This window comes from Xanthomonas sp. SS, assembly GCF_014236835.1.
Taxonomy (GTDB): Bacteria; Pseudomonadota; Gammaproteobacteria; order Xanthomonadales; family Xanthomonadaceae; genus Xanthomonas_A.
The window spans coordinates 4,668,075-4,724,689 of sequence record NZ_CP051190.1; the positions used below are offsets into that span (position 1 = coordinate 4,668,075).

A 56,615-nucleotide genomic window follows, 5' to 3' on the forward strand; every position below is an offset into this window, starting at 1 on the left:
CTTGATCGCCATCATCGCCATCAGCACCTGGATCTCGGAGATCTGCGCCGGGTCGCGGGTGAACAGCGGTTCGATGTAGTGCGGGCGCGGCGCCTGCACCACGTAGCCGATCCAGTCGGCGGGGATGTCCACGCGCGGCAGCGTGTCGAGGATCTCGTTGACCTGGGCGATGACGATGCCGCCCTTGAACGCGGTGGCCTCGGCGATCACCGGCGTGTCCTCGGTGTTCGGCCCGGTGTAGAGATTGCCGTGGCGATCGGCGGCCTGCGCGGCGACCAGCGCCACGCGCGGCGTCAGATCGACGAAGTAGCGGCCGAACAGCTCCAGGTAGGTGTGAATCGCGCCAATCTCGATGCGCTTGTCGGCGACCAGCCGCGCCAGGCGCAATGCCTGCGGCCCGGAGAAGGAGAAATCCAGGCGCTGCGCGATGCCACGTTCGAACACGTCCAGGTGCGAGGGCAGCGCCAGCACCGACTGCAGCATGTGCAGCCCGTGCACCCGCGCCGGATCGACCTCGGTCAGGCACTGCGAGAGGAAATCGGCCTGCTTCTGGTTGTTGCCTTCCACACACACGCGGTCGCCCGGCTCGATCACCGCCTCCAGCAGCGCCACCGCATCCTTGGCCTCCACCAGGCGCCCGCGCGCCAGCCCTTCGGCGCGCTGCAGGCGTTGCCGGCGATTGTCGGCGAGCGTGTTCCAGTCCTGAGGCATAAGGCTTTCCGTCGGCGAATGGAGGGCGGCAGCGCCTGGCGGCGGGGCCGGCCGAAATTGTAATTACGATATAATTATGAAACCGTGACCAATGCACGCTGCGGTGCAACAGGCGCCATCGGGCCTGTGGCACCTGGATCCCGGACAACTACGATTCAACCGTCCGCCGCGTGCTGGCCGTATCGTTACCGACCTTGTCAGGCCTAGTCAGGGCGTCTCGCCGAACGCGCGCTGATACGCCACGCGATCGAAGCGCAGCACCGCGCGCGCGCGTTGCTCGGTCAGCGGACGCAGCACCCAGCGCACGTCCACACCACTGCGGCACGTGCTGACCGTCGGGATCGCCAGGAACCAGCGCGCACCGGGTCCCCTGCAATACCAGAACGCGTTGCTGCCGTTCATGGCTTCGCTATCGAACATGAAGGACGCATCGTAATTGGCGTCCATGAATTGCTGCACCTTCTTCACCACGACCAGATCCGCACCGGTGAGAAGCACGCCATCGCTGGTCAGGGAAACGCGCCGGAAGGATTCCTCCACCGCTCGCTCCAGCCAATGATCGCGACGGCGCTGAAGCCAAATAAGCCACGCCATGAAAGCAACGACCACGACGATGGCAGCGACGGTGACGGCGCCCTCCCAGGTAAACACGGGCTCTCCCCCCACCTATGTCGCTGTCGTCATGCTGATGCCGGGCTTGCCACCTGCGCAACCGCAGCCTGGCAGCGTGTCCTGCGTACCGCGCGACAGGCTACCCACCCAACGCCGCACTGATCTCCGCCGCCGCCGCGCACACCGCCTGCATCGCCGCCTGCGCGTCGATCTGCTGCGGACGGCGTTCGATGAAGGGCACGGTGAGCGTGTAGATGGCGCTGCCGTGCTGCAGGATCGGCGCGGTCAGGTCGATCACGCCGACCACCGCTTCGCTGGGGTGGATGCTGTAGCCCAGCGCGCGCACCTGCGCGGCGGCGGCGAGGAACGCGTCGCGATCGTAGCCCACGTCGCTGGCGTCCAGGCGCTGCAGCAACCGCGCCTGCGCGTCTTCGTGCTGGAACGCGAACAGCACCAGGCCGGAAGTGGAATGCGCGAGCGGGCGGCGGTGGCCCGGGCGCACCACCATGCCCAGGTCGCTGGGCACGTCCATCTGCGCGATGACCACGATCTGGTCGTCCGACGGCGCCACCAGGTGGCAGGGCTGGCGGATCGCATCGGCCAGCCGGCGCATCACCGGCAGCGCCGCCTCGGTGACGTTCTGCACCTGCGGTTGCTGCATGCCGAGCATGAACAGGCGGTTGGTCAGCACGTAGCCGCCCTCGCCCGGCCCCTTGGTCAGGTAGCCGCGCTCTTCCAGCACCTGCAGCATGCGGAAGATCTCGCCGCGCGAACGGCCGATGCCCTGCGAGATCTCGCTCATGGTCATCGGCCGCGCGTCGCGCGCCAGCAGTTCCAGGATATCCAGGCCCTTGTCCAGGGCGGGAGCGCGGTACTTGGGCGGGGGCGTGGTCATTCCGTCGAGGCCAGGCGGGGGGTGGAAGGGCGCTAGGGTACAGGGAATGTCCGTGGACAGAAGCGCGGCGAAACCGGCCCGCGCCTGGCGCGCGGATGTCCGCATCGCCTGCCAGGTCCGACGCGTGCACGCCGATGCCGGCGCTTGCGAAGACCGCCCGCGCCAGCGTTCGGACACCGCGCACGCCATGGCGTGCCATGCAAATATAAACACGGATTTTATATTTGCATGGCGACAGCGACCGCAGTACGCTCCGGCCACAACTTCAACGCCACGCGGCACATCCTGGGAGGGGTAGGCGGCATGCACTACAGCAGCGACACCGCAACAGCGGCGCCCGGCAGCCTGGCGCGCACCGCCATCGTGCCCCTGGTCCTGATCGTCAGCCTGTTCTTTCTGTGGGGCATGGCGAACAACCTCAACGACATCCTGATCAAGCAGTTCAAGAAGGCGTTCGAGCTGTCCGACCTGCAGGCCGGGCTGGTGCAGAGCGCGTTCTACCTGGGCTACTTCGTGTTCGCGATCCCGGCGGCGATGTTCATGCGCCGCTTCAGCTACAAGGCGGCGGTGGTGCTCGGCCTGCTGCTGTACGCGACCGGCGCGTTCCTGTTCTACCCGGCCGCGCAGGAGCACACCTACGGCTTGTTCCTGCTGGCGCTGTTCGTGATCGCCAGTGGCCTGGCGTTCCTGGAAACCACCGCCAATCCGCTGGTCACCGTGCTCGGCCCGGCCGAAGGCGCGGCGCGGCGGCTGAACCTGGCGCAGGCGTTCAATCCGCTCGGCTCGATTACCGGGGTGATGATCGGCCAGCACTTCATCCTCTCCGGCGTGGAGCACACCCCGCAGCAACTGGCGGCGATGGCGCCGTCCGCGCGCGCCAGCTTTTTCGCCGCCGAATCGGCGGCGGTGCAGACCCCGTATCTGATCATCGGCGCGGTGGTGGTGCTGTGGGCCCTGCTGATCGGGCTGACCCGCTTCCCGGTCACCCGCGACAGCGGCGCCGCGGCCAGCGGCGGCAGGGCCTATTTCGGCCCGCTGCTGCGCAACCGCCGCTTCGTGTTCGCGGTGGTCGCGCAGTTCTTCTACGTCGGTGCGCAGGTCGGCATCTGGAGCTACCTCATCCGCTATCTGCAGGACGCAGTGCCGGGCACCCCGGAAAAGACCGCGGCCAGCTTCCTCACTGTCTCGCTGGTGTTGTTCATGGCCGGCCGCTTCATCGGTACCGCGTTGCTGCGCTTAGTGTCGCCGGCGGTGTTGCTGGGCGCGTTCGCGCTGCTCAACCTGCTGCTGTGCGGCGTGGCGATCGCGTTGCCGGGCTGGACCGGGCTGTACGCGCTGGTGGCCAGCAGCGCGTTCATGTCAGTGATGTTCCCGACCATCTTCGCGCTGGGCCTGGATGGCTTGAACGACGACGCGCGCAAGCTCGGCTCGTCGCTGATCGTGATGTCGATCATCGGCGGCGCGGTGCTGACCGCGCTGATGGGCGCGCTGTCCGACCGCGCCGGCATCCACTGGGCGATGACCGTGCCTGCGTTGTGCTTCGCGGTGATCCTGGTGTTCGCGTCCTATGCGCGCGACCGCGCGGCCACGACGCGCGCCACCGTTGCGGGAGCCTGAGATGCCGCGCCACTGCTATCTGCTCGACCTGCACGACGACCCGGCGCTGATCGCCGAATACGAGCGCTGGCATCGCCCCGACACGGTGTGGCCGGAGATCGTCGCCTCGCTGCGCAACGCCGGCATCCGCGAACTGGACATCCACCGCTGCGGCGACCGCCTGGTGATGCTGATGGAGGTGGACGACGACTATTCGCCCGCGGCCAAGGCCGCCGCGGATGCCGCCGACCCGCGCGTGCAGGCATGGGAAGAGTTGATGTGGCGCTTCCAGAAGCCGCTGCCGGGTTCGGCGCCGGGCGAGAAATGGCGCGAGGCGCTGCAGATCTTTTCGCTGCAGGCGGCGCTGGCGGAGCAGGCGCGGGACTGAAATCTCCCGGTAAAGACTGCGCTCCTACCATGCCGAAAAGCCACCCTGTAGGAGCGGCTTCAGCCGCGACAGACTGCATTGGTAGAGCGCGTCGCGGCTGAAGCCGCTCCTACAGAATCGCGGCGCAACGCAAGCAGTGAGCAGTGGGCGGTGCGAAAAGCAATTTGGTCCCGATAGCGTCCGAAGCCGTCAGGGTCCCCACTTCGTTCGTCGCGGCTGAAGGGCACCTCGAACAACCCATAGTTTCATCACTATGAGCCGCGAGTACGCAGCGTCAGCGCGTCTTGAGGACGACTTCAGTGCATTGCCGGCTTGCTGAATGGCATTGATGTGCCAGGTAAGGCGGCCGTCGGCCGCCTTACCTGATCACGCCGGCACGATGCCGCGATGCTGCAGCCGCGCCAGCCGCATCAGGTTGTGACTGGCGACCTTCAACCCGATCACCACCGTGGCCCGTGCCAACCCGATGGTGCGCAGGCATTTACCGCCCTGCTGCGCCAGCCGCGCGAACGGGTGTTCGCCGAACACCCGGTCCTTGGCAAGCCGCCGGTTGCGGCGCTGTTCGGCCGCGCTTAGCGGCTTGCGCGCCTGGCCCTGGTGCTGAATGGCCGCCCGATAGCCGCGTTGCGTCAGATCGGCCTCCCGCGATGCGTCGGCATAGCCACTGTCGGCCCACACCGTGCGTCCGTGATTGCGGGGATCCAGCACGTCCTCGAAGTGTCGGCTGTCATGTACGTTGGCTGCGCTCACCGCATGTCGGCGGATGAAGCCCCAACGCCGATCGGTGCTGGCGTGCAGCTTGTAGCCGTAATGCGCCTTGCCGTGCTTGCGCGTCCAACGCGCTTGCACATCCTTCTGCGCGCGCTTGGCGTCGCTCCAGTCTTGGCCTACCTCGCCACCCTGCTTGATCTGTGCGTTCTCCTCGCGCGTGTTGCGTTGGATCGGGGGCGCTGACGATGCTCGCATCGATGATCTGACCGCCACGCGCAATGAATCCCGCCCGCTGCAATTGCACGCCGACCGCTGCGCTGATGTCGCCCATCACATCCTGCGCCTTGAGCCGCTCGCGCCACACCCAGATCGTCTTGGCGTCAGGCACCTTGCCGCTGTGTTCCAGCCCAAGGAACTGCTGGAAACTGCGCCGATCCAGCACCTGGTACTCCAGCGCATCGTCAGAGAGGTTGTATAGCTGCTGCAACAGCAGCAGTTTGACCATCACCACCGTCGGCCAGGCCGGACGGCCCCCGCGCGTGCCGGTGCCCAAGGACAGCTTCGCATCGATGCCTTGGGCAATCGCTGCGAAATCGATATGACGCGAAAGCAGGGTCAGCGGGTCGCCTATCTGCTGACGCTTGGCTTCGCGTTCGTGTCCGGCAAACAGGCTGATCATCGCAGGGCCTCGGCTCTCTCTTCTGACCATATGATGCCAAAGAAGGGGGTTTTTAGAGGTGCCCTGAAGTCGCTCCTACAGGGACTTGCGGCGAGCCGGCCGGGTGCACTGTGGGAGGGACTTCAGTCCCGACGGCTTCCGAAGCCGTCGAGTCCGCCGCTGCGTTCGTCGCGGCTGAAGCCGCTCCTACATGGGTGCGTGCGTGGCCCTTGGCCGCGCACGCTTGTCGCGCTAGGCCTGCTGCGCGGCCAGGTCCGCGCTCCAGAACGGGCCATCCGGATACAGGTACTGGGTGACCGACTGCGCGTGCATCTCGGCGGAGAAGCCCGGCAGCGTCGGTGCCAGGTAGCGGCCGTGTTCGATGCGCACCGGGTCGACGAAGTGCTGGTGCAGGTGATCGACGAACTCGATCGCGCGGTCTTCCATCTTGCCGGTGATGGCGACGAAGTCGGCCATCGCGAGGTGCTGCACCAACTCGCACAGGCCGACGCCGCCGGCATGCGGAAACACGCGCACGCCGAACTTCGCCGCCAGCAGCAGGATCGCCAGGTTCTCGTTGACCCCGCCCACGCGCGCGGCGTCGATCTGGATCAGGTCCACCGCGCCGGCCTGCAGCAGTTGCTTGAACACCACGCGGTTCTGCGTGTGCTCGCCGGTGGACACCGGCACCGGCGCGATGCCCTGGCGGATCGCGGCGTGGCCGAGCACGTCGTCGGGGCTGGTCGGCTCCTCGATCCAGGCGATGTCGAACTCGGCCAGCTGGCGCATCCAGGCGATCGCCGGGCCCACGTCCCAGCGCTGGTTGGCGTCCACCGCCATCGCGATGTCCGGGCCGATCGCTGCGCGCGCCAGGCGGCAGCGGCGGATGTCGTCCTGCACATTGGCGCCGACCTTGAGCTTGATGGTGCGGAAGCCGTCGGCCACCGCTTCCTTGGCCAGGCGCACCAGCTTCTCGTCGGAGTAGCCGAGCCAGCCGGGCGAGGTGGTGTAGGCCGGGTAGCCCTGTTCGAGCAGCGTCTGCAGGCGTTCGGCGCGCAGCGGCTCGGCCGCGCGCAGCATGGCCAGCGCTTCGTCGGGGGTCAGCGCGTCGGTCAGATAACGGAAGTCGATGGTGGCCACCAGCTGTTCCGGCGACAGCTCGGCGATGTAGCGCCACAGCGGCTTGCCGGCGCGGCGCGCGGCCATATCCCAGGCCGCGTTGATGACGCCGCCGATGGCCATGTGCATCACGCCCTTCTCCGGGCCCAGCCAGCGCAGCTGCGAATCGTCGGTGAGGCTGCGCGCGAAGCCGCCCAGATCACCGATGACGTCTTCCACGTCGCGCCCGACCACATGGTGCGACAGCGCCGCGATCGCCGCGCTCTGCACGTCGTTGCCGCGGCCGATGGTGAACACCAGGCCGTAGCCGGCGAGACCGTCGTCGGCATCGGTGCGCAGGCGCAGGTAGGCGGCCGAATAGTCCGGATCCGGATTCATCGCATCGGAACCGTCCAGTTCGCGCGAAGTGGGGAAACGCACGTCGAAGGTCTCGAGGGCAACGATTTTGCTCATGGGGATCCTGGTCGGTGAGGCGGTAGAGAAAAAGAAAAAATGCGCTGGACAAGCCCCTCTCCCCCCGGGAGAGGGGTTGGGGTGAGGGTGCGGGAGTGCACAACTGCAGCCGCCCCTGCAAAAACACGAACGAAGTAAGAGCACGCAGCTGTCTTGCACATGCGGGACGTGTGGCAAGGCGCTGACGAAAAAGACTGCCTGCGCATGCATTGCGAGGTGGCTTCGCCCCCTACCCTCACCCCAACCCCTCTCTCCCACGGGACTTCCTTCGGTCGCCGGAGGGAGAGGGGCTTTGCGGCTTTAGCTTGCGTCGCGCGGATGGGCGACCACGGCCTGGCGCTGTTCGCCCAGGCCCTCGATGCCCAGCGCCATCACATCGCCCGGTTTCAGGTAGATCGGCGGCTTCTGGCCCAGGCCCACGCCCGGCGGCGTGCCGGTGCTGATCACGTCGCCCGGCATCAGCGTCATGTAGCGGCTGATGTGGCTGACCAGCTCGGCCACGCCGAACACCATCGTGCGCGTGTTGCCGTTCTGGTAGCGGTGGCCGTTGACCTCCAGCCACATCGACAGGTTCTGCGGGTCGGCCACTTCGTCGGCAGTGACCAGCCACGGGCCGAGCGGGCCGAAGCCGTCGCAGCTCTTGCCCTTGACCCACTGCCCGCCGTGCTCGAGCTGGAACTCGCGCTCGGACAGGTCGTTGATCACCGCGTAGCCGGCGACGTGCTTGAGCGCGTCCTCCAGCGCCACGTCGCGGGCGACATCGCCGATCACCACGCCCAGCTCCACTTCCCAGTCGCTCTTCTTCGAGCCGCGCGGAATCGTCACGGTGTCGTTGGGGCCGCTGATCGCGGTGGTGGCCTTCATGAACAGCACCGGCATCTCCGGCACCGCCATGCCCGACTCGGCGGCGTGGTCGGCGTAGTTCAGGCCGACGCAGATGAACTTGCCGACGCGGCCCACGGCCGGCCCGTAGCGCACCTCGCCTTCCACCTTGGGCAGCGTGGCCGGGTCGAGCGCGCGCAGCGTGTCCAGGCCGGCGGCGGTGAGGTGTTCGCCGGCGACGTCGTCGATGATCGCGGACAGGTCGCGCAGATGGCCATTGGCGTCGAGCAGAGCAGGACGTTCGTGGCCGGGTTCGCCGTAGCGCAGCAGTTTCATGGGATGTCCTCTTGGAAGTGGAAGGCAGGCGCGGTCAGTTCGACCAGCCGCCGTCGATGATGTGGGTCTGGCCAGTGGTGAACGAGGCGTCGTCCGAGGCCAGGTACACCACGAGTTGCGCGATCTCGCGCGGGTCGCCGAGGCGGCCCATCGGCTGGCGGTCGGTGAAGCTCTTCCACACCGCCTGCTCGTCGCCGCCCAGCGCCTTGACCCGCTGGCCCAGCGACGGCGTCTTGATCGTGCCCGGGCAGATCGCGTTGCAACGGATGCCCTTGGCCACGTAGTCGGCAGCGATGGCCTTGCTCAGCCCGATCACCGCCGCCTTGGTCACGCCATAGGCGAAGCGGTTCGGCACGCCCTTGATGCTGGAGGCCACCGAGGACATGTTGACGATGCTGCCGCGGCCCTGCTCCAGCATGCCCGGCAACACCGCCTGGCACAGGTAGTACATCGCATCGACGTTGATCGCGAACGAGCGCCGCCACGCCGGCTCGTCGCAGTCGAGGATGCTGCCCTGGTGCACGTAGCCGGCGCAGTTGAACAGCACGTCGAACGGCGCGTTCGCCGCGACCAGCGCCTGGATCGCCGCGGCGTCGGTGACGTCCAACGTCTGCGTGACGATCGCATCGGATTCGGCGGCCAGCGCCTGCAATGCGGCGGCATCGATGTCGGTGGCCAGCACCTGTGCGCCCTCGCGCGCGCAGGCCAGCGCGCTCTCGCGGCCGATGCCGGCGCCGGCGGCGGTGATCAGGCAGCGCTTGCCTTGCAGGCGGCCGCTCATGCGCGGCTCCGGGGATGGAAGGCGGACGTGGTCATGGTGGGGCACTCTCGATCAGGGGGAAGGAAGCGGCTGGGGCAAACGGTAGAAGCGGCGTGCGTTGCCGGCGAACACGTCGGCAGCGTGGCCGGCGGCATGCCGCGCGACCAGCGCCTGCGCCAGCGCGAGCCAGTCGCCGTAGCCGGCGCGCTGGGTCAGCACCGGCCAGTCGCTGCCCCACAGCACCCGCTGCGCGCCGAAACAGGCGAACACCTGCGCCACGTACGGCTCGATCGCCGCCGCGTCGGCATCGGCAGGCAGTTCGGTGAGCAGACCGGACAGCTTGCACAGCACGTTCGGATGCCGCGCCAGCTGCGCCAGGCCATCGGCCCAGGCGGCGAAACCGTCGCCGCCGATCGCCGGCTTGGCGGCATGGTCGAGCACCACGCGCAACGCCGGATGGCGCCGCAGCCGCGCCTGCAGCGCGGGCAGGTGCAGCGGCTTGACCAGCGCGTCGAACGCCAGGTCGTGCCGCAGCATCGCGTCGAACGCGGGGTCCAGCTGCGGCCGCGCCAACCACTGCGGATCGGCCAGGTCCTGCACCATCGGCCGCAGGCCCTTGAGCAGCCCGTCGCCCTCGGCGCACAGAGCGGCGATGCGCGCGGCCGCGTCGGCGGCCTCGAAATCGATCCAGCCGACCACGCCGGCGATGCGCGGCTGCGCGCGTGCGAGCTGCAACAGGTAGCGGGTCTCCGCTTCGGTCTGCGCCGCCTGCACCGCGACGATCGCGTCCACGCCGTGCGCATCGAGCGTGGCGATCAGGTCTTCGGGCACGAAGTCGCGATACAGCGCGGCGAGGTCGGGCGTCAGCCAGTCGTAGTCGCCGCGCGCCAGCTGCCAGAAGTGCACGTGCGCATCGACCACGTTCACGGCGTCGGCACCTGCGCCTGCAGCAGGCCCTGGTTGCGCAGGTCGCGCCACAGCGCGGGCGGAATCGCCGCCTGCAGGCGCGCGGCGGCGCTGGCCACCTCCGCCGGCGTGCGCATGCCGGCGACCACCGCGGCGACCGCCGGGTGCGCGAGCGGGAACTGCAGCGCGGCCGCGCCGACGTCCACGCCCTGCGCCGCGCAGGCCGCGAACAGCTGCTGCGCGTGCTTGAGCGTGGCTGCATCCACCGGCGCGTAGTTGTAGGTGTCGCCGGGGCCGCGCGCGTCGCTGAGCAGGCCCGAGCTGTACGGGCCGGCGACCAGGATGCCGACCTGGTGCTGCAGCGCCTGCGCCATGATCCGCTGCGCCGCGTGCTGTTCGAGCAAGGTGTAACGGCCGGCCAGCATCACGCAATCCAGCGGGAACAGCGGCATCAGTTCCAGCGCGATGTCTTCCTCGTTGACGCCGATGCCGATCGCGCGGCAGGCGCCGCTGGCCTTGAGCTCGGCCATCGCCGGCAAGGCCTCGTCCAGCGCCTGGCGCAGCATCGCCGGGTGGCGTTCGCCATGAGTGAGGCGGCCGATGTCGTGCAGCAGCAGCACGTCCACGTGATCGGTGCAGAGCCGCTGCAGGCTGGCCTCGAATTCACGCAGCACGCCGTCGCGGCTGTAGTCGAACGCGGCGCCGCGCCCGGCCACGGCGAAGCCGTCGCGCCCCGGCGTGGCACCGGCCTCGTCGTAGACGCGGCGTCCGACCTTGGTCGACAGCGTGTAGCTGGCGCGCGGCAGCCCGCGCAGGCCCTGCCCGAGCCGGCGCTCGCTCAGCCCGTAGCCGTAATACGGCGCGGTGTCGAAATGGCGGATGCCGGCGGCATGGGCGTCGGCGACCGCGGCCAGCGCCACCGCATCGTCCACTTCCGCATACAGATTGCCGATCGGCGCGGCGCCGAAGCCCAGCGTGGCGATGCGCACGCCGCTGCGGCCCAGCGGGCGCTGCGCGATTGGGCCGGGCTCGACGGCGGCGATGGCTGCGTTCACTGGCACCGGCCTCGACCGTTTGCCGACGCAAGGCGCCCGCTCGACCTGCAGGATCGGGGACCGCTGGAATTGCGCATGCCACGCCTCCGCCCACCTAGGGCCAGATCGGATGATGGCCGGATCGCGTCGCCCTGACCGCTGGCGCCGCTTGCCGGCTGTTCGTATATGAATATAGCAATCATAAGTGAACAATCAACGACGCGGTGCAGCATGGGGCTGGGAATCGGGAATGGGGAGTCGGGAATGGGTAGAAGCGGTTCCTGGGCGCGGCGGGATTGCGAGCAGGCGAGGAACGGCGGCCGGGGGAATCGGGAGCTGGGATGACGGGCCAGCCGCCTTTGCGGCCGAGGCGCGATCAGGCCGGGATCGGCAGGCCCAGCCGGTCCCAGACGTCCGCCGGGCGTTGCAGCAGCGGCAGTGGCGTGTGCGGCTGCAGCGCGGCCGGCAAGGTGTAGCCCCAGCCGACGCCGGCGAAGGCGATGCCGGCCTGGCGCGCAGCGTCGGCGTCGCGGATCTCGTCGCCCACACAGAGTGCACGTGCGGCGGGTACCCGGCATGCCTTGAGCGCTGCGCGCAGCTTGCGGCGCTTGCCGAGCACCGCGGCGCCGCAGCCGATGTGGCGGAAGCGCGCGGTCAGTTCGGCGCCGAGCACGCGCTCGACGTTGTCGCGGCTGTTGGAGGTCACCAGGGCGAGGTGCACGCCGGCCCGCGCGAGCGCGTCCAGCAATTCGGTCACCCCGTCGAACAGGGCGATGCGCTCGATCTGCGCGGCCATCAGCGCGCGCATGCGCCGCGCCATCGCCAGCACCCGCCACCAGCGGATGCCGCTGCGCGCCATCAATTCGCGCGCGCTCAGGCTGCGGATTTCCTGCAGCCGCTCCGGCTCGAAGCGGCGGAAGCCGAACTCGTCGGCGACATCGTTGATGGTGTCCAGGAACCAGGCGAAGGAATCGGCCAGGGTGCCGTCGAAATCGAAGATGATCAGGTCGTAGCGGCGCATGCGGCGGCAGCATGCCGCAGCACCGGCCGCGTCGCCAGCACCGCCGAGCCCCGCGCCTGCACACGGTTAAGCCGGAGCCGGCCGCGGCCGGCTCCGGCGCTGGCTCAACCGCAGCAGTAGCAGACCAGCGGCTTGCCGGGACCGCCCGGCCCCAACTCGCCGCCGAACGGCGCGCACTCCTGCTGACACGCCCAGGCGCTACACGATGCATCCTTCTCGATTCCGTCGCCGGCGGTCGCCTGCACCGCGCCGAAGCCCATGCAGGCCAGGAACACGGCCGCGGCCATGCCGTTACGCAACGCTGTCCAACGCTGTTTCATGTCGTCACTCCTCGAGAGTTGCCAAAGCCGCCGGCGCCTCCGTGCGTCGCACTGCGGCCACCAGGTCCTGCACCCGCTCCGTGGTATCGAAGACGCCGACGCGCGCATAGCGCACCCGTCCATCGCGGTCCAGCGCCAGCATCGATGGCACGTTGCGCGCGCGAAACAGCATCAGCGCGCGGCGATCGGTGAGCGTGGTCACCGGAAAGGGAAAGCGGTGCTCGATGGCATAGCGACGCGCCTGGTCGGGACTGCACTGGCATACCCCCAGCACCTGCACGCGGCCGCCCTGCTCGGCCAGGCGCTGCGCCGCCTGCACCACCGTCGGCGCCGAGCGCTTGCAATAGGGGCAGGTGGTGGTGAAGAAGAACAGCACCTGCGTGTCCGCCGCCGGCACACCCAGGGTCAGCGCCGAACCGTCCAACGCGGTCGCCGCGATCTTCGGCACGTACATGCCCAGATACGGCTCGGTGGTGCGGGTCACGAACCAGCGCCGCTCTTCGCGCAGCTGGCGGTTCTGCCAGGCCAGCACCGCCAGCAGCGCGCAGGCCGCGAGCAAGGCCAGCCAACTCCAGGGAAAACGACGTGCCATGCGCTGTGCATCCCGTGCGGTGTCGCTCGCAGGCTGCGCAACTGCGCCGGGTTCGGTCAACGCCTGGCGTGCGGTTTTTGCGGCCGCGTGGCGATGCTGGGGAGGCAATCACGCTTTGCCGCAGCTGCGCATTCCAGTGGCGTGCGCCGCCTTGCGCGTAAGCGCAAGGCCTGCACGCTGCATTTCTCTAAATCATGGGAGCAGCGTCTGCAGCGAGATGCGCTGGCGCGCCTTCATCCGCCCTTGCCTTCCGCTTCACGCGCTGCGTTCGCGGCGGCGCGCACGGTGCAGCCTGGTTTTCCGAATCATGAGGCGCATATGCAGATGCAGAATCCCAACCCCGGCCAGGATCCGCAGCAGCCACCGAACGAGGTGCCCGGACAGGTTCCGAATCCGGGCGTGGATCCGATTCCGGATCGGCCGGTGGATCCGATCCCGGACCAGCCGATCGACCCGACCATCCCGCCAATCAGCGATCCGGTCGGCGATGTCGATGCCCCGGTGCCGGGGCCGCGTGGGCCGACGCAGTACGTCTAGCGTCCGGCCCAGAAAACTCCCCTGTAGGAGCGGCTTCAGCCGCGACCGGATCTTACCGGGACGCCGGTCGCGGCTGAAGCCGCTCCTACAGAGGCAGAGTGTTGGCGATGGCTAGCGAATCCGGAACCCCATCGTCGCCTCCACCGCCTGTTGCCAGCCGGCATACAGTTCCTCGCGGCGCTCGGCCGGCATGTTCGGCTCGAAGCGACGGTCCACCGCCCATTGCTGCGCGATCTCCGCGCGATCCTTCCAGAAGCCCGTCGCCAATCCGGCCAGGTACGCGGCGCCCAGCGCGGTGGTTTCCGCGACTTCCGGGCGCAGCACCGGCACGTCGAGGATGTCGCTCTGGAACTGGGCCATGAAGTCGTTGCTGATCGCGCCGCCATCGGCGCGCAGTTCCTTCAGCTCGATGCCCGAATCGACCTGCATCGCGGTCAGCACGTCGCGGGTCTGATACGCCATCGACTCCACCGCGGCACGGATGAAATGCTCCTTGGTGGTGCCGCGGGTCAGGCCGAACACCGCGCCGCGGATGTCGCTGCGCCAGTACGGCGCGCCCAGGCCGACGAAGGCCGGCACGAAATACACGCCGTCGTTGTCGCCGGCACGCTCGGCGTAGGACTGCGAGTCGCTGGCCTTGCCGAACATGCGCAGGCCGTCGCGCAGCCACTGCACCACCGAACCGGCGACGAAGATCGCCCCTTCCAGCGCGTACTCGACCTTGCCGTCCACGCCCCAGGCGATCGTGGTGAGCAGGCCGTTCTTGGATTCCACCGCTTTTTCGCCGGTGTTCATCAGCATGAAACAGCCGGTGCCGTAAGTGTTCTTGGCCATGCCTGGCTCGAAACAGGCCTGGCCGAACAGCGCCGCCTGCTGGTCGCCGGCGATGCCGGCGATCGGCACTTCGTGGCCGTAGAAATACTGGCCCTGGGTGGTGCCGTAGATCTCGCTGGAGGAACGCACCTCCGGCAGCATCGAGGCGGGGATGTCGAGCATCTGCAGCAGCTCTTCGTCCCAGCGCAGTTCGTGGATGTTGTACAGCAGCGTGCGCGAGGCGTTGGTGTAGTCGGTGACGTGGACCTTGCCGGCGGTGAGGTTCCAGATCAGCCAGCTGTCGATGGTGCCGAACGCCAGTTCGCCGCGCTGCGCGCGTTCGCGCGCGCCTTCGACGTGGTCGAGGATCCACTTGACCTTGGTGCCGGAGAAATATGCATCGATCAGCAGCCCGGTCTTGGCCCGTACCATGTCCTCGTGGCCGGCGGCCTTGAGCTGTTCGCAGATGTCCTTGGTCTGCCGCGATTGCCAGACGATGGCGTTGTAGATCGGCTGCCCGGTGGCGCGGTCCCACACCACCGCGGTCTCGCGCTGGTTGGTGATGCCGATGCCGGCGATCGCGCTCGCGTCCACCTGCTGGTTGTTCAGCAGCTCGGTGATCGTGGTGTAGACGCTGGTCATGATCTCGCGCGGGTTGTGCTCCACCCAGCCCGGTTGCGGGAAGATCTGCCCGAACTCGCGTTGCGCCATGCCCGCGATGTGGCCCTTGCGGTCGAACAGGATCGCGCGCGAACTGGTGGTGCCCTGGTCGATGGCCAGGATGAATTTCTTTTCCATCGGTGACTCCTGCGGGGTCGTGAAGGCGCGCGCCGCGGCGGCGCCCGAAATGGATGGGGACGTGCCGGCGGTGCCGGCACCCAGGTCGCGCCGGCTCAGGCCTGGCGCGACGCCGCTTCTTCCTCGAGCGCCTTGATCCGCGCCGGCAGGAACGGATAGATCAGCCATTGGTAGGCCGCGCCGCCGATCACGCCACCAATCAGCGGGCCGACGATCGGAATCCACCAGTAGCTGTTGGCCGACGGCAACGCCGAGGACCCCCAGCCGGCGAAGTAGGCGAACAGGCGCGGCCCGAAATCGCGCGCCGGATTGATCGCCCACGCTTCCAGGTAGCCCATCGAGGCGCCGATGGTCGCCACCAGCAGGCCGATCATCAGCGCACCGGAATTGGCGGTGGGCGCGGCCTCGTTATAGCGCTCGGTGATGGCGAAGATGCCGAAGATCAGGAACGCGGTCAGGATCACCTGGTCGCGCAGCGCATGCATCGGGGTGATCGCCAGGCCCGGTGCGGTGAAGAACACGCCGGCCGCGCCGCCCGCTTCACGGGTTAGCTGATGGGCCTGGTTGTAGTGGTCGATCACCGGCGCGAACAGCAGATAGACGATGCCCGCGCCGAGGAAGCCGCCGACCACCTGCGCCGCCCAGTACGGCAACACCTTTTTCCACGAGAAACCGCGGAACACCGCCAGCGCCAGGGTTACCGCCGGGTTGGCGTGGGTACCGGAGACCGAGCCGGTCGCGTAGATCGCGATCGTCACCGCCAGGCCCCAGGCGATGCACACGCCCCAATAGGCGTTCTGGTAGGGGCTGGGGTCGTACAGCACGTACATGCACGCCACCGAACAGCCGAAGGCGATGATGATCACCATCGCCACCGCCTCGGAAATCAGTTCGCCAAGCAGTTGCCGGTTCATGCGCGCTGCTCCCGCACTGCTGTCGTCGTCTTGCCGGTCATGCCGGTCGTCGTCTTGCACATGCCTGCCACCCTCCACGGTCGTTCCCAGGTTCGCGCGCGGCGGCGGATGCCGATGCGCGCGGCGATTGCGCACGCGCGGCCGGCGCCCGAGACGGGCACGCCGGCCGCGGTGCTTGCCTCATGCGGGCGCGGCGGCCACCGCGGCCGGCGCCTGTTGCAGATAGTCGATCAGCCGCTGGCGGCCGGCCGCGTCGATGCGCAGGCCGAGCTTGCTGCGGCGCCACAGCAGATCGTCGGCCTGGGTCACCCATTCGTGTTCGCGCAGGTAGTCCACTTCGGCCTGGTACAGATCGGCGCCGAAATGCTCACCCAGTTGCTGCACCGATGCCGCGTCGCCCAACAGTTGCACCGCACGGGTGCCGTAGTTGCGCGCCAGCCGCCACGCGGTCGCCTCGCTCAGCCATGGCCGCGCCGCGCGCAGTTCCTGCGCCAGCACGCGGATGTCGCGGCGCTCGCCGCCGGGCAGCGGCGCGCCGCGCGCGGTCCACGCCGGCGCCTTGCGCCCGGCGTGCGCGACCAGCCGGTCCACCGCTTCCTCGGCCAGCTTGCGATAGGTGGTGAGCTTGCCGCCGAACACGTTGAGCAGCGCCGCGCCGTCGTCCGCGTCCACTTCCAGCAGGTAGTCGCGGGTGACCTCGGCGGCGTTGTCCTCCTCGTCGTCGAGCAGCGGGCGCACGCCGCTGTAGCTCCACACCACGTCGCTGGGCGCGATCTGCTTGAGGAAATAGCGGTTGGCCGCCTCGCACAGATAGCGCGTCTCCTCGGCATCGATCTTCGGCGCGGACGGATCGGCGCGGTAGTCCACGTCGGTGGTGCCGATCAAGGTGAAGTCGTGCTCGTAGGGAATCGCGAACACGATACGCCGGTCGGGCTGCTGGAAGATGTAGGCGTGGTCGTGCTCGAACAGCCGCGGCACCACGATGTGGCTGCCCTTGACCAGGCGCAGCGCGTGGTCGTGGCCGACCTTGGCCACGTCGTCCAGGAACTGCACCGCCCACGGCCCGGCGGCATTGACCAGCGCGCGCGCCTGCAGGTCCTGGCGGCGGCCGTCGGCATGCTCCAGCTGCACCTGCCATATGCCGCCGACGCGGCGCGCCGCGACGCAGCGGGTGCGGGTCAGGATCCGCGCGCCGCGCTGCGCCGCGTCCATCGCGTTGAGCACCACCAGCCGCGCGTCCTGCACCCATGCATCGGAATAGACGAAGCCGGTTCGGAATTCCTCGCGCAGCGGCGCGCCGACCGGATCCGAGCGCAGCGCCATGCGCTTGGAACCCGGCAGGGTGCGGCGGCCGCGGCCGAGATGGTCGTACAGGAACAGGCCGGTGCGGATCATCCACGCCGGGCGCAGGTGCGGCTGGTGCGGCAGCAGGAAGCGCAGCGGCCAGATGATGTGCGGGGCCAGGCGCAGCAGCACTTCGCGCTCGGCCAGCGCCTTGCCGACCAGCGCGAACTCGTACTGCTCCAGGTAGCGCAGCCCGCCATGGATCAGCTTGGTGCTGGCGCTGGAGGTGTGCGAGGCCAGATCGTCGCGCTCGCACAGGCACACCGACAGGCCACGGCCCACCGCATCGCGGGCGATGCCCACCCCATTGATGCCGCCACCGACCACCAGCACATCGTAGATCTCGCGCATTGCCTGACTCCGGAAGCGTCGTGTCACCGGGCAAACGCCTGGATCGACGACGAAGGACGAAAAGATCGTAAACGAACATTTTCGAACATAGCACGCTGCAGTGCAGCGTAGAGTCAACGCGGAGCCCTGCTGGCGGCGGCTTAGGCGCATGGCGACCGCTTCATTTCCGGCAGCCGGCTCCCGCCGATAGCGACTCCCGGCAGGATTTAACGTCATAATAACGAAACAATACGAACATAAACGCACACAAAATGCGGAGCGTCTGTTCATAGCGCCGGTCGCTGCGCCGCCCGGCATGCGCCCGCATGCCGGCTTGCCTCACCCACGCACGTCGCGGGCGGCGCAGCTCAGTCCGGATCGGCCTGGCTGCCAGCCACCACGTCCGCCTCGGCCTCACCGTCGGCGCCCCCCTCGGCAACGAACACGCGGGTGCCGGCCTCAGCCAGCACGGCGGCCAGTTCCGGCGGCGGCGCGCGGTCGGTGAACCAGGCTTGGACCCGCGCGATCGACCCGAGCCGGACCATCGCGTTGCGGCCGAGCTTGCTGTGGTCGGCGGCCAGGAACACCTGCCGCGAGTGCTCGATGATGGCCTGCGCCACCCGCACTTCGTGGAAATCGAAGTCCAGCAAGGTGCCGTCCGGATCGATGCCGGAAATGCCGATCACGCCGAAATCCACCTTGAACTGGCGGATCAGTTCGATCGTGGCCTCGCCGGTGACGCCCTGGTCGCGGCCGCGTACGCGCCCGCCGGCCACCATCACCTCGAAGCTCGGATTGGCGCTCATCATCACCGCCACGTTGAGATTGTTGGTGATCACCCGCAGCCCGCTGTGCCCCATCAGCGCGCGCGCCACGTCCTCGTTGGTGGTGCCGATGTTGATGAACAGCGACGCGTCGTCGGGGATGTGCTGCGCCAGCAGCGTGGCGATGCGCCGCTTCTCCTGCGCCTGCAGCGACTTGCGCGCCGTGTAAGCCAGGTTCTCCACGCTCGACGGCAGGCTGACCCCGCCGTGGTAGCGGCGCAGCAGGCCGGCCTCGCACAGCAGCGCCACGTCGCGGCGGATGGTCTGCGGGGTCACCTCGAAACGCGTGGCCAGCCCTTCCACTTCGGCGTAGCCCTGCTGTCGCACCAGCGTCACCAGCTGTTCCTGGCGCGGATTGAGCGCGGGCACCGCGCTCGGCTTGGGAATCGTGTTGTCCATGCGCCGATGATGGGGCGCATGCGCGCGCGGATGCAAACGCCGCCGGTCGCGATCGCACGGCGCCGCGGCGACCGGCACGCCTCGACACGACGCGCCTACCCCGCCATGCGGGACACGGCCTAGACTACGCACCCCGCCGGACGCCCACCGGCAGCACCGGACCGGCCATGATCAACAACGACGTACTGCGCTCCATCCGCTACATGCTCGACCTGAGCGACCAGATGATCGTGGATACGGTCCACCTCGCCGATCCCGCGTTCCCGATCGACAAGAGCGAAGTGCCGGCCTACCTGAAGAAGGAGGACGAGGACGGCTTCGTCGAATGCAGCGATCTGGTGCTGGCGCACTTCCTCGACGGGCTGGTGTTCCACTACCGCGGCCGCGACGACAGCCTGCCGGCGCGCCCGGTGGAAACCCGGGTCACCAACAACGTGGTGCTGAAGAAGCTGCGCGTGGCGTTCCAGCTGAAGGACGTGGACATGCACCAGATCTTCGCCGACGCCGGCTTCCCGGTGTCCAAGCCGGAACTGTCGGCGCTGTTCCGCCAGCCCGAGCACAAGAACTTCCGCCTGTGCGGCGACCAGCTGCTGCGCAACTTCCTCAAGGGCCTGACCCTGCGGATGCGCGCGGCGGGGTGAGGCAGGTCGCGCCGCGGCCGATGGCAGGACACCACCCGGAGCCAGGATGAAGAAGGTTGCCGCCTACAGGATCGAGGGAACCGTCCTGCTTCAAGCGATGTCGTTGACCGACAGCGGCGTGGATCGCGCATGGGGAGGTTCTCTCCATCCTTGCGGACGATCCAGCCGGGCTGGCGAGCGCGATCAGGGAATCGCTCGAACATTCGATCGAAGGCGTCGCGCATCCGCCGCAGTCCGAATGGAAGCACATCCAGCGGCCGATCCTGCACGCCGCCGGCGTCAAGAATTGGGCCGCCCTCGGCAAGAAGGCAACAGCCGTGGGCATCGAATGGACCGGCGATACGGTTGCCTTCATCCCGTCCGTCGATTTCCGCCACCACGGCGGGGAGGACAGCGACGAGCACACCATTCACTGCGGCGTCGATGACGCGCGGCTAGGCGCCAAGCTGCTCGAGGCCTTCGAACACGCAACTTGATGGCGATATCGCTGGGCGCCTCCAATGCCGGCACGCCCAGCCAGGCGCCGCGTGCGGTACGACGCAGGCGCTCAGCGGATCCGGTAGACCCGCGCCTTCGGCAGGTCTTCGTCCACCTGCAAGAACCAGCGTCCGGCGATGCCGGGCACGACCTTGATCACCGGCGAGGCCAGTGCGGTGCGCAGGGTCATGCTGCCCTTGAGCACCTTCCACTGCTGGCCATTGTCCAGCACGAACACGGTGCCCGGCGCCCAGCCGGCGACCTCGCCCTGCACGCGGGCACTGATCGGGCCATCGTCCAGGCCGATCATCATGCCCTGCCCGGCCTCGGCATCGCCGGCGACGGCCGCTGCGGGCGCAGACGCGGGCCGGGCCGGGGCCTGTGCCGTCTCGCGCGTCTCGGCGTCGCGCAGCAGGCGATTGAGCGTAGACAGCTGGGTCGGGGTCAGTCCGACCTCGCGCAACTGCTCGGCGCTCAGCTTGTGCTCGATCTCCACATACCCCGACTGCGCCTGCGCCATCGGCGCCGCCAGGGCGCATGCCAGCGACAGCACTATGTATTTCATCGTTCGATCCTGCCGCGTTCGCGGATAAGAAAGGCCGCACGGTCGATGGGACCGGCTCCCCAGTTCGGCGAGTTTGGGTCAATCTAGTGACACTTGGATGACGCCCCGCACCTGTGGCCATCGCGGACAGTTTGCCCGACAGCAAACGCTACGGCCGGCTGCCGCCCCTCGGCGAATTGCCGCGACGACCGGCGCGACGATCACAGCGCAGCGCTGCCGGCGTTCACGCTCGCGCAAGCCCAGCGCCCCATGGCGCTTTGGCACGTCCTGCGCGCTGCACACCGCCACAGGGGATCGCCGAACGGCCGCGCTCGTGGTCCTGCACGGGCACGCACGCGCTCGATCAGCACGCTACAGGCATCTTTCGGTCCAGGGGTCGACGCTCGGCGCTCGGTCGCAGCGGCTTGCACGGAAACGCCTGTCGCGACCGACGGCCGAGGCGGCACCCCGCCGTACCCGCAATGTGTTGTCCACACACCGCGCGGCATGTCCAGCCGGCGCCATCAGGACGGACCATACCCCCAGGTGTGCACGCCGCCCGCCGCGATTCGGTCTACGATGCGCGGGGTCGCCACCCATGGCGGGCGCCGCCCACTCCCTGCGCCGGCGGTGTCCCTTCCCGTTCCGTTTTGAGGTCCCCATGAAACTAGAGGTGCTGTTCGACCAGTTGCACACCCTGCCGACCATCCCCAAGGTGGCGCAGGAGCTGATCCTGCAATTCGACAATCCCACCACCAGCCTGGACAGCGTGGCGCGCAGCATCGAGCGCGACCCGGTGATCGCGGCCAAGGTGCTGCGCCTGGCCAACTCGGCGCGGTTCCGCGGCGCGCGCGATTCGACCAGCGTCGAGGACGCGGCGCTGCGCCTGGGCTTCAACACGCTGCGCACGCTGGTGCTGGCCTCGTCGATGACCGACGCGTTCCATGCGCCCGCCCATTTCGACCTGCGCGCATTCTGGCTGCACAGCTTCGAGGTCGCCGGCATCTGCCGACTGCTGGCCAAGCAGAAGGGCCTGGATCCGGAAACCGCGTTCACCTGCGGCATGATGCACAACATCGGCGAATTGCTGATCCAGACCGGCGCCCCGGACTATGCGGCGCAGCTGCATCCGGATGCGTCCTCCAGCGGCCGCGCCGCCGACGAGACTGTGCAGTTGGGCTTCGGCTACCCGGAAGTGGGCGCCGAGCTGGCGCGACGCTGGCACCTGCCGGAGGTGATCCAGACCGCGATCGCCTTCCAGGCACGGCCGCTGCAGGCGCCGGAAGGCCAGCCGATGCCGCGCGTGGTGGCACAGGCGGCGCTGGTCGCCGATGCGCTGGAGCGCTGCGGCGGGGCCACCCCGGAAGCGCGGCAGGCGGTCAGCGGCCCGCTGCTGGACGACGTGGACCTGGACGCGCTGTTCACCGTGCTGCCGGACGTGATCGAGGCCGACCGCGCGTTCACCGAGATGCTGCGCTAAGCGTTGCTCGCCGCGCCTTCGGCAACGAGGGCGATCGGAAACCACTGTAGGAGCGGCTTCAGCCGCGACCGGGCGTTACCGGCAACGCCCGGTCGCGGCTGAAGCCGCTCCTACATTGTTTGATGGCGGGTGCTTGCGCTACTCGCTGGCCGTCTCGGCCCGCAGCGCGCCAACCACGCTCGGCCATAGCTCGGACACGGTCGGATGGATCGGCACTGCCCACTGCAGCGTCTCGAACGGCTGCTCGGCATTGATCAGATCGAGCACGCCGTGGATGGCTTCGTCGCCGTTGATGCCGAGGATCGCCGCGCCGAGGATGCGGTGGGTCTGCGCATCGGCCACCAGTTTCATGAAGCCGGCGGTCTCGCCGTTCTCGCGCGCACGCCCGACCTGGGTCATCGGCCGCTTGGCGAACAGCAGCGGGCGGCCGCTGGCGCGCGCCTGCGCCTCGGTCATGCCGACCCGGCCCAATGGCGGATCGGTGTATAGCGCATAGCCGGGCACGCGCTGCGACACCCGGCGCTGGCCGCCGTCGAGCAGGTTGGCGGCGACGATCTCGTAGTCGTTGTAGGCGGTATGGGTGAACGCGCCGCGGCCGTTGCAGTCGCCCAGCGCCCACACGCCGGCGGCGCTGGTCGCCAGTTGCTCGTCGACGACGATGTAGCCGCGCGCGTCGGTGGCGATGCCGGCGTGTTCCAGGCCCAGGTCGTCGGTATTGGGCTGCCGCCCCATCGCCAGCAGCACATGGCTGGCGACCACTTCCGGCGCGCCTTCGTGGCAATCCACCCGCACCGCCACGCCCTGCGCATGCGGTGCGAAGGCGATGCACTGCGCGTGGGTGCGCACCGCCACGCCCTCACCTTCCAGCACACTGCGGATGCAGTCGGACACGTCCTCGTCCTCGTGCGCGATCAGCCGCGGCTGCTGCTCGACCACGGTGACCTGCGCACCGAGGCGGCGGAAGATCTGCGCGAATTCCAGGCCGATGTAGCTACCGCCGATCACCGCCAGGTGCCGCGGCACTTCCTGCAGCTGCAGGATCGAGGTATTGGTCAGGTAGTCGATCCGTTCCACCCCCGGCAGCGCCGGCACATGCGCGCGTCCGCCGACGTTGAGGAAGATCTTCGGCGCACTGATGCATTTTTCGCCCACGCGCAGCCGCTGCGGCGCCTCGAAGCGGGCATGGCCGCGCAACACGGTGAGCCCGGGCATGCCGCCCAGCCATTGCTCCAGGTTGTCGCGCGCGCTGTGCGTCACCGCATGCGCGCGCGCCATCACCCGTGCGATGTCGATGCCGACCTCGCCCTGCAGCTGCACGCCGTAGTCGGCGGCGCGCCGCGCGAGGTGCGCCACGCGCGCGCTGGCGACCAGGGTCTTGGTCGGCATGCAGCCGGTGTTGACGCAGGTGCCGCCGACCAGTTGCCGCTCGACCAGCGCCACCTGCATGCCGGCGGCGACCAGCCGGCCGGCCAGCGAGGGTCCGGCCTGGCCGGCGCCGACCACGATCGCGTCGAAGGCGCGGCTCATCGCAGCAGCGCCATCGCCAGCACGCCCAGGCCGATCGCCACCGCGTCTTCGAGCAGCGCGGCCGGCAGATCGCGACCGAAACGCTGCGCCATCGCCGCACGCGCCGCGGCACCGCCGTAGGCCCCCAGCACCGCGCCGAGCGCACCGGCGACCATCGCCGTCACCCACAGCCCGCCGCCCATGCCCACCGCCGCGCCGCACAGCCCGCCCATCACGATGCGCGTGCCGAACTGCAGCGGCACCTTGCGGCTGGGCGTGCCTGGCAGCTGGTCGGTGACCAGCTCGCCGACGGCCAGCAGCGAGACGATCCACGGGGTAAAGCGCCAACCCAGGAATGCCAGTGGCGTGCCGACCAGCGGCAACACGCCCAGGCTGGCGGCCCAGCTGACCACGGCCGGCGCGGTCATCGCGCGCAGGCCAGCGACGATCCCGATCAACAGCGCGACGACGAGCAGGCTCATGGCGGCGACTCCGGCAGGTGGAGAAAGAAATCCCGAACAACCTGGCAGCGCGGCGTACCGCACGGCAGGCGGCAGCGGCCCTTGAGTATAGGCAGCCCTGCACGGCGCCCGCCATGCAGGGCCGATTTGCGCACGCGCATGCAATGCGGGTCAGGGCGTTCGGGCGGGCTTTGCTCGCTTGGTTGGCTTGGCTGCCTCGGCTAGCTTGTCTGCTTTGCCTGCCTTGGTTGCTTTGGCCGGTTTCGCGGGTCTGGCGTGTTCAGCGCGCTTGACCGCTCTGGTCGCTTTGGGCGACTGCACGGATTTGGCCACCCCAGTCGCTTTCGCTTTGGTCGCTTTGGTCGCTTTGGTCGCTTTGGTCGCTTTGGGCGGCTTGGGCGGCTTGGGCGGCTTGGCGATTTTCCCGGCGCTCGCCGGCTGCATCGGCTTGGCCGGCCTCGCCGCCTTTTCGGCCTTCGCAGGCCTGCCCTTTTTCGCAGGGCCGGTGACCTTGTCGGCCGGCGCGGCGACGCTGCCGCGCTTCGCGTCGGCCGTCAGCTCGACCCAGGTCGGCGCGTGATCGCTGGCATGCGGCAGGTCGCGCACCCAACGATCCACCCCGGCGTCGTGCAGGCGCGCGGCCAGCGGCGGGTTCAGCAGCAGGTGATCGATGCGCAAGCCGGCATCGCGCTGCCAGTGCTGGCGGAAGTAGTCCCAGAACGTGTAGATCCGGCGCTCGCCGTGCACCTTGCGCAGGCTGTCGGTCCAGCCTTGCGCGAGCAGGTCCGCGTAGGCCTGGCGGCTTTCCGGCTGCAACAGCGCATCGCGGCGCCACGACGCCGGGTTGTAGATGTCGTCGTCGGTCGGCACCACGTTGAAGTCGCCGATCAACGCCACCGGATGCGGCAGCGCGACCAGGTGCCGCGCATGCCGCTGCAGCCGCGCGAACCAGTCAAGCTTGTAGTCGAACTTCGGCCCCGGGCGCGGATTGCCGTTGGGCAGGTACAGGCAGCCGACCAGCACGCCATGCGCCATCGCCTCCAGGTACCGGCTCTGCGTATCGCGCGGGTCGCCCGGCAAACCGCGCCGGCTCTCCACCGGATCGCTGCCCTTGGCCAGCACCGCCACCCCGTTCCAGGCCGACTGCCCCATCCACAACGCGCCATAGCCGGCCGCGTGGATGTCGGCGATCGGAAAGCCCGCATCCACGCTCTTGAGTTCCTGCAGCCCGACGATGTCCGGCGCCTCGCGCTGCAACCATTCCAACAGCTGCGGCAGGCGGCTGCGGATGCCGTTGACGTTGTAGGTGGCGATCTTGAGCGTCTTCATCGCATGCGCCGTTGCAGAACCGGCCATCACCTTGGCCCAGCTACGCTCGGCGCATCGTGAAAACCGGGAGCGCCGCATGACCCCACTGGACAAGCCGTTGCGCCGGGAACTGGAGATCGATGGCAGGCTGTACACGCTGACCGTGGACCCGGAGGGTCTGAAACTCACCGAAAAAGGCCGCCGCAAGGGCCTGGCCTTGCGCTGGAGCGAGCTGGTCAACGGCGACGCCGCTCTGGCCACCGCGCTGCAGGCCTCGCTCGCGCCGACGTGACGCGCGGCGCGCGGTCCGGCCGCGTGTGGCGTAGACAATTCGCGCCTCGCGCTCATCGCTGCGCCGCTGGCACATGCCGATGGTATTTTTGTCCGATCGGCCATCGGCAAGGAGCGGACGCATGCAGTCGAAGAACGGCACCAATCATGCAGCAGGCATTGGCCAGCGGCCGAAAAGGCTGGTCAGCATCGCCGTGCTGGCGCTGGCCGCACTGGCCGGCAGCGCGAGCGCGCAGCAGGAGGCGTTGCGGATCGTGACCAGGACCGTCTATGCGAAGGACACACCGGAGTGGCGCCAGATCCGCGAGTGGATTGTGCAACACCCCTCGACGATCGACGGCAAGCGCCTGGGCGATCCCGACCAGCTCAGCGCGGTGAGCCTGGACTACAGCGTGAGCATGCCGGCCGCCACCCGCGCGGTGCCGCGACCGCTGCCCTTGCCTGCCACCGGTACGCCCGGCGACAGCATTGCCATCGCATCGTGCGCGGAAGGTTACCTGCAGTCGTGGAACTACGTGCCGGACGATAGCCCGCAGCACCGCTGGGACCTGCAGTCCTACAGCCTGGAGTTGACCGCCGCGTGCCCAGGTGGCGCCGGCCAGGACTGACATGCAGCGCTGCGCGGAGATGGCAGCCCCGGGTGCGGATAAGCGTAGCCTTTCGCTCTCTGTAGGAGCGGTTTCAACCGCGACCGACGAAGCAGCGCAACCGCTGCGCCCGAGATGCCTCGGGGGCCGATGGCCCGAGGCCACCCAGAGCGCCTCCTGCAGCGCCCCCAGCGGTAATGTCCTTGTGGGAGCGACTTCAGCCGCGACGGGCTTTCCCGGTAACGCCCGTCGCGACTGAAGTCGCTCCTACAGATGGTGTCCTGCGGATCGCAGTCGCCCTAACCGGATCGATCGCTGGCCTGGCACGCGAAGCGTGCCCGAGTGCTCCCCATCGCAGGTCCAATCCGGTTCGCCATCCGCGCATCGCGGCCACCCGCCACCCAAGCGACCTGCACTACCCACGATCCGCATCCATCGTCGCATCGTGCGTGGCCGGTCCGCCCGGCTTCGCGCGTTCGATAGGAGGACGCCACTGCGCCAGGCACGCCGCCGGCGCTCTCCCGCATTCATGCAACCGCTCGCGCGGCGTCCGCGAACGCGCACGCAACACCCATGGAGAAGCACATGCTAAGGATCGAAATCGCGATTTTTTCCGGCCGTCCCAATCCGGTCTGGTACGTCACCGACAGCGCCGAGGCCGAACGCCTGCTCGGCGAGGTGAGCGGCAATCAGGGCGTGATCGCCCGCCCAGGGACCGGCTTCGACGGACTGGGCTTCCGCGAGGTGCGCGTCGAATTCCTCGAAGACGCACCCGCCAAGAGCAAAGGCATTCCGCGCCAGTTCGCGCTGGCTTCCACTGCCAGCCGCGACTTCAAGGCTTCCGGCGCGCTGGCGCAGCGCCTGATCGAAGCCATGCCGCTGCGTTCCAAGGTGCAGTTGCTGGAACACGCGCTGACCCCGCTGGACACCAAGCTGCGCGACAGCGTGCTCGAACGCCTGCAGCGCTATCTCGCCGATCCGCCGCGGCGCACGCCGCCACCGCCGACGCCGCCACGCAGCTCGCTGCGCACCACCATCAAGGACGAAGCCTGCGGCAAGTGCGAATATGAGGTGAGCCAATACAACCCCGGCTTCTGGAACGGCGCCGGCGTGGTCGGCCACAACAACTGCTACAACTACGCGCGCAACTGGTGCACCAACACCTTCGCCCAACCCGGGCGCGCGCACGGCGCCCAGACCTCGACCATGGCCTGCAACACCGTCACCGTCGCGGCCATGGCCGACGGCCTGCGCAAGCGCTGCGACTGCCTCAGCGAGAAGGAATACCCGCGCCGGCTGATGGCGCTGGTCATCGACGCCGGGCACGACTACCACTGGTACCGGCACCAGCGCGGCGGCTTCTGGGGCCACAAGCCCGGCGGCACCCCCGCGCGCAACTACGACAACAGCGGCCAGCTGATCCTGAATCCGGAAACCTGCGACCGTGGCGGCTACGAGCAGTTCTGCGGCTACTTCTACGCCGGGCGCTCGGTGGTCATCAACTGACGCAAGGCCGATGCGCGTCGAGCTCGACATCTACAGCGGCCAGCCGAATCCGTGCTGGGACCTCGACGCCATCGCCGTGCGCGGGCTGCGCCAACACTGCGAACGCCTGCCACGCGTGCCCGGGCCGGCCGCCGCGCCGCCGGCGCTGGGCTATCGCGGCTTCCGCTGGCAGGACGGCGCGGCGAACTGGCGCGCGCATGCCGGCGAGGTGAGCGTCGGCGCTGCCGTCTACCGCGATACCGAGCGCAGCGTGGAGCGCTATCTGCTGGCGACACTGCCGCCGCCCTACGCGCCGCTGCAAGAGCGGGTGCAGGCGGCGATCGAACGCGGCGAGCGTTCCGGGCCGGCGTGATCGCGCGACGCATCCGCTCGCGTGCATCGCGGGGCCTTCGGTCCATGCCGCCGACTGACGCAGCGAGCCGGTAGCGGCGATCCGGTGGCCAGCTGCCTCGTGCACATCATGCACAGCGCGCGCGACGTCAGGCAGGCGCATTCATGGTCCCGTCCATCGCGCGGCTTCACATGGCCGCGGGGCCGTGGCGAACAAGATCTCCCTCTCGGCAATCGCATGTCGATTTCCCCCCTTCTCGCACGTCGTATGCAACAAGGCGCCCATCCCGGCGCGCCGCACCCGGAGGTTTCCATGTCGTATGTCGATGGTTTCGTGCTGGCCGTGCCCACGGCCAACAAGGAGAAGTTCCTCGAACACGCCCGCATCGATTCGGTGTTCATCGAATTCGGTGCGCTGCGCGTGCTCGAATGCTGGGGCGACGACGTGTCGCGCGGCCAGCAGACCGACTTCTTCCGCGCGGTGGACGCCAAGGACGACGAGACGGTGGTGTTCTCGTGGATCGAATGGCCGGACAAGGCCACCCGCGATGCCGGCATGAAGAAGATGATGGAAGACCCGCGCATGGATCCGGCGGCCAATCCGATGCCGTTCGACGGCAAACGCATGATCTATGGCGGCTTCGTGCCGGTGCTGGAATTGAACAAATAGGCGCTCCAGCGGCCGACATGCGACGCGCTTTGCGCCGCCACCGCGGCATGCCATCCGTGCATGCCGCTTCATGCCGCGCTGCGACGACCGCGCAGCGCGGGGCCGCTCAGAACCTGTAGCTGAAGCTCAGCGTCGCATTGCGTCCGGCGGCGTAGTACAGGTTGCTGTATTCGTCCAGCACGAAGTACTTGCGATCCAGCAGGTTGCTTGCGTTGAGCTGCAGCGACGCCTGCGCATTGAACGCGTAGCGCGCCATCGCGCTGAGCAGGGTCACCGAGGCCTGGTCCACGCGCTGCGGGCCATTGGGACCATCCACCGTGGCATGGCTGGCGGACTGCCAGTTGGCGCCGCCGCCCACGCTGAGCCGGTTCCAGCTACCCGGCAGCCGGTAGGTGGTGAACAGGCGCACCAGCGTGCGCGGCAGCGCGGTGCGCAGGTCGGCGCCGTCCGGGCCCTCCAGTTCGAAATGCGACCAGCCGAACGATGCGCTCCAGTCGTCGCTCAGCTCCCCCGACGCTTCCAGTTCGAAGCCGCGCGAGCGCGTGCCGTCCACCGCCACGTAGGCCTGGGTCAGGCCGTCGGGCAGGGTCTTGCCGACGTCGGCCTCGGCCACGTTGTCCTGGCGTGTGTCGAACAGCACCAGCGCGGTGTTGAGGCGGCCGTCGAGATGGCGGCCCTTGAGGCCGATCTCGCGGCTGCTGCCGAGTACCGGATCTAGGAAGCTGCCGTCGCTGCGGCGGTTGTCCTGCGGGTCGAAGATCTCGGTATAGCTGACGAACGCCGAATACACCGGCGTGATCGCATAGATCAGCCCTGCGTAGGGCACGGTCTTGCGGTGGTCGTGGCGGAACACGCCGCTGTAGAGGTCGTCGGTGTCGTTCTTCCAGCGGCTGTAGCGGGCGCCGGCGACCAGCGTCAACGGTTCGGTCAGCGACAGGCGCGCGGCGGCGTACGCGCCCTGCTGGTCGGTGCGGATGTCGGTGACCTTGTCGGCGTTGGCCGCGAACTGCGGATACGGATAGTCGCCATTCCACTGCAGGAAATCGCCGATCGGCGCCAGCGCCTCGGTGGCGTTGACCCACGACCGCTTGGCGTAGCGCGAACCGCTCAGGCCCAGCACCAGCTCGTGCTCGCGGCCCCAGGCCTGGAACGGCCCGGACGCGTACACGTCGAGCATGTTCTGGCGACCGCGATCGCGGCTGCGGTAGGCGGACGGCTCAAGCGTCTCGCCGGTGACGCGGTTCGGGAAGCCATAGACGTAGAACAGCGCCATGTCGCCGTCGGTGGCGCGGTGGCTGGCCAGCGCCCGCAGCAGCCAGCCATTGCCAAATTGGTGCTTGAGATCGGCGAAGGCGGTGGCGGTGGTGGTGTTCCAGTAGGTCCAGTCCGCGGCGCTGCTGAAACCGCGCGGCCACTCCAGGAAACTGCCGTCGTCGTAGAACACCGGGTAGGTGCCCCAGGTCACGCCCTTGGGCCGGTTCTTCTGGTAGTCGTAGCCCACGCTCAGCGTGGTGGCGGCGCCGAGGTCGGCATCGACCACGCCATACAGCACGGTCTTCTTCTTGCTGTAGCGCTCCAGGTAGGAATCGCCCTGCTCGTAGGCGCCCACCAGGCGGCCGCGCACGCTGCCGTCGGCGGCCAGCAGCGCGGCGACATCGGCGGTGCCGCGCAGCGTGTTCCACGACCCCGCGCTCAGCGATGCGTCGGCCTGCAGGGTGCGGCTGTCGGCGCGCTTGCGCACGAAGTTGATCGTCACCGACGGGCTGCCGGCGCCGGTGAGCAGGCCGCTGGCCCCGCGCAGCACCTCGATGCGTTCGTAGATGGCCGTGTCCAGGCTGGCATCGGCGGACCCGGCGTTGACCCCCGGCGCGACCGGCACGCCGTCGTAGGCCATGTTCTCCACCGGAAATCCGCGCGCATAGAACAGCACCCGCTCGGTGTCGTATGCGTTGGAGGACACGCCGGTGACGTTGTCGAGCACGTCGCGCACCGAGGTCAGGTGCTGGTCCTCGATCCGCTGCGCGGTGACGATGCTGACCGACTGCGGCGTCTGCTGCGGGGTCAACGCCAGGCGCGTCGCCGCCGCGGTCTGTTCGACCGTGTAGGAACGCGCGCGTTCGGCCTTGACGTTGATTGCATCCAGCGTGGTCGGATCGGTAGCGGCAGCCGGCTGCGCCGCGGCCGACAGCGCGATGGACAAGCCGACGGACAGCACGCTCAAGCGCACGGCAGCGGCACGAAGAGGAAAAGCGGACATGGAAAACCCCTGAATGAAGTGAGCCACAGGCAGGCGGCCTGTGCGGATTCTCACGACTGGGGCTGGCAGGAACAGGGCTTGCGCGTCGTCAAGTCACCGTAGTTTATCCGAGCGTGGCCGCCGGGACGAGTGCGCCGCGCGCCCGGCGCAAGCGTCGGCTGCGTATGCGCATGGGCGTCTGTGCAAAAGGCATCGGCGCGGGCAACTGCAGCGCTTGCCACCGAGGGTCGCCCAACGCAGCGTGCCCGGTCGGACCGGGCACGCTGTCTGGCATCGCTGCAATCAGTCGCTCAGGGAATCGCGCAGAAGGTGACGTAGTGATCGGCCGAGTAATAGCGCTTGTCGACGACCGACTTTTTGGCCCCGTCGGTGACCAGGTACACCAACCGATAGGTGCCCGCAGGGCCGCCCGGATCGCGCCGCGCCTTGCCCTCGTAATAGGTCTGGCCGCGGCCGGCCTGGGGCAGGCGCCGCTCGCCGTTGCCGAAAACCTGCACATCGACGGCTCCGGCGCCGCAGGCGACGATCGGGTTGGGCATGTTGATGCAAGCGGCCACATCGCGCATGGCCTCGCGCACATAGCTGGGCAGCGCGCCGCAACTCGGGGCCTTCTGTGCCTGCGCCTGCGCAGCCGACAGGGCGAGGACGGCCAGCAGCGTGACTCTGATCGAGGGATACATGGGTGACTCCTTGGGAACGGATGGAGGGATTGCCGCCGATGCGAACAGCACGCAGGCCGCGCACCGGACTATGAAAAGAAACGCCTGCGCCGCCTATCCGTGAATACCTGATCTCACGGTGCGGCGATCGCCGGCGCGTTCGCTGCGAGCAAATGGGCCGTCAGCACGCCACAGGCGCGACAACACTGCCGGCAGGTGCCGGACGCCACAGCGTCGGCTACCATCGGCGGCGCGCCGAAGCCGGCGCTCGTCTTTCTGCGCACACGCCTGCCTCCCGACGCCCATCCGCCGCCCATGAACCACGCCGCCCCGTCCCGCCCTGTCGCGGGCACTGCCCTCGCTGCGCTGCGCGTGGCCGCCAAACTCGCCGCATTCGTCCTGATCAGCGTGCCGCTGCTGCCGCTGCAATGGATGCTAATGCGCTTCGCCCGCGGACGCGGCGCCTTCGTGCTGCCGCGGCTGTGGTTCGCCTGCCTGCGCAGGGCGATGGGCATCCGCGTCGAGGTGGTGGGCACGCCGCGCAACGGCGGCGGCACGCTGTTCGTCGGCAACCACATCTCGCACTTCGACATCGTGGTGCTGGGCAGCCTGCTGCACGCACGCTTCATCGCCAAGAACGACATGGAACGCTGGCCGGGCATGCGCCGGCTCGGCGCCCTGGCGCAGACCCTGTTTATCAGCCGCCGGCGGATCGACGCGGCCAACGTGGCCGCGACCGTCGCCGCGCAGATCCGCCCCGACCACGACGTGGTGCTGTTCGCCGAAGGCACCACCTCGTCCGGCGAACGCGTCGCCCCGTTCAAGTCCAGCCTGTTCTCGCTGTTCCTCGGCGGCGACGCCAACGCCCGGCCGTGGACGCTGCAACCGTTCACCATGGACATCCTGTCCGTCGATGGCCGCAGCCTGGCGCACGGCGGCGAGCGCGACGCCTACGCGTTCTACGGCAGCATGCAGGCCGGCGCCCACGTCTTGCGCTTCCTGCGCTCGTCCGGCGCCGTGGTCAGGGTAACCTTCCATGCACCGCTCGCGATCGCGCCCGGCACCGACCGCAAGGCGCTGGCGCAGCAGGTGCATGGCGTCGTGGCGTCGGCATTGGCTGCACAGCCTCACAACGGGGCGCGATAGGCCTACGCCGTACGCCGCCGCGCGGCATGGCGCAAGGCGGCATGCGTCGCGCCTGTCGCGGCCTCTAGGGCTCGATGGGCTGGCTGCGCGAACAGGTGGCGATGAAATAGGGGAACGCCGCTGGCCTGGGCGTAATTGAAGGACAGCCCCCGCTCGGCCGCGTCCACACCGAGCGTGGCCGCTATGCGGCGCTCCCCGCGTTGTTATCGGCAGGCAACAGCGATCTGCGCCCGGTCGCTGGCGAGCTCAGCGACGGCGCGTTCATTGCCGAAGTGGCGACCCAGGCCGACTGCGGCATCCTGCTCGACCTGCACAACCTGTGGACCAACCAGAAGAATGGCCGCCAGCCGGTGCGCGAGGCGCTCGCCGCACTGCCGCTCGAGCGCGTTTGCGAACTGCACCTGGCCGGCGGCTTCGCGCATCGCGGCTACTGGCTCGATGCGCATTCCGGACTCGTCGATGAAGAAGTGATGCAACTGGCCGCCGAGCTGGTGCCTGCACTGCCCAACCTGCACGCGATCGTGTTCGAGATGCTGCCGACCGCCCTGGCGCACGTCGGCATCGCCGATGTGCGCAGGCAGATCGACCGGCTGCACACGCTATGGGCGCTGCGCCGGCCCGGCGTACGCGTGCCGCATGCGGCAGCGGATATCGCGCGCAGCGATGACCGCGCCGCACCGTCGCCCGCCGACTGGGAACGGACCCTGGGTGCCCTGGTCCGCGGCGACGCGCCGGGCGCGCATCCCATCGCTGCACTGCTGGCGGATCCCGGCGTCGCCCTGCTGCGGGAACTGGCCAGCAATGCGCGCGCCGGACAGATCGCCAGCGCGGCGCGACTGACCACGCGCATGTTGCTGGCGCATGGTGGCGAAGCGGCCTTCCGCAGCGTGTTCGAGGACTACGCCGCCGCGCAGCCACCGCGCCAGTTCGCCAGCAGCGAGGCGCTGGGCTTTCTGGAACACGTGCAACTCGCGGCGCCGGCGATTCCGCAGCTGGCGCAGGTGGCGATGTTCGAAAGCGCGGTGATCCACTCCGCGCTGCAGGGCGACGCGCGCGTCGTCGCCTTCGATAGCGACCCGGTGCCGCTGCTGACCGCGCTGGCCGAACGGCGCGCTCCGCCAGCGGCGCAAGCGCCCGGCAGGTTTGCGATCGAGCTGCAGGGCGGCGCTGTCACCGCCATCCGCGCACGTTAACGTCTGTCTCTTCCAACAGCTGGAAGAATTGCATGCCATCGGTGCGGGCGGCTGCATGTCACGCAGATGACATCGCGACTTCCTAGCCTGCCCCCAGGGCTGGCGGCCGGCGCCGCCAAGGACTGTCGCCATCGAACTCTTGCTGTGGACCGTGTTCGCCGTGGTGATGAGCGCCGTTCTGCTGCTGGGCGTCTCGGTGGTGATCGTCGCCACCCGCGAGAATGGCCTCTACTCCGCCGAAGAGAAGACCTGGCAACGCCTGATGCACGGCGGCATCCCTGCCGAGGCGGAGATCCGCGCGCTCAAGCGTTCCGAGCACGGGCTGTCGCGCGGCGGCAGCCAGGGCCAGACCGTGCACGCGGTCGAACTGACGCTGGACGTCTTCGACGGCGCGGGCGGCGTATTCACCGCAACGCTGCGCACACTGATCGACGAAGCACTGTTGCCGCAGTTCTGCGTCGCCGGCACCCGTGTGCATGTGCTGCGCGATCCGGACGACGCCTCGATCCTGGCAGTGGACCGCGTGCGGACGCCGCTGGAGATTCCGCGCGCAGGCGGTTGATGGCGGCCTGCGCAGGATGCAGGATTTTCCCTGGGATGCCGCTCCCTCTGTAGGAGGGGCTTTCAGCCCCGACGATATCCGAAGCCGGAAGACCTGCGGCTTCGCGCGTCGCGACTGAAGTCGCTCCCACAGGGGCTTGCGGCAAGCTTGCTGGGTGCACTGTGGGAGGGGCTTCAGCCCCGACGGCATCCGAAGCCGGAAGACTCAGCGCTGTGCTCATCGCGACTGAAGTCGCTCCCACAGTCACTTGCGGCTAGGCCGCCGGGTGCACTGTAGGAGGGGCTTCAGCCCCGACAGTATCCGAAGCCGGAACGCTCACCGCTTCGCGCGTCGCGGCTGAAGCCGCTCCTACAGGGACTTGCGGCTGGCTTGCCGGGTGCACTGTGGGAGGGGCTTCAGCCCCGACAGTATCCGAAGCCGGAACGCTCACCGCTTCGCGCGTCGCGGCTGAAGCCGCTCCTACAGGGACTTGCGGCTGGCTTGCCGGGTGCACTGTGGAAGGGGCTTCAGCCCCGACGGTATCCGGAGCCGGAGCGCTCACCGCTTCGCTCGTCGCGGCTGAAGCCGCTCCTACAGGGACTTGCGGCTGGCTTGCTGGGTGCACTGTGGGAGGGGCTTCAGCCCCGACGGTATCCGGAGCCGAAACACACAACGCTGCATTCGGCGCGACTATGCCCGCTCCCACACTCGCCGCTAAGGCTTCGCCGCCTCGCATAGCTTGCGGTTGAACCAGGTGGACTTGGCGATCGGCAGATAGCTGTCCCAATCGGTCGGCGGCAGCATGCTGCCGTTCTTGTCCAGTTCTTGCTGCAGCGAGTCCTCGTCGCGACTGCCGGCGGCGATGGTGGTATCCAGCACGGCCAGGCACTCCTTCGGACGGCCCAGGCGCAGCAGGGTGATGGCGCGGTCGTTGGCGAAGCGGTCGCGCTCCAGCCAGTGGAAGAACGTGCCGCATTCCTTGTCGAACGCGTCCATTCCCGCGAGCGCGGCCGCATAGCGCTTGCCGCGATAATCGGCCAGGTACGCCGCGCGCCGCCGCGTGCTCGCCGCGGCGGTGCAGCCCGCCGGCAACGCCAGGTACTCGCCCTCGAAGCTGGCGCGCGCGCCGCAATAGTCGCGGCAGCTCTCCTCGGTCAGCGCCTTCACCTCGAATCCGCCGGGCGTGCGCTTGAACGACACGCGGCACGGCGTGTCGCTGCCTTCGGTGGCCTCGGCGATCTCGCCGCGCAGCGTGCCGGACAGCCCGCAGCTGTGGCCGTTGGCGCCCATCGCGTCGATCGTGAACTGGCGCACGTCACCCTGCCCGCTGATCCGCAGGCTGCCCCAACCCTCCTTGGTGCCGTACTCGACGGGCGCCGGCGCAGCCGCGGCGGCAGCGAACGCCGCACCGCACACCAGCAGCGCACTCCAACTCCATCGTCCTGACATGGCGGTTCCAAATTCGGCAAGGGAGTGGAATTTTCCTCCATCTTGCGGGCATTCGACCAGTGCGGCAGACATCTTTCGCCGCTGCCGGATGCTGCATGGAGAGCCGCGACGCCGGGCTCCACGCGCCTGGACGCGCCATGCGCAGCGCCAGCGAGGCACGCGCCGGTCCCGAACCGCAATTGCGCTACCCGCCAGCCAGCATCCGGGGCAGAATCAGCCCATGACGCCACTCGCCTTCTCGCTCGCCGCCATGCTGGCCGGCGTCGCCGCAACCGCCCCGGCGCCGGAGCGCATGCTGATCTTCAGCAAGACCGCCGGCTTCCGTCACGAGTCGATCCCCACCGCGGTGGCGACGCTGCGCCAGCTGGCGACCGAGGAAGGCCTGGCCGCGGACCACAGCGAGGACGCGAGCGATTTCACCGCCGACAACCTGGCCCGCTACCGCGTGGTGGCGTTCGCCAGCACCACCGGCGAGATCCTCGACCCCGCGCAGCAACAGGCGTTCGAAGGCTTCGTACGCAATGGCGGCGGCTTCGTCGGCGTGCATTCGGCGGCCGACACCGGCTACGCCTGGCCGTGGTACGGGCGCCTGGTCGGCGCCTGGTTCCAGGGCCATCCGCCCGGGCTGCAATCCACCCACGTGCAGCCCGAACGCGACGGGCGGCCCAGCGGCACGCCCTGGCCGATCCACGACGAGATCTACAACTACCGCAGCAATCCACGCGCGCAAGTGCAGGTCATCGCCACCGTGGACGAAACGCGCTACACAGGCGGCACCATGGGCGCGGATCACCCGATCGCCTGGTGCCACGCTTTCGACGGCGGCCGCGCGTGGTACACCGGCCTGGGCCACGACGCGGCGGTCTATGCCGATCCGCAGTTCCTGGCGCAACTGCGTGCAGGCGTGCGCTATGCGGCCGGCCACTCTAGTTCGTGTTGATCCATGCCCGCCTGCAGCGCTGTCGATTCACTTGCAGGCTTGGGTAACGGCTTTCTCGACCGCCTGCATGAAGTCGCGATCGTCTTTCATGGCAGGATCTGCGCGAGCGCTGTCGCGCACATGCTTGGCGCGCGTGCATGCCTCCGGGCCCGGCTCGCGCACCGAGCTGATCAGGTTCGCGCCGAAGCTGGGTTCCTGGCGGTTGCCGGCAGCGGCCTGTGCGCCACCCTGCCGGGCGGGCGGTTCTGACAACGTCCCTTGGCGCTGGCCGCCAGCCGCCGAAGCGGGTGCCGCGCTCTCCCAGCGCTTCTGCTCGGCACCGCTCGCGCAGGGTGCCGATTGATACACCGTGCCGAGCTTGGGATCCTTGCATTTGTAGGCCGACTGCGCCGATGCCGGCAGCGCCAGCACGCACAACACTGCAGCAAATATCCTGACCATGGCGTCCTCCCCCCGAGGTAAAGCATTAGCTTATACGAACGGCTTTACCCAGTCGGCGCGTAGCGGCACGCCCGAACGGGCCATGTGCCGCATGCGTCGCCCCGACCGGTCCAATCGCGAAGATGCTGCCGCAGTGACGGGAACAACGCGCTCACCGGCAGGCGGACGCCGAAGCGGCGGCGCAGCCCGCTTGCAACATTCCGACAGCCCGGCTGCAGGCGCGGGAGCTATCCAACCGTCCCCCCTACCTTAGGCACGTTGCCGGCAGCGCCCGAAGCTGCGAGTGTGCGGCTTCGACACGACAAGGCTTGACCATGCTGGCGTTCCTGACCGCGACGCTCGTCGCTGCCGCGCTTTCCGCTTCCGCGCCACTGGATGCCGTCCCGCAAACCCGCCTGGATGCCGACCTGCGCTGCCTGCTTGGGGTGTATGCGCTGCCTGAAGGGCAGTCGGTGACCATCACCGGCGACGGCGGGAAGCAGCGCGACCTCCACTACACCCTGTCGAACGGCCGGTTCGGCCGCTTGCAGCTGGACGCCAGTGGCGGATACGGCGCAGACGCCGTGTACATCCGTTTCGCCCCCTGCCGTGCCGGCACGCTGCAACTGTCCCAGGGCGAGGCCACCGAGACCGGCACCCGCCTGCGCCTGGTCGAAAAGGAAACCACCTTCAGCAGCGACGGCATCGCGCTGCACGGCAAGCTCGTGCTGCCCGCCACTGGCCGCGCGACATCGGCGGCGGTGTGGGTCGAAGGTTCGAACAACGATCCCAGCACCGACGATACCGTCTGGCAATACGAACTCGCGCGCAGGGGCATCGCCGTCTTCGTCTACGACAAGCGCGGGACCGGCGCGTCCGCCGGCGTCCTTTCCTCCGATTTCCATGCGCGCGCACGCGACACCGCGGCCGCGGTCAAGGAAGCCCGGCGGCTCGCCCCGGGCGTTCGCCGAATCGGCGTGATCGGCGGCAGCCAAGGCGGCTGGGTCGCGCCGCTGACCGCCACGCTTGTCCCGCTGGATTTCGTCGTGGCCGCCTTCGCGATGGCGGAAGGGCCGATCGCGCAAGACCGCGAGCTGGTGGAGCAACAGCTGCAGCGCGCTGGGTTCGACGCGACCGTGCTGGCCGAAGCCAGGGAACTGACCGCCCTCACCGAACGGATCGTGCGTTCCAACATGCGCGACGGCTTTGCCGAGCTGGACGCCTTCAAGTCCAGCCATGCCGACGCGTCGTGGCTGGCTGCCATCCAGCCCCGCTCCTACACCGGCCTGTTCCTGAAACTCTCGAGCGCCGAACTCCAGGCCAACGGCGCCGCCCTCGCCCAGGGCCTGAGCTTCGACTACGAACCACGTCCGGTGATCGAGGCGATCAAGCCGCGCCAACTGTGGCTGCTGGGCGGCAGCGACCGCCAGGCCCCGAACGCCGCTACACAGGGCATTCTTCGGCAACTCCAGCAACGCCGGACGGACCTCGCTGTGGTGGTGTTCCCGAACGCGGACCATGGCCTGATCGAGTCGTTCAAGACCGCCGACGGCGTGGCGAAGACCTATTCGGCGCACCTGTTCGACGTGACTGCGGACTGGATCGACGATGGCAAGCTTCCGGCGGCAGGGAAGTTCATCGTGATGCCGGCGGCGGACTGAACCTCCCACGCCGATCGCCCGACAGCGAATTTCTGCAAGCAGGGAGATCCCTGCCTATAGCGAGATCTTCGCCGACCGAGGTAACCCGACCGGGTTACCTCGATCTGGCCCGGAAGCCGCCGGTGCGGGAGGCGTGCCGGGTTCCCCCCGATGCCATCGTCACAACATGCTCCGCAACCCGTGGCTGGGCTGATCCATGTCGCGCGATGCCGCTTGTGCAGGCGGCTGTACCTGCTGCGGATTGGCGGCTTCCAGCTTCTGCAGATTCTCCGCCAAGGGCTGCTTGATCGCCTCGGTCTTGTCGACATGGGCGCGCAGCACATCCGCATCGTTGCCGGGGTTTTTCCAGGTCGCGAACACATTGCCGTTGGTCGGGCTGGGCGTCACGTCCTGAATCTCGGGCAAGGGCGGCGTGTTCAACTTGGCCTGCACCGCCAGCGCGCCCGCGATGCGTTCCTTGTCCTGCTGGTTGGTATAGACGCCCGCCTCCGGGCCGAGCCTGTCGAGTCCGGCCACGGCCTGCTTGAACAACGGATCGTCGCGAAGCTGCGCCTCGCGTTGCGCATCAAGGGGAGCCCCCGCGGCGCTGAACGTGCGTCCCGACGTGCCCAGGCCAGGTACCGTCGGCACGACCGATTCGTCGAGCTGGCGCCCCGATGCCGGCGCCCAATGGCCGAAGAAACCATCGTTCTTCGGCTCGGGCAGGCCCACGTCGCGAAGCACGCTGTCGGCCAGCGTGTTGGAGTTCTGCACCTGCGGATCGTAGGGATACTTGTCGTTCTTGGTCTGGGCGTTGGCGACCATCCGCTCCCACGTACCAGACAGGTCAGCTCCCTGTGCGATGCCTTCGCGATATTGCGCTTGTCCGGTGGTGTTCGGATTCTCCGGATGATCGGGATTGGTGCGGTCGTAGGGAAGGTTCGTCTCGACGTGCATTCTTCCGTAGGGCAGGCCGGGCTGCTCGTCGCCGGTCCAGCCGCTGATCGTGCGCTGATTGCCGTCCTTGTCCGTATAGAGCAGGAACTTGTGGTGGTACTCCTTGCCCAGCGCCGATCCGATGTTGCGATATCCGACTTCGATGCTCTCGTCCATGGGATGCTCCGATAGTCCCTACTGGTTTTTGATGTGGACGGCGTCGACCTTGGTCACCTTGCCGTCGGCATCCAGGAAGAACGTCATCACGATCGAGCGCGCATCCGGATCCAGCATGGCCTGCCCCTTGTTGTCCCTGACCACGATCTTGTCCGAGGTGTTTTCCACGATCTTGGACGTCGGAGATTTCCCGAACGTCTCCAGCACCGTCGATTTCTCGGCGCTCGGCGGAATGTATTTGGCGACGATGTCGCTGACATCGATCTGCTCGAACCGCACGGGCTTCCGGGATGCGTAGATTTCTTCCAGCATAGGGCCAACTCCTGATGTCATGACATCTTTCTGGGTAGTGCTGCTGTTCGTGCCCGCATTGGCGCAGGACGCCAGCGGTAACATCGCGGCCGCGGCCAGCGCCAGCAACGCAGCGGATCTGTTCAGCATGACGCGTGGCATGGTGATCTCCCGTTGCGCCGATCCAACATGGTATGCCCGGCGAGCATAGAGCCGAATGCTTGAATGCCCGTAGACTAATTCGCCTGACACACGATCAGAACCGATGCGTCGACGCAGGCACGCAGCGCCATGTCTTTCACTCAATCAGAAGCGCTATGCATAGGCCATCAGCGCAAGCAGGTCCATCAGCCCATGCGCGATAATCGCAGGCCAGAGCCGGCCGGTCCGCACGAACCACCAGCCGAGTATCAGCCCCACGATGACCAGTGAAATCGCGCCGATGGGTCCCTGGTACAGGTGATACGAGGCACGGATCGCCACGCTCACGTTCACCGCGAATGCGGGGCTGTGGTTTCGCTGCAAGGCGCGGATCACGTAGCCGCAGACGAACACCTCCTCGAAGATCGGATTGATCAGCGAGACCGCCACCACCGCCGCCAGCGACAGTTTCCCGGCCACCATGGCATCCATGGAAGGATTCACCGCCTCCTCCATGCCCTTGCCCAGCCCCTCCACGGGATAACACGCCACGATGCACGCGACCAGCAAGCCGATCGCCGGCCGGATGTCGCGCCCCTGCCACTGCAATCCCAAGACGTGCGGCGTCCACCCGCGGAACCACAGCACCGGGACGAGCAACGCCAGGACCAGCAGCTCGTAGAAAGCCAATCCCCACAGGCCCTCTGCGGAAAACGACGGCTCGGCGACGGGCGCCAGTACGGCCGAAAGACTCCAATAGATCGGAAGTCCGAATGCGGTTGTTACGACGACCAGCAACTCACCCCATTCCGCGGATGATCTTTCGCGTCCTTGCATCGATTTCCTTTGTTATCCGCTGAGACGCAGTTGGCTGACCTGACTGGCGCGCTAGTACAGCATGTCCTGTGTCCGCTTGGGCAGCTCTCGGTCGTAGGCGGCGGCATCGAAATCGCCATCGGCTAGATGGGCGTGCATGGTGCCGGCACTGGGCAACTGATCGCGCGGCAAGTGTCGCGCCGGATCCCACAGGGCAGAGCGCACGATCGCCTTGGAACAGTGGAAATAGGCCGCGTCGATGTGCACCACGATCACGCTGCGCGGCAGCTTGCCGCGGAGCTCGAAGCGGGCCAGCAAGGCAGGATCGACGCTGATCTCGGCATGCCCGTTCACGCGCAAGGTCTCGCCGATGCCGGGCACCAGGAACAGCAGCGACATGCGCGGGTCGTGCAACAGATTGCGGAGATTGTCGATGCGGTTGTTGCCCGGGCGGTCCGGCACCGCCAGCGTGCGCGCATCCAGAATCTGCACGAAGCCGGCCGGATCGCCCTTGGGCGAGCAGTCCAGTCCATCGTTCCCCGCCGATGCCAACACCACGAGCGGCGAGGCCCGCACGAACGCCTGGTAGTCGGCGTTCAGATGATCGATCTGCTTGCGCACCGAGCGCTCGGCGGGCTGGCCGTACAGCGCTTCGAGTGCCTCGAGGGTGGCGATGCGATGGGTCATGCTGGTGTCCTGTGTGACAGGTCGACATCTTTGACGTGGGAAGACGATCAGCCCCAATACCCATTGCAGGGTCAGAAAAAACCGCACGCCAGCAGCAGGTCTAACCAGTGGAATCAACCTCTTTTCTTTACAACCACAAAAAGCAAAACGACAGTAATGGCTACAAAAACAATCATCATGTAACTAGAAAAATCAAAAACTCGCACAACTCTTGATACGCACCGCTCAGATGAGCATAAACCAGGAACACCTCGAGCAGCCAACCTCACCAGAAAAACACCAAAAATCATGTCCATGGATAGGAATACGGAAGGAATAACCGCACACCCTTTCCGCCAAGCCATGAAAAACCAACACAGAGAAATAGCTAACGATAAAAAATAGACAACCAAAAAATTTTTGTTCATTTTTTCGGGATAAATGTCATTTTGAGGCTCTCGTAGGTTTCCTTGTCTTGGCCATTGCCCTTCTCAGCAGCCAACTTGCCCCAGCGCAATGCCTCAGGGCCGTTGTTATGCAGGACGCAATCAAAGTAGTAATCTCGCATCCCTCTAATTGCCGAGAGCTCTCCACCTTCAGCCTCTGCACGACTGGAGGCAACATCAAAGGTCCTACAGCCTTCTTCTCCTGACACGGGGGCTGCGTCCGTCTTCTAATCTCCCTTGCCACAAGAAGCCAAAAATACTAAGCATGCAAAAACCCCAATCGTGCGCATCATGGCCTGGAACTCCTGTATTCGCCTGGATTATTCACACCCCTAAGACCATGGATATCACCCTTATGTCCATACGGCGTCGCCATCGGGCCTCTAGGGGTATACCGAACGAACCTTGTCGGGGTATCGACCTCAGTAAATTAGGCCTGCCGCAGAGCAGCTTCTACTGCGCGCCACTTGCGGTGGTTACACCCACTTCTGTTTCCTAAGAGCATATCAGCGCTGCAATTCTGCTAGAACCGAAGCATCAACATGTTTGCTTCTTGCAATATAGCGCCGCACATCGGCTGCCATTATCTGATCCGGGTCTACATACGAAAGTTTTACGAGCTTAAGAAGCACCTCACTTTCTGGCTGCTTTTTTAACCACCAGTGGAATATGCCATTCCTGTCATGCTCAGAGGCCTCTTCATGCCCCAGCTCATATCTATCTTTTATCTCATCGAACAATTCATCCGGAAACATATCCAACTCAATCCATTCATTCGGAAAATTCATCAGCGCCATGTAGTCGCTCTTGTTCATACTTAGTTCTCCATGTAAGGCGGCGGCCCCGCACTCTCAATTAATTCTGCGCATTTCACGGGGTCAGAGCGGCAAGCTGTAGTGAACGAATCGGCACCAACCGCCGGCATTGCCATGGCCTTAATAATATACTTTCCATATCTAAAAATAGCCGCCTGCCTAGCTCTTATTAAAACCTTCTCAGCCTTGGTAAGCCGAGCGCACATTTTCATCTGTTCTTTTGTCATTTTTCGAGCATCTGCCGCAGTTAAAGGCTTGAAGTTCTCGACATCGACTCGCGGGCCATCATTACTTCCAAGATGAACGTGAGCGGGCTCATGCTCCGGCCTAAAATCAGTAACGTCCGGCCCCGGATTTGCATGGATACTCACGGCTGCGCCTGGAATCTTTAAGTCAATTAAACCTAGAGGATCAAAAAGCTCAAGTGACTTTGCCATGACATATAGAAAGGTATTGGTCCCTCCGGCCAAACCGATCGGATCGCTCTGTCCATAGCGACCAGCGCTAGTATCGTAGTCTCGGAAATAATTCTGGTTCAGCCCCGTCGCACTGTCATAACGCTGCCCTGGGAAGCGCATGCCGAACACGAATGCCGTGCCATCGCGATCCGCATCCTGGTCCGGCGGGGTGTTGCCGAAGGCCTCGCCCTTGATGTCCCACTTCCAGATCGCTACGTCGCGCACTGGATCGATGACTGTCCGTGGCGCGCCGAGGTGATCCGGCTGCACGTAGTTCAAGGCGGTGCCGACCAGCACACCCACCGGTAGGTCGTCGAGCCAGATCGCTTGCTGGAGCGACTTACCCGCATCGTCGTAGTCGCCCAGCCAGTGCCCGGCTTCGTCGTAGACCGTGTAGGTGTTGGTCGTGCCCAGGAAGCGGCGCACCTGCTCGCCGCGGTCGTTGTAGCGATATTCCATCGCCAGCGTGCCGCTGCGCTTTGCCTGGCTCATGCGCCCGGTTGCGTCGTAGGCGAACTCGCGGGCCGTGCCGTCGATGGCCGTGGTGTTGCCCGCCGCGTCGTAGCTGCGCGCGGCGCCGGCCACGCTCGCCAGGTGGTGGCTGTCGGTCGGGTAGCTGTAGGTCTGGCTGCTGCCGTTGACCTGGGCGCTAAGCCGGTTGCCGGTGGCGTCGTAGCTGTAGCCGTCGATCACGGCGCCGGTCGGGCCGTCCTTGAACGCGGTCAACCGGTCCAGGTTGTCGTAGCCCAGGCTCACGACCGGAGCGGTGTTGCCCGGCGCAGTCAGCGCAGTGAGGTTGCCGACCGGGTCGAAGCCGAAGCCGATGTTGAGGCCGTCGCTGCGGCTGTCCTGGATCGTCAGCGGGCGGTAGTCCTGGTCGAGCACGCGCTGCAGTGGCCGGCCGTTGCCGTAGGACCAGCCGGCGCTGGGGCCGAACGGGTAATAGGTGGCGCCGCCGAGCAGTTTCTGTCGCGTGCCACCGGCTGCGGTGACACCTACTTCCGTCGCCTGCCCAAGCGCATTGCGCACGTAGTCCACCACCGCGCCGTCCGGATACGTCACCCGGCTCAGGCGGCCACCCTTGGTGTAGGCGTAGCGCACGGTGAACGCCTTGCCGTTGGTGGTCTGCACCTTGCGCACCACGCGGCCGAAGCGGTCGTAGCAATACTGGGTCAGGCCGCTGCCGTCCTGCAGCTTGCTCAGGCGACCCAACGCGAAGGTCTCGCCGGTGGCGCAAACGGTCTGGCTTGCGTCGTAGGTATAGGTCGCAATCAGCGCCTTGTCGGCGTAGGTCGCCTTGGCCAGGCGGCCGAGCGCGTCATAGATGTAGTTGGTCTTGGTGCCGCGCGCGTCGGTCTGTGTAGCCAGATTACCGGCGCTGTTATAGGTGTAGCTGGTCGCGCCGGTGTCGGGGCTGGTCAGCTTGAGCAGGTCGCCCAGGCCGTTGTATTGGTAACTCGTCGCCAGGCCCTTGGGATCGGTGACCTTAGTGGTGCGGTCCAGCGCGTCGTAGTCGAACTGGGTCTTCGCGGCGATGCCGCCGACGTCCTGCAGGATCTGCTTGACCCGGTTCAGCGGGTCGTAGTCGGTCTGCGTCTTGCGCTTGAGTGCGTCGGTGACCAGTTGCACGTTGCCGTTGAGGTCGTAGCTGAAGTCGGTGGGATCGGCCTCGGCGGTGGCCTGGGTGGCCAGCTGGCCGAGCTTGTTGTAGATCCGCGACAGCGTGTGCTTCAGCGTGCCGGATGCGTCCTTGGTGTCTTCCTTGAATCGGTTGCCGGATGGGTCCAGCGTGTAGTGGATGCTGTTGCCGGCACCATCGGTCACGTCGGTCAGGCGGTGCGCAGCGTCGTATCCATAGATGACGAACGTCCCGTCGGGATCGGTGACCTTGCTGACGTTGCCAACGGCATCGTAGGCGACGAGCGTGGTCTGGTCCTGGTCCGACGGCGTGCCGTCGGCGCTCGCGCGCAGCGTGCTCGATGCCGCCCAACCGCGCGGGGTGTAGGTGAGGTCGCGGATCAGGCCATTGGCGTCCTGGGTGCGCGTCGGACGGCCATTGCGATCGTAGGCTACATAGGTCGTCGCCCGACCCAGCGCATCGACCACTTGAGACAGATCCCCGGCGCGATGGCAGGCGCCGCCGACATTGGCGCACCCGGATTCGTCGGCGGTCAGGTAGTAGCGATACGTGGTCGTATCCGCGACGTCGGTGCGCGGGCCGTCCTGGCTCAGCACCAGGCCGATTTGCGGGCACTGCGTGCCATCGACGGTATCGCAATAGCTCGTCCGCCATTGGCGCACACCAGCCGGCGCATTGGCGGCGCTGCCGCAGCTGTAGCTCATGGCAGCGGACACGGCTGGATCGACCTCGCAACGCGCCGTTTGCTGGCCGCGTGCGTTGTAGGTCCATGCCGTCTTGGCGGCCGTGGCGCCTGCGGCATCGAGCACAATGCGGGTCAGCGGCACGCGCAGGCTGGTGTTCCAGGTGGTGTTGGTCGTGCGTTGCTGCGCGGTGCCGGATGCATCGATCTGCTGGGTCAGCAGGCCGCCCGCCGCATACGTCGTCTTGGTGATGTTGCCCTTGAAGTCGGTCGTCGAGGCCGGGTAACCATTGGCATCGTAGGTCAGCGACTTCCACGGCTGGTTGCATTGTTCGCCGCACGCCGCGCCGGCACCGGTCGGCTTCAGCGATCCATAGCCACTGTCGGTGTAGCCCAGGGTGACCCGCGTCCCCAGTGGCGAGGTGATGGTCGCTGGAATGCCCCAGTTGTAGGTCGATGCGGCGTATTCGACCGTCATGGCGTCGACGTTGCCGGCGAAGCTTGAGGAGATCGCCTTGCCGTTGCTGGCGTAGCCGGTGCTCTCGAAGCGGATGCCCTTCTCGTCGATGACGCCGGTCAGGGCCGTGGGCAGGTTTGCCTTGGAGGTGAGCGTTTGCTCGTTGTAGACGTATTGGCGCGTCTTGCCATCCGGGTATTGCACAGAGGTCAGGTTGCCGGTGGTGTCGTAGCCGTAGGTCAGCGTGCCGCCATCCGGCAAAGTGACCGTGCTCAGGCGGCTATTGCTGTCATAAGCGAAGCTCAGCGCGCGGCCACCCGCGTCGGTCACCCGCTGCAGCAGGTTGGGTGGGGTCTTGGTGCCGGGCACCGTCGGCGGATCGCTGTAGGACAGGGTCAGCACCGTCTGGCCCATGCGGTCGAAGACCGAGCGCAGCAGGCCAGCAGTGTCGTAGATCTCCGTCTGCTGCGTGGCCCTGACCTCCAACGCAAAGCCCAGCAACAGGCCTGCGCTGTCGCGGCGCTCGGTCAGGATGTCGGGCATGTCCGGATCCGTCGTCCACACTCCGTTGCTCAGGCGGAACCGTTCCACGCCACCATCCGGACGCCGGGCCTCGACCCGGCTGCCGCCATTGGCGACGCTGGACAGCATGACGTCCAGGGTGCGTTCGAACGAATGGCGCCACTGCTTGCCCAGCGCGACCGGGGTGACGAAGGTCTTGCTGTTGTAGAAGCGGCGCAGCGTCAGCCAGGTCGGCGAATCGTAGTCGGTGTCCTGGCGGAACATGTTGCCGGTGGCGGTATTGATCGGGTCGCCTTCGAAGGAACTGCCCCGATGCACGCCACCCTGTTTCAGCGCCGCGTCGCCGCTGCTGCCATGCGGGCCTGTGTTGTCGCCCTGCTGGCCCAGGCCGCCGGTGCACATGGTGTTGCAGCTGCCCGCATTCTTAGCTGGCGAGCCTTGGCCGGGGATGTTGTCGTTCGCGAACACCCTCCCCCACTCACGCCCGTTGGAATAAACGTAGGCAACCGTATAACCGTCGCTGTAAGAATCGGTAATGACAGGCGGGTTGACGCAACCTCCCGTACCGCTTTCACACAGCCGCATGATCCCATCATGGATGAACTGCACCGCTTGGCCGACCGTTGGAAAGGCGGCTGAACCGCTCGGGGAGTTGGCCGAATAGGGTGGTCCGTATTGCGGCTGCGGCGCCGCTTGGCTCAGCGGCGAAGCCAGCATCCCGGCAAGCAGCCACAGGCAGGCCACACCGATACGGCGGGAAAGGCGAACGTGGGGGTTCGACATTGCGTCATCCTTGAGCTTGATAGAGTTGTAGGCGGGCAACCGCAGTGCGCAGGCATTGCCCAGCGCTAACAATCGTATCGCTCCTTTGTTGCAAATTCTGAGACGGCCAAAACTTTTTTGCTGGCCGGCCGCCCCGCTACCGGCCAACAAGCGGTGGGAGCCACGCCTCAGCCACCGGCCACTCCAGCAAGGTCCACCGCCCTGCCTAGCCCATCGCTGGAGTCGAGCCGCAGGCAGCCAACTGGAGACTGGAAACTCAAAGGTCGAGCGCCGGGTGCTCCCTGCCAAATCAAAACTTGTCCATCGTCTGGACCAATGCTTGTGCCCATTGTTCGTGTCGCGCGCACGAACGATGGGCGCGTGGCTATAAAACCAAAACCACGCGGCAACTCCCAATGCTGACTGGCAATCCGACTCGCGCCCGACCAGCACCGACACGCACTCGATCAGTCGGCGCGATGGCTCAGCACCGCTTGGCGTTCGGCACGGGCGTGATCACCAACGCGCCATCGACGATGGCGATCTGCGGCTTGCTACCCGGCGCGAATCCCAAGGCTTCCAGCCACTGGCCGCTCAAGCGCAGGGTGGGAATGCGCTGGCTCTGCCGGTGGCCGTCCACCATCACGTCGTGGCAGGTGTAGCCAATGGTGCACTGCGTGGGTTGATGCGGACGCGGCGCGCGCTTGCGCGGCAGTTCGTCTTCCGTCAGGACCGGATTGAACAGCGTGGTGTACGTCAGGTCGCCGAGCGGGACGCGCGGCATCGGGCCGGGGACGAAAGGCGTGGCGGGCGACGGCGTGGCATCGCGGGTACGGCGACGGGAGGACGGGTTACTCGTGGGTGCGGTTGCTTTGCGGGACATAGACGACTTCTCCTGAGTTGAAAGAAGTCCGCCCACTGCTGCCAAGCAGGGTGGCGGACGGTACGGGTTGGCAGACCGGACTCAGGGACCGGCAGGCCTTGCGGCCTCCACGTACCGCCCGCCATGAAGCATGCGAGCTAATCGCCCACGATAACGCCCGGGCAACAAAAAAGCGCCGGGCATCGAAGATGGGCGCTGGTGCGCCTGAGTGGTCGGGCTGCCAAGCCCGGCTGCGTGATTTAACGCAGCGATTCAATTTTGTTCTTTGCCAAACCCTGCGTCAACGACTTTTGTAGACAGAAATTCAGGCTATACATAAATAGAAAATCTACTCTGAGCCCGGTATTCGGACCACGGCATTCGGTTCTCTAGAAGGGAACAGAACAAGTACTTGACTGGACCGCTTTCGGCGGCGCAAAGACGGTTGCGCATGCTAGACAATGCAAGAAAACCGCAGTTAACCTAGCAAAACTGGCACACCTGCCGTGGCTTCAAATGCTTCGAAGGTGAAGCCCGGCAAGGTTATTCAGAGTTAAATTCTCTAGTCAGTCAATGCTAACTGCTGGAATATATCAGCCAAAGAATCGGGCTGAAGCGCCCATCTATAAGCAGGATGAATCTCCCAGGCGAAACCAAAATCAGCAAAATTTGAAGATAAATACCTATTTTCTTCGAAGTATCGCCTTACAACCGATTCATCAGGCATGTCCTTTCTCGCCACAAGAAAATTAATTTTGTACATGAAGGCAGCCAAGGCCTTTTCATCCGCAACCTTCCCATTCGAGAACTGAAACTTTCCCATTTGGGAAATGCCTCTAATCTTCTCAAGAAGCTTGTCAGTCTGATATACGTAACCCGACCGCGCTTGCCTCTCCCTTTTATTAGGCTTCATGTTGACTAGGAGTCGCTCTATCTCAGGGAGCTCAAATCGGAATTCATTCACGGTATCTTGAATTCGCCCCTGTGAATATTCGTCAAAGATTGCCTTAAAATCAGATGTCGAAATCTTATCACCCCCTCGATTGCGAGTCTCTCGTGCAGCAAGCGTTAGTAGCTTAACAAGGTCCCTCGGACGTTTCCTTATTAGGGACATCAGCACGCGATAAATTGGTGCGTTACGCCACTTACCTTCACCACTAAAGCGACCCTCCATCACCTTAGTTAACGTCTCAGCCAGCTGAGTTTGCTTTAGCGTAACCAAAACCTTTTCATCACCAACCTCCCCAAAGAAGGTACGTATACGCTTAACTAACAACGCAAATATTTCGTGATTATTCCAAGCATGCCAAATAACAGACCCTTCAATCTTATCTGTAGATTCATCTGACGTCCGAACTAAGTAGTAAACATCCGACCGAAGAGAAATTTTAAAGCTCAGCCCTCTATTGTCAGCCGCCAAATCCCTAACTGCATTAAGGAGAGCCGATATTCGATGTATATCGTGCGGACGCCCCTGCCAGCCACGATCCAAGTCATCTATGTAGATGCTTACACACTTATACTTCAAAAAGTGTTGAAGTACATTTTTCTTCACCCCTCCAACAAGAGGCTTCTTTTCTTCAAAGAATGCTGCAACCGCATTTAGCAATTGACCACCAACCAGAGCAGCCTTATTAAGAGCAGTGTTCTCAAACCCAAAGCCAGTAACGATCTTCTCTCCGATTATGGAGACTAGCCCCTCTTTCCAATCTCGAATAGCCCGAATGAAGTCCCCCGTATCGGAGCCAATTCCGACTATGTCGTCAGGCCTGATGAGAACTGTGAGCCTTCCCTGCTCCTCTGCTTCCGCCATCGCGACCTTGAATAAGGCCGACTTACCGACACCCTTATGCCCGACAAGAATTCGAAATGGAAGTTCGGACGTTACTTGCTCATAGGTATCGTTTTTAAAATAGTATTCGCGAAGCCGTTCAATATCTTCGCTCTCTGCGGCTTCGTGACCAAAAATTCGCTGAATCTCAAGCTCAGAAAAAGTAAGCGCCTTTATATTCATAGCTCACCCACACTTCGAATAACCACAATTCAAACAAGTAGCACACCCGTCCATGATGACCAAGGCCTTGGTGTTGCACTTGTGGCACATCGTGGCCGACGGCGGGAAACTCGCGCCGTCGCCGGTGACGGCGATGTCTTCTTCGTGGTCGGCGGTTGAGTCGGTCGAAACCGTACCCTCATCCGCCCTTCGGGCACCTTCTCCCGCAGGAGAAGGAACAGCCGGCTTCATTTCATTGTTTTTTTTTGAGCGGTCTTCGTACTGCTTGCGTTTTTCGTTGATCAGCGCGCGCTGGTGGTCGCTCATCTCCGGGTCGTGCAGCAGGCCGATGGACTTCATGTGCTCTTCGACGATGCTGCCCAGTTCGGCGACCAGCGAGGGCATGTACACGCCGCCGGCCTTGAAGTAACCGCCCTTGGGGTCGAACACGGCCTTCATCTCGTCGACCAGGAAGGTGACGTCGCCGCCCTTGCGGAACACGGCGGACATGATGCGGGTCAGCGCCACGATCCACTGGAAGTGTTCCATGGACTTGGAGTTGACGAAGATCTCGAACGGGCGGCGCAGTTCGTGCTCGGTGCCGGCGTTGAGCACGATGTCGTTGAGGGTCACGTACATGGCGTGTTCCACCAACGGCGATTTGATCTTGTAGGTGCTGCCGATCAGCACGTCCGGGCGCTCGATGCGCTCGTGCATGTGGATGATGTTGTCCACCGGCACTTCGGCCTCGGCGGTGGCGCGGTCGATCGACGCGGCGGGCACCGGTGGCGCCGCTTCGCGCGCCTTGTCTTCGGCGGTGACGACGGCGTAGCCCTTGATTTTCTTGTCGATCTTGACGGCCATGATGCGTTCCTGATGTGCGTGTCGTGTTGGGGCGTGCGTCCCTCGCCCTGCCCCTCTCCCGCGAACGGGAGAGAGGATGCAGCGTGGGACGGCTTACTTCCGGGCGCGGGTGGCCGCGGCCTTCTTGCCGGCGCTCTTGCGCACGGCGGTCTTCTTCGTTGCGGCGGTCTTCTTGGCGACCTTGGCGGTGCTCTTCTTGGCGGCCTTGGCGACCTTCTTCACTGCCTTCTTGGCGACGGCCTTGCGCGCGCCGACGCTCTTCTTGACCGCGGTCTTCTTGGCGGCCACCGACTTCTTGGCCACGGCCTTCTTCGCGGCGACCTTCTTGACCGCCTTCTTCGGCGCGGCCTTCTTCGCTACCGACTTCTTCGCTACCGCCTTCTTGGCCGGCGCCTTCTTCACTGCGGCCTTCTTGGTCGCGGTCTTCTTGGCGGCGGCTTTCTTGGCCGGGGCCTTCTTCGCAGCCGCCTTCTTGGCGGTCTTCTTGCCGGCCTTCTTCAGCGCGGCGGCTTCGGACTGGGCGCTGGCCTTGGCCGCTTCCAGTTTCTTGCGCGCGTTGGCGACGGTCTTCTTCACCGACTTGCCGGCCTTCTCTGCGCGCTTGGCCACGGCCTTCTCGGCCTTCTTGACCGCCTTGCGGGTCTTGGCGACCTGGTCCTGCACGCGCTTCTGCACGTTCCCGGCGGTCTGCTTGACGCTGGCGACGGCATCGCTGGCGGTGGCGGCGATCGCGTCGCCCATGTTGCTGGCGGTCTCTTTTACGTTTTCGGCGACTTGCGTCAGCGTCGCCGTCACACCATTACCGTTGCTCATAAAAAACCCTCCTCAGGGTGTCAGTGTTTATGTAACGCGGGCGATGCTATACCGATTGGCGTGAAGCGTGGAACCGGATGCGACGGCAAACGACGCGCGGTGGGGAAGCGTTGGGGAAAGCCCGCATGCCGCTTCCCCGATTTCCCCGCCGCCGCCATGTCCCCCGCCGCTGCGGGAGACACAAAACCTGGCCTTCAGAACTTGCCGTAATACCCTTCTTTCAGGGCGTCGAACAGGTTGGCGGCGGTGTGCATTTCGCCGTCGTATTCGATCTGCTCGTTGCCCTTCACTTCCACCATGCTGCCGTCTTCCAGTTCGAAGCGGTAGGTGGTGTTCTCCAGGTCCGCTTCCTTGACCAGCACGCCCTGGAAGGCGGCCGGGTTGAAGCGGAACGTGGTGCAGCCCTTCAACCCCTGCTGGTGCGCGTAGCGGTAGATGTCCTTGAACTGCTCGTAGGGGTAGTCGGTGGGGACGTTGGCGGTCTTGGAGATGGAGCTGTCCACCCACTTCTGCGCCGCGGCCTGCACGTCCACGTGTTCCTTGGGGTGGATGTCGTCGGCGGAGATGAAGTAGTCCGGCAGCTGCGCGTCGGCGGCCTCGGCGAACGGCATCGCCTTGGCGTTGACCAGGTGGCGGTAGGCCAGCAGTTCGAAGGAGAACACGTCCACCTTCTCCTTGGACTTCTTGCCTTCGCGGATCACGTTGCGGCTGTAGTGGTGGGCGAAGCTGGGCTCGATGCCGTTGGAGGCGTTGTTGGCCAGGCTCAGCGAGATGGTGCCGGTGGGGGCGATGGAGCTGTGGTGGGTGAAGCGCGCGCCCACTTCGGCCAGTTCGTCCACCAGTTCCGGCGCCACTTCGGCGATGCGCTGCATGTAGCGGCTGTACTTGGCGTGCAGCAGCTTGCCTTCGATCTGCTGGCCCACGCGCCAACCGTCCTTGGCCATTTCCGGGCGCTGGCGCAGCATGGCGGCGGTGACGGCGAAGGTCTCCTGCATGATCGGCGCCGGGCCTTTTTCCTTGGCCAGGGTCAGGGCGGTTTCCCAGCCGGCCACGGCCATTTCGCGGGCGATGGCTTCGGTGAATTCGCACGAGGCGGCGCTGCCGTACTTCATCTGCAGCATGGTCATGGTCGAGCCCAGGCCGAGGAAGCCCATGCCGTGGCGGCGCTTGCGCAGGATCTCGTCGCGCTGCTGCTGCAGCGGCAGGCCGTTGACCTCGACCACGTTGTCGAGCATGCGGGTGAACACGCGCACCACTTCCTTGTACTCCTCCCAGTCGAAGCGCGCCTGCGCGGTGAACGGGTCGCGCACGAAGTTGGTGAGGTTGATCGAGCCGAGCAGGCAGGCGCCGTACGGCGGCAGCGGCTGCTCGCCGCACGGGTTGGTGGCGCGGATGTTCTCGCACCACCAGTTGTTGTTCATTTCGTTGACGCGGTCGATCAGGATGAAGCCCGGCTCGGCGTAGTCGTAGGTGGAGACCATGATCATGTCCCACAGGTGGCGGGCGCGGATCTGCCCGTACACCTTGCACGCGACCAGGCCGTCGTCGCGCACGATGTAGTTGCTGTGGGTGGGCCAGTCGCGCCAGACCACGTCGGTGGCGCTGGTCAGGTCGATGTCGGCCTCTTCCTTGCGGTTCACCGGGAACACCAGCGGCCAGTCGGCGTCGGTCTCCACCGCCTGCATGAAGCCGTCGGTGATCAGCAGCGACAGGTTGAACTGGCGCAGGCGCCCGTCCTCGCGCTTGGCGCGGATGAAGTCCTTCACGTCCGGGTGCGACACGTCGAAGGTGCCCATCTGCGCGCCGCGGCGGCCGCCGGCCGAGGACACGGTGAAGCACATCTTGTCGAAGATATCCATGAACGACATCGGCCCGGAGGTGTAGGCGCCGGCGCCGGCCACGAACGCGCCGCGCGGGCGCAGCGTGCTGAACTCGTAGCCGATGCCGCAGCCGGCCTTGAGGGTCAGGCCGGCTTCGTGGACCTTCTCCAGGATGCCGTCCATCGAGTCGGTGACGGTGCCCGACACGGTGCAGTTGATGGTGCTGGTGGCCGGCTTGTGTTCCAGCGCGCCGGCGTTGGAGGTGATGCGCCCGGCCGGGATCGCACCGCGGCGCAGCGCCCAGGCGAAGCGTTCGAACCAGTAGGCGCGCTTTTCCTCGGTGGCCTCGGCATCGGCCAGCGCGCGCGCCACGCGCTGGTAGGTGCCGTCGATGTCGGCATCCAGCGGGTCGCCCTGCTTGGTCTTCAGGCGGTATTTCTTGTCCCAGATATCCTGCGACGCAGGCTGCATCGGGATGGGGTTCTGCTTGGACTCGGTCTGGACGACTTCCAGGCGCACCGTGCTCATTCTTTTCTGTTCTCCTCGAACCTGTCCCGATGGGGCGGATGGGGGTGGCCGTCCGCCGTGTCTCTTATTTGTATGCGGTTTGCGCTGCGCGACGACGACAGCCGCGGCAGCGCGCGCGGCGCCGCCCTTCGGCCGAATGGGAATGCATAGGGCGTTCGACCGCCCGTCTCACGTTCACGCCATGCGTCACTGCGTGCGCCCCCTGGGGTATCGACCCCAGCGAAAACCCCAGTAGTTGGGTTGCTTTGACGTCTTACCGCTACATGTAGTGGCAAAACGAAGTGCCCACGCTAACCCTGGGCGGGCCCGCTGTCAACGCCGAAACCGGGTGGTTCGGCGCCTCCGTACGCCGCCGTGGGTTTGCCCGGCGCCGGGCTTTCACTGGCGGTTAAACGCCGCGCGTTCATCTTGATTTATGCGCCTCGGCGCCCATCTGCCTTGCGTCCCCCGCCGCGTCATCCGGAACCCGACCCATGCGACCGCTGCCCACGCTGCTGACCCTGACCGCCGCCGCTGCCTTCGGCGGTTTCGCCGCCACCGCGATCAACGCGCACCTGGACAACCGCGCCGAGGCCGCGCCCGCCCCCGCCGCGCCGGTGGCGCAAACGGTGGCCGGCAGCGCCGCCTTGCCGGCCTCGGTGGCCGGGCAGCCGCTGCCGTCACTGGCGCCGATGCTGCAGCAGACCATGCCGGCGGTGGTCAGCATCAACACCAAGCAGGTGGTGCGGGTGCGCAATCCGTACTTCAACGACCCGTTCTTCCGCCGCCTGTTCCCGGACATCCCGCAGGAGCGGATCAACGAGTCGCTGGGCTCGGGCGTGATCATCGACGCCAAGAACGGCTATGTGCTGACCAACCACCACGTGGTGGAGAACGCCGACGACGTGCAGGTGACCCTGGCCGACGGGCGCAGCTTCAAGGCCGAGTTCATGGGCTCGGACGCGGACACCGACGTGGCGCTGATCCGGATCAAGGCCGACAAGCTCACCGAGATCCGCCTGGGCGACAGCAGCAAGCTGCGCGTGGGCGATTTCGTGGTGGCGATCGGCAACCCGTTCGGTTTCACCCAGACGGTGACCTCGGGCATCGTTTCGGCGATGGGCCGCAACGGCATCCGCGGCCTGGGCTACCAGAACTTCATCCAGACCGACGCCTCGATCAACCCGGGCAACTCCGGCGGCGCGCTGGTGGACCTGCACGGCGAGCTGGTCGGCATCAACACCGCCAGCTTCAACCCGCAGGGCAGCATGGCCGGCAACATCGGCCTGGGCCTGGCGATCCCGTCGAACCTGGCGCGGGCGGTGGTCGAGCAGTTGCTGAAGAACAACGGGGTGATGATCCGCGGCACCTTCGGCATCGAGACCCAGAACCTGACCGCGCAGATGGCGCAGGGCCTGGGCCTGGACGCGCCGCGCGGCGCGCTGGTGACGCGGGTGCTGACCGGTTCGGCGGCGGCCGGCGCGGGGCTGCAGCCCGGTGACGTGGTGGTGGGCGCCAACGGCGAACGGCTGGACAGCGCCGAGGCGTTGCACAACTACGAAGGCCTGCAGCCGGTGGGCAGCACGGTGACGCTGGACGTGCGCCGCGACGGCAAGCCGCTGCAGATCAAGGCCACCTTGAAGGAGCAGCCGCGTGCGGTGAGCGGCGAGTCGCTGGACCCGCGGCTGGGCGGCGCCAGCTTCACCGACCTGCCCGAATCGCTGCGCCAGTCCGGCATCAACGGGGTACTGGTCGGGACCGTGGCGCGCGGCAGCCGCGCGGCGCGCAATGGCTTGGCCAGCGGCGACATCGTGATGGCCGCCTCCACCGGCGAGTTCGCCGACCTGGCCAGCTTCCGCGCCAATTTCGCGCGCAAGCCGGCGCAGTTGGTGCTGCGCGTGGTGCGTGGCGGGGCGCAGGCGGATTTGTTGATGCAGTGAGGTGGGTGCGGGGCGGCGGCGCTGATCGGTTCCGGGAGCGGCCAGGTTTGCGGCTCCGCTCGTCGCGGC

At 66.5% G+C, this 56,615-nt stretch carries 52 protein-coding genes and 2 pseudogenes (1 of these 54 only partly in view); 17 read left to right on the forward strand and 37 right to left on the reverse strand.

Annotated features, from left to right (window positions below; translation table 11 throughout):
• The 3 genes from mdcA to HEP74_RS19750 all read right to left on the reverse strand — a co-directional run.
• On the reverse strand, positions 1–711 hold the start of the coding sequence (gene mdcA, locus HEP74_RS19740; protein ID WP_185814307.1) for a malonate decarboxylase subunit alpha. Its footprint begins 933 nt before the window's first position; 711 of the gene's 1,644 nt are visible here — the first part of the coding sequence; it begins with the start codon at positions 709–711; the stop codon falls past the left edge of the window.
• 207 nt (positions 712–918) lie between these two features.
• A complete protein-coding gene (locus HEP74_RS19745; protein WP_185814308.1) occupies positions 919–1,362 on the reverse strand; it encodes a hypothetical protein in 444 nt (147 codons plus the stop codon).
• Between the two features lie 100 nt (positions 1,363–1,462).
• Positions 1,463–2,218 carry an IclR family transcriptional regulator gene (locus tag HEP74_RS19750; RefSeq protein WP_185814309.1) on the reverse strand — a complete coding sequence of 252 codons (756 nt, stop codon included), beginning with the start codon at positions 2,216–2,218 and terminating at the stop codon, positions 1,463–1,465.
• 303 nt (positions 2,219–2,521) lie between these two features.
• Here HEP74_RS19750 and fucP point away from each other — a divergent pair, with 303 nt between their 5' ends.
• Complete coding sequence (gene fucP / locus HEP74_RS19755) at positions 2,522–3,835, forward strand: L-fucose:H+ symporter permease (RefSeq protein ID WP_185816724.1); 1,314 nt, start codon at positions 2,522–2,524, stop codon at positions 3,833–3,835.
• 1 nt (position 3,836) lies between these two features.
• Positions 3,837–4,202 (forward strand): L-rhamnose mutarotase, encoded by a 366-nt coding sequence (locus HEP74_RS19760; RefSeq protein ID WP_185814310.1) that lies wholly within the window; start codon positions 3,837–3,839, stop codon positions 4,200–4,202.
• Positions 4,203–4,568: 366 nt separating this feature from the next.
• On the opposite strand, the gene HEP74_RS21980 is transcribed toward HEP74_RS19760, so the two are convergent.
• From HEP74_RS21980 to HEP74_RS19805, 10 genes and pseudogenes are all read right to left on the reverse strand, one after another.
• A complete protein-coding gene (locus tag HEP74_RS21980; protein ID WP_255427804.1) occupies positions 4,569–5,168 on the reverse strand; it encodes a transposase in 600 nt (199 codons plus the stop codon).
• Positions 5,169–5,322: 154 nt separating this feature from the next.
• Positions 5,323–5,622: pseudogene (locus HEP74_RS22055) on the reverse strand (transposase); the annotation flags it as partial.
• A gap of 201 nt (positions 5,623–5,823) precedes the next feature.
• Positions 5,824–7,143 (reverse strand): L-fuconate dehydratase, encoded by a 1,320-nt coding sequence (locus HEP74_RS19770; RefSeq protein ID WP_185814311.1) that lies wholly within the window; start codon positions 7,141–7,143, stop codon positions 5,824–5,826.
• A 300-nt stretch (positions 7,144–7,443) separates the two neighbouring features.
• On the reverse strand, positions 7,444–8,301 hold the full coding sequence (locus HEP74_RS19775) for a fumarylacetoacetate hydrolase family protein (RefSeq protein ID WP_185814312.1): 858 nt from the start codon (positions 8,299–8,301) through the stop codon (positions 7,444–7,446).
• 34 nt (positions 8,302–8,335) lie between these two features.
• Positions 8,336–9,082: an SDR family oxidoreductase gene (locus HEP74_RS19780; RefSeq protein WP_185814313.1), complete on the reverse strand. Its 747-nt coding sequence runs from the start codon at positions 9,080–9,082 to the stop codon at positions 8,336–8,338.
• 51 nt (positions 9,083–9,133) lie between these two features.
• Complete coding sequence (locus HEP74_RS19785) at positions 9,134–9,988, reverse strand: amidohydrolase family protein (RefSeq protein ID WP_185814314.1); 855 nt, start codon at positions 9,986–9,988, stop codon at positions 9,134–9,136.
• Positions 9,985–10,986: an aldo/keto reductase gene (locus tag HEP74_RS19790; protein WP_185816725.1), complete on the reverse strand. Its 1,002-nt coding sequence runs from the start codon at positions 10,984–10,986 to the stop codon at positions 9,985–9,987. Before HEP74_RS19790 ends, HEP74_RS19785 begins: the two co-directional genes overlap by 4 nt.
• Positions 10,987–11,377: 391 nt before the next feature.
• A complete protein-coding gene (locus tag HEP74_RS19795; protein ID WP_185814315.1) occupies positions 11,378–12,022 on the reverse strand; it encodes an HAD-IA family hydrolase in 645 nt (214 codons plus the stop codon).
• A gap of 104 nt (positions 12,023–12,126) precedes the next feature.
• Positions 12,127–12,342 carry a hypothetical protein gene (locus HEP74_RS19800; RefSeq protein ID WP_185814316.1) on the reverse strand — a complete coding sequence of 72 codons (216 nt, stop codon included), beginning with the start codon at positions 12,340–12,342 and terminating at the stop codon, positions 12,127–12,129.
• Positions 12,343–12,346: 4 nt separating this feature from the next.
• A complete protein-coding gene (locus HEP74_RS19805; RefSeq protein WP_185816726.1) occupies positions 12,347–12,907 on the reverse strand; it encodes a peroxiredoxin family protein in 561 nt (186 codons plus the stop codon).
• Positions 12,908–13,021: 114 nt separating this feature from the next.
• Here HEP74_RS19805 and HEP74_RS21990 point away from each other — a divergent pair, with 114 nt between their 5' ends.
• The gene (locus tag HEP74_RS21990; RefSeq protein WP_255427805.1) at positions 13,022–13,471 is read left to right on the forward strand and encodes a hypothetical protein; all 450 of its coding nucleotides are present in this window, start codon (positions 13,022–13,024) and stop codon (positions 13,469–13,471) included.
• A gap of 111 nt (positions 13,472–13,582) precedes the next feature.
• Here the strand turns inward: HEP74_RS21990 and glpK are convergent, their stop codons facing one another.
• The 4 genes from glpK to HEP74_RS19830 form a co-directional block, all read right to left on the reverse strand.
• Positions 13,583–15,082 (reverse strand): glycerol kinase GlpK, encoded by a 1,500-nt coding sequence (glpK, locus tag HEP74_RS19815; RefSeq protein ID WP_185814317.1) that lies wholly within the window; start codon positions 15,080–15,082, stop codon positions 13,583–13,585.
• Between the two features lie 95 nt (positions 15,083–15,177).
• Entirely contained in the window at positions 15,178–15,996 is an 819-nt protein-coding gene (locus HEP74_RS19820) for an MIP/aquaporin family protein (protein ID WP_185814318.1), read from the reverse strand.
• Between the two features lie 180 nt (positions 15,997–16,176).
• On the reverse strand, positions 16,177–17,691 hold the full coding sequence (gene glpD, locus HEP74_RS19825) for a glycerol-3-phosphate dehydrogenase (RefSeq protein WP_185814319.1): 1,515 nt from the start codon (positions 17,689–17,691) through the stop codon (positions 16,177–16,179).
• A gap of 347 nt (positions 17,692–18,038) precedes the next feature.
• A complete protein-coding gene (locus HEP74_RS19830) occupies positions 18,039–18,893 on the reverse strand; it encodes a DeoR/GlpR family DNA-binding transcription regulator (protein WP_185814320.1) in 855 nt (284 codons plus the stop codon).
• A 167-nt stretch (positions 18,894–19,060) separates the two neighbouring features.
• Between HEP74_RS19830 and HEP74_RS19835 the strand changes: the two genes are divergently transcribed.
• A complete protein-coding gene (locus tag HEP74_RS19835) occupies positions 19,061–19,534 on the forward strand; it encodes a YehS family protein (protein ID WP_179569339.1) in 474 nt (157 codons plus the stop codon).
• 97 nt (positions 19,535–19,631) lie between these two features.
• A pseudogene (locus tag HEP74_RS22060) lies at positions 19,632–20,010 on the forward strand (contact-dependent growth inhibition system immunity protein).
• Positions 20,011–20,081: 71 nt separating this feature from the next.
• On the opposite strand, the gene HEP74_RS19845 reads toward HEP74_RS22060, so the two are convergent.
• Positions 20,082–20,531, reverse strand: coding sequence for a hypothetical protein (locus tag HEP74_RS19845; RefSeq protein WP_524540806.1), 450 nt, complete (start codon positions 20,529–20,531; stop codon positions 20,082–20,084).
• 685 nt (positions 20,532–21,216) lie between these two features.
• On the opposite strand from HEP74_RS19845, the gene HEP74_RS19850 reads away from it, so the two are divergent.
• On the forward strand, positions 21,217–22,035 hold the full coding sequence (locus HEP74_RS19850) for an HDOD domain-containing protein (RefSeq protein WP_185814322.1): 819 nt from the start codon (positions 21,217–21,219) through the stop codon (positions 22,033–22,035).
• 138 nt (positions 22,036–22,173) lie between these two features.
• Here the strand turns inward: HEP74_RS19850 and HEP74_RS19855 are convergent, their stop codons facing one another.
• From HEP74_RS19855 to HEP74_RS19865, 3 genes are all read right to left on the reverse strand, one after another.
• Positions 22,174–23,562: an FAD-containing oxidoreductase gene (locus HEP74_RS19855; protein WP_185814323.1), complete on the reverse strand. Its 1,389-nt coding sequence runs from the start codon at positions 23,560–23,562 to the stop codon at positions 22,174–22,176.
• Complete coding sequence (locus HEP74_RS19860; protein WP_185814324.1) at positions 23,559–24,023, reverse strand: DUF4126 domain-containing protein; 465 nt, start codon at positions 24,021–24,023, stop codon at positions 23,559–23,561. The genes HEP74_RS19855 and HEP74_RS19860 overlap by 4 nt, the downstream gene beginning before the upstream one ends.
• Before the next feature lie 150 nt (positions 24,024–24,173).
• Positions 24,174–25,331 carry an exodeoxyribonuclease III gene (locus HEP74_RS19865; RefSeq protein ID WP_255427807.1) on the reverse strand — a complete coding sequence of 386 codons (1,158 nt, stop codon included), beginning with the start codon at positions 25,329–25,331 and terminating at the stop codon, positions 24,174–24,176.
• 76 nt (positions 25,332–25,407) lie between these two features.
• On the opposite strand from HEP74_RS19865, the gene HEP74_RS19870 reads away from it, so the two are divergent.
• The 5 genes from HEP74_RS19870 (at position 25,408) to HEP74_RS19890 (ending at position 28,694) form a co-directional block, all read left to right on the forward strand.
• Positions 25,408–25,602 carry a hypothetical protein gene (locus HEP74_RS19870; RefSeq protein WP_185816728.1) on the forward strand — a complete coding sequence of 65 codons (195 nt, stop codon included), beginning with the start codon at positions 25,408–25,410 and terminating at the stop codon, positions 25,600–25,602.
• A gap of 121 nt (positions 25,603–25,723) precedes the next feature.
• Positions 25,724–26,209 (forward strand): hypothetical protein, encoded by a 486-nt coding sequence (locus tag HEP74_RS19875; protein ID WP_185814325.1) that lies wholly within the window; start codon positions 25,724–25,726, stop codon positions 26,207–26,209.
• 564 nt (positions 26,210–26,773) lie between these two features.
• Complete coding sequence (locus HEP74_RS19880) at positions 26,774–27,694, forward strand: hypothetical protein (protein ID WP_185814326.1); 921 nt, start codon at positions 26,774–26,776, stop codon at positions 27,692–27,694.
• A gap of 10 nt (positions 27,695–27,704) precedes the next feature.
• Entirely contained in the window at positions 27,705–28,046 is a 342-nt protein-coding gene (locus HEP74_RS19885) for a hypothetical protein (RefSeq protein WP_185814327.1), read from the forward strand.
• Between the two features lie 291 nt (positions 28,047–28,337).
• Positions 28,338–28,694: a DUF1428 domain-containing protein gene (locus HEP74_RS19890; RefSeq protein WP_185814328.1), complete on the forward strand. Its 357-nt coding sequence runs from the start codon at positions 28,338–28,340 to the stop codon at positions 28,692–28,694.
• Positions 28,695–28,800: 106 nt separating this feature from the next.
• Here HEP74_RS19890 and HEP74_RS19895 read toward each other — a convergent pair whose 3' ends face one another.
• Positions 28,801–30,951, reverse strand: a complete 2,151-nt coding sequence (locus tag HEP74_RS19895; RefSeq protein ID WP_185814329.1) for a TonB-dependent siderophore receptor — start codon at positions 30,949–30,951, stop codon at positions 28,801–28,803.
• 290 nt (positions 30,952–31,241) lie between these two features.
• A complete protein-coding gene (locus tag HEP74_RS19900) occupies positions 31,242–31,631 on the reverse strand; it encodes a ribonuclease domain-containing protein (protein ID WP_185814330.1) in 390 nt (129 codons plus the stop codon).
• Positions 31,632–31,925: 294 nt separating this feature from the next.
• On the opposite strand from HEP74_RS19900, the gene HEP74_RS19905 reads away from it, so the two are divergent.
• The 3 genes from HEP74_RS19905 (at position 31,926) to HEP74_RS19915 (ending at position 34,511) form a co-directional block, all read left to right on the forward strand.
• Positions 31,926–32,756 carry a lysophospholipid acyltransferase family protein gene (locus HEP74_RS19905; protein WP_185814331.1) on the forward strand — a complete coding sequence of 277 codons (831 nt, stop codon included), beginning with the start codon at positions 31,926–31,928 and terminating at the stop codon, positions 32,754–32,756.
• A 200-nt stretch (positions 32,757–32,956) separates the two neighbouring features.
• Positions 32,957–33,949, forward strand: coding sequence for a multinuclear nonheme iron-dependent oxidase (locus HEP74_RS19910; protein ID WP_185814332.1), 993 nt, complete (start codon positions 32,957–32,959; stop codon positions 33,947–33,949).
• A 151-nt stretch (positions 33,950–34,100) separates the two neighbouring features.
• The gene (locus HEP74_RS19915; RefSeq protein ID WP_185814333.1) at positions 34,101–34,511 is read left to right on the forward strand and encodes a hypothetical protein; all 411 of its coding nucleotides are present in this window, start codon (positions 34,101–34,103) and stop codon (positions 34,509–34,511) included.
• A 693-nt stretch (positions 34,512–35,204) separates the two neighbouring features.
• Here HEP74_RS19915 and HEP74_RS19920 read toward each other — a convergent pair.
• Complete coding sequence (locus HEP74_RS19920) at positions 35,205–35,939, reverse strand: hypothetical protein (RefSeq protein ID WP_185814334.1); 735 nt, start codon at positions 35,937–35,939, stop codon at positions 35,205–35,207.
• A 220-nt stretch (positions 35,940–36,159) separates the two neighbouring features.
• On the opposite strand from HEP74_RS19920, the gene HEP74_RS19925 reads away from it, so the two are divergent.
• Positions 36,160–36,879 carry a ThuA domain-containing protein gene (locus tag HEP74_RS19925; protein ID WP_185814335.1) on the forward strand — a complete coding sequence of 240 codons (720 nt, stop codon included), beginning with the start codon at positions 36,160–36,162 and terminating at the stop codon, positions 36,877–36,879.
• A gap of 27 nt (positions 36,880–36,906) precedes the next feature.
• Here the strand turns inward: HEP74_RS19925 and HEP74_RS19930 are convergent, their stop codons facing one another.
• The gene (locus HEP74_RS19930) at positions 36,907–37,320 is read right to left on the reverse strand and encodes a DUF4124 domain-containing protein (RefSeq protein ID WP_185814336.1); all 414 of its coding nucleotides are present in this window, start codon (positions 37,318–37,320) and stop codon (positions 36,907–36,909) included.
• Between the two features lie 314 nt (positions 37,321–37,634).
• Between HEP74_RS19930 and HEP74_RS19935 the strand changes: the two genes are divergently transcribed.
• Positions 37,635–38,960, forward strand: a complete 1,326-nt coding sequence (locus HEP74_RS19935; RefSeq protein ID WP_185814337.1) for an alpha/beta hydrolase family protein — start codon at positions 37,635–37,637, stop codon at positions 38,958–38,960.
• Between the two features lie 159 nt (positions 38,961–39,119).
• On the opposite strand, the gene HEP74_RS19940 is transcribed toward HEP74_RS19935, so the two are convergent.
• From HEP74_RS19940 to HEP74_RS19995, 12 genes are all read right to left on the reverse strand, one after another.
• Positions 39,120–40,052 carry an XVIPCD domain-containing protein gene (locus tag HEP74_RS19940; RefSeq protein WP_185814338.1) on the reverse strand — a complete coding sequence of 311 codons (933 nt, stop codon included), beginning with the start codon at positions 40,050–40,052 and terminating at the stop codon, positions 39,120–39,122.
• 18 nt (positions 40,053–40,070) lie between these two features.
• The gene (locus HEP74_RS19945) at positions 40,071–40,505 is read right to left on the reverse strand and encodes a DUF6393 family protein (RefSeq protein WP_255427809.1); all 435 of its coding nucleotides are present in this window, start codon (positions 40,503–40,505) and stop codon (positions 40,071–40,073) included.
• A gap of 153 nt (positions 40,506–40,658) precedes the next feature.
• Positions 40,659–41,321 (reverse strand): CPBP family intramembrane glutamic endopeptidase, encoded by a 663-nt coding sequence (locus HEP74_RS19950; protein WP_185814339.1) that lies wholly within the window; start codon positions 41,319–41,321, stop codon positions 40,659–40,661.
• Positions 41,322–41,372: 51 nt separating this feature from the next.
• Positions 41,373–42,104, reverse strand: coding sequence for a pyridoxamine 5'-phosphate oxidase family protein (locus HEP74_RS19955; RefSeq protein ID WP_255427810.1), 732 nt, complete (start codon positions 42,102–42,104; stop codon positions 41,373–41,375).
• Between the two features lie 286 nt (positions 42,105–42,390).
• The gene (locus tag HEP74_RS19960) at positions 42,391–42,621 is read right to left on the reverse strand and encodes a hypothetical protein (protein WP_185814340.1); all 231 of its coding nucleotides are present in this window, start codon (positions 42,619–42,621) and stop codon (positions 42,391–42,393) included.
• 297 nt (positions 42,622–42,918) lie between these two features.
• Positions 42,919–43,227, reverse strand: coding sequence for a hypothetical protein (locus HEP74_RS19965; RefSeq protein ID WP_185814341.1), 309 nt, complete (start codon positions 43,225–43,227; stop codon positions 42,919–42,921).
• 2 nt (positions 43,228–43,229) lie between these two features.
• Positions 43,230–47,768, reverse strand: a complete 4,539-nt coding sequence (locus HEP74_RS19970; protein WP_255427811.1) for an RHS repeat-associated core domain-containing protein — start codon at positions 47,766–47,768, stop codon at positions 43,230–43,232.
• A gap of 463 nt (positions 47,769–48,231) precedes the next feature.
• Positions 48,232–48,630: a SymE family type I addiction module toxin gene (locus HEP74_RS19975; protein WP_185814342.1), complete on the reverse strand. Its 399-nt coding sequence runs from the start codon at positions 48,628–48,630 to the stop codon at positions 48,232–48,234.
• Positions 48,631–49,171: 541 nt separating this feature from the next.
• A complete protein-coding gene (locus HEP74_RS19980) occupies positions 49,172–50,623 on the reverse strand; it encodes a P-loop ATPase, Sll1717 family (protein ID WP_185814343.1) in 1,452 nt (483 codons plus the stop codon).
• Between the two features lie 3 nt (positions 50,624–50,626).
• Positions 50,627–51,466 (reverse strand): TSCPD domain-containing protein, encoded by an 840-nt coding sequence (locus HEP74_RS19985; protein WP_185814344.1) that lies wholly within the window; start codon positions 51,464–51,466, stop codon positions 50,627–50,629.
• A gap of 93 nt (positions 51,467–51,559) precedes the next feature.
• A complete protein-coding gene (locus tag HEP74_RS19990) occupies positions 51,560–52,279 on the reverse strand; it encodes a hypothetical protein (RefSeq protein WP_185814345.1) in 720 nt (239 codons plus the stop codon).
• Between the two features lie 194 nt (positions 52,280–52,473).
• Positions 52,474–54,627: an adenosylcobalamin-dependent ribonucleoside-diphosphate reductase gene (locus tag HEP74_RS19995; protein WP_185814346.1), complete on the reverse strand. Its 2,154-nt coding sequence runs from the start codon at positions 54,625–54,627 to the stop codon at positions 52,474–52,476.
• A 473-nt stretch (positions 54,628–55,100) separates the two neighbouring features.
• Here HEP74_RS19995 and HEP74_RS20000 point away from each other — a divergent pair, with 473 nt between their 5' ends.
• A complete protein-coding gene (locus tag HEP74_RS20000; protein ID WP_179569515.1) occupies positions 55,101–56,546 on the forward strand; it encodes a Do family serine endopeptidase in 1,446 nt (481 codons plus the stop codon).
• Positions 56,547–56,615: the final 69 nt, after the last annotated feature.

Coding starts and splice junctions, on each gene's coding strand:
- HEP74_RS19855 (WP_185814323.1), bottom strand. CDS start 23,562: ATGAGCCGCGCCTTCGACGCGATCGTGGTCGGCGCCGGCCAGGCCGGA.
- HEP74_RS19945 (WP_255427809.1), bottom strand. CDS start 40,505: ATGCCACGCGTCATGCTGAACAGATCCGCTGCGTTGCTGGCGCTGGCC.
- HEP74_RS19850 (WP_185814322.1), top strand. CDS start 21,217: ATGAAACTAGAGGTGCTGTTCGACCAGTTGCACACCCTGCCGACCATC.
- HEP74_RS19800 (WP_185814316.1), bottom strand. CDS start 12,342: ATGAAACAGCGTTGGACAGCGTTGCGTAACGGCATGGCCGCGGCCGTG.
- HEP74_RS19940 (WP_185814338.1), bottom strand. CDS start 40,052: ATGGACGAGAGCATCGAAGTCGGATATCGCAACATCGGATCGGCGCTG.
- HEP74_RS19980 (WP_185814343.1), bottom strand. CDS start 50,623: ATGAATATAAAGGCGCTTACTTTTTCTGAGCTTGAGATTCAGCGAATT.
- HEP74_RS19995 (WP_185814346.1), bottom strand. CDS start 54,627: ATGAGCACGGTGCGCCTGGAAGTCGTCCAGACCGAGTCCAAGCAGAAC.
- HEP74_RS19925 (WP_185814335.1), top strand. CDS start 36,160: ATGACGCCACTCGCCTTCTCGCTCGCCGCCATGCTGGCCGGCGTCGCC.
- HEP74_RS19820 (WP_185814318.1), bottom strand. CDS start 15,996: ATGAACCGGCAACTGCTTGGCGAACTGATTTCCGAGGCGGTGGCGATG.
- HEP74_RS19920 (WP_185814334.1), bottom strand. CDS start 35,939: ATGTCAGGACGATGGAGTTGGAGTGCGCTGCTGGTGTGCGGTGCGGCG.
- HEP74_RS19985 (WP_185814344.1), bottom strand. CDS start 51,466: ATGGCCGTCAAGATCGACAAGAAAATCAAGGGCTACGCCGTCGTCACC.
- HEP74_RS19975 (WP_185814342.1), bottom strand. CDS start 48,630: ATGTCCCGCAAAGCAACCGCACCCACGAGTAACCCGTCCTCCCGTCGC.
- HEP74_RS19885 (WP_185814327.1), top strand. CDS start 27,705: ATGCGCGTCGAGCTCGACATCTACAGCGGCCAGCCGAATCCGTGCTGG.
- HEP74_RS19935 (WP_185814337.1), top strand. CDS start 37,635: ATGCTGGCGTTCCTGACCGCGACGCTCGTCGCTGCCGCGCTTTCCGCT.
- HEP74_RS19775 (WP_185814312.1), bottom strand. CDS start 8,301: ATGAAACTGCTGCGCTACGGCGAACCCGGCCACGAACGTCCTGCTCTG.
- HEP74_RS21980 (WP_255427804.1), bottom strand. CDS start 5,168: ATGCGAGCATCGTCAGCGCCCCCGATCCAACGCAACACGCGCGAGGAG.
- HEP74_RS19950 (WP_185814339.1), bottom strand. CDS start 41,321: ATGCAAGGACGCGAAAGATCATCCGCGGAATGGGGTGAGTTGCTGGTC.
- HEP74_RS19890 (WP_185814328.1), top strand. CDS start 28,338: ATGTCGTATGTCGATGGTTTCGTGCTGGCCGTGCCCACGGCCAACAAG.
- HEP74_RS19860 (WP_185814324.1), bottom strand. CDS start 24,023: ATGAGCCTGCTCGTCGTCGCGCTGTTGATCGGGATCGTCGCTGGCCTG.
- fucP (WP_185816724.1), top strand. CDS start 2,522: ATGCACTACAGCAGCGACACCGCAACAGCGGCGCCCGGCAGCCTGGCG.
- HEP74_RS19865 (WP_255427807.1), bottom strand. CDS start 25,331: ATGAAGACGCTCAAGATCGCCACCTACAACGTCAACGGCATCCGCAGC.
- HEP74_RS19900 (WP_185814330.1), bottom strand. CDS start 31,631: ATGTATCCCTCGATCAGAGTCACGCTGCTGGCCGTCCTCGCCCTGTCG.
- HEP74_RS19970 (WP_255427811.1), bottom strand. CDS start 47,768: ATGTCGAACCCCCACGTTCGCCTTTCCCGCCGTATCGGTGTGGCCTGC.
- HEP74_RS19895 (WP_185814329.1), bottom strand. CDS start 30,951: ATGTCCGCTTTTCCTCTTCGTGCCGCTGCCGTGCGCTTGAGCGTGCTG.
- HEP74_RS20000 (WP_179569515.1), top strand. CDS start 55,101: ATGCGACCGCTGCCCACGCTGCTGACCCTGACCGCCGCCGCTGCCTTC.
- glpD (WP_185814319.1), bottom strand. CDS start 17,691: ATGCGCGAGATCTACGATGTGCTGGTGGTCGGTGGCGGCATCAATGGG.
- HEP74_RS19930 (WP_185814336.1), bottom strand. CDS start 37,320: ATGGTCAGGATATTTGCTGCAGTGTTGTGCGTGCTGGCGCTGCCGGCA.
- HEP74_RS19770 (WP_185814311.1), bottom strand. CDS start 7,143: ATGAGCAAAATCGTTGCCCTCGAGACCTTCGACGTGCGTTTCCCCACT.
- HEP74_RS19875 (WP_185814325.1), top strand. CDS start 25,724: ATGCAGTCGAAGAACGGCACCAATCATGCAGCAGGCATTGGCCAGCGG.
- HEP74_RS19880 (WP_185814326.1), top strand. CDS start 26,774: ATGCTAAGGATCGAAATCGCGATTTTTTCCGGCCGTCCCAATCCGGTC.
- HEP74_RS19870 (WP_185816728.1), top strand. CDS start 25,408: ATGACCCCACTGGACAAGCCGTTGCGCCGGGAACTGGAGATCGATGGC.
- HEP74_RS19905 (WP_185814331.1), top strand. CDS start 31,926: ATGAACCACGCCGCCCCGTCCCGCCCTGTCGCGGGCACTGCCCTCGCT.
- HEP74_RS19965 (WP_185814341.1), bottom strand. CDS start 43,227: ATGAACAAGAGCGACTACATGGCGCTGATGAATTTTCCGAATGAATGG.
- HEP74_RS19990 (WP_185814345.1), bottom strand. CDS start 52,279: ATGAGCAACGGTAATGGTGTGACGGCGACGCTGACGCAAGTCGCCGAA.
- HEP74_RS19830 (WP_185814320.1), bottom strand. CDS start 18,893: ATGGACAACACGATTCCCAAGCCGAGCGCGGTGCCCGCGCTCAATCCG.
- HEP74_RS19750 (WP_185814309.1), bottom strand. CDS start 2,218: ATGACCACGCCCCCGCCCAAGTACCGCGCTCCCGCCCTGGACAAGGGC.
- HEP74_RS19760 (WP_185814310.1), top strand. CDS start 3,837: ATGCCGCGCCACTGCTATCTGCTCGACCTGCACGACGACCCGGCGCTG.
- HEP74_RS19845 (WP_524540806.1), bottom strand. CDS start 20,531: ATGGCGCAGGCGCAGTCGGGGTATGTGGAGATCGAGCACAAGCTGAGC.
- HEP74_RS19835 (WP_179569339.1), top strand. CDS start 19,061: ATGATCAACAACGACGTACTGCGCTCCATCCGCTACATGCTCGACCTG.
- HEP74_RS19795 (WP_185814315.1), bottom strand. CDS start 12,022: ATGCGCCGCTACGACCTGATCATCTTCGATTTCGACGGCACCCTGGCC.
- HEP74_RS19780 (WP_185814313.1), bottom strand. CDS start 9,082: ATGAGCGGCCGCCTGCAAGGCAAGCGCTGCCTGATCACCGCCGCCGGC.
- glpK (WP_185814317.1), bottom strand. CDS start 15,082: ATGGAAAAGAAATTCATCCTGGCCATCGACCAGGGCACCACCAGTTCG.